The 51,178-nt window shown below is 36.0% G+C and carries 46 protein-coding genes, 4 tRNA genes and 1 riboswitch (1 of these 51 running past the window's edge); of the genes, 30 read left to right on the plus strand and 20 right to left on the minus strand.

What is annotated here, in order from left to right:
• A protein-coding gene (gene glnE, locus B9T31_RS14060) for a bifunctional [glutamate--ammonia ligase]-adenylyl-L-tyrosine phosphorylase/[glutamate--ammonia-ligase] adenylyltransferase (RefSeq protein WP_086182575.1) crosses the window boundary here: on the plus strand, positions 1-265 show its end. 2,495 nt of this gene lie to the left of the window's left edge; only the last 265 of its 2,760 coding nucleotides appear in the window; its start codon lies beyond the left edge, outside the window; its stop codon occupies positions 263-265.
• A gap of 18 nt (positions 266-283) precedes the next feature.
• Positions 284-1,210, plus strand: coding sequence for a branched-chain amino acid transaminase (locus B9T31_RS14065; RefSeq protein WP_086182576.1), 927 nt, complete (start codon positions 284-286; stop codon positions 1,208-1,210).
• Between the two features lie 76 nt (positions 1,211-1,286).
• Here B9T31_RS14065 and B9T31_RS14070 read toward each other — a convergent pair whose 3' ends face one another.
• Positions 1,287-2,195: a PIG-L family deacetylase gene (locus tag B9T31_RS14070; RefSeq protein ID WP_171264767.1), complete on the minus strand. Its 909-nt coding sequence runs from the start codon at positions 2,193-2,195 to the stop codon at positions 1,287-1,289.
• Between the two features lie 201 nt (positions 2,196-2,396).
• On the opposite strand from B9T31_RS14070, the gene B9T31_RS14075 reads away from it, so the two are divergent.
• From B9T31_RS14075 to B9T31_RS14095, 5 genes are all read left to right on the plus strand, one after another.
• Positions 2,397-3,161 carry a glycosyltransferase gene (locus B9T31_RS14075; RefSeq protein ID WP_086182578.1) on the plus strand — a complete coding sequence of 255 codons (765 nt, stop codon included), beginning with the start codon at positions 2,397-2,399 and terminating at the stop codon, positions 3,159-3,161.
• A gap of 18 nt (positions 3,162-3,179) precedes the next feature.
• Entirely contained in the window at positions 3,180-4,175 is a 996-nt protein-coding gene (locus B9T31_RS14080; RefSeq protein ID WP_086182579.1) for a Stealth CR1 domain-containing protein, read from the plus strand.
• On the plus strand, positions 4,172-4,942 hold the full coding sequence (locus tag B9T31_RS14085; RefSeq protein ID WP_086182580.1) for a glycosyltransferase family 25 protein: 771 nt from the start codon (positions 4,172-4,174) through the stop codon (positions 4,940-4,942). The genes B9T31_RS14080 and B9T31_RS14085 overlap by 4 nt, the downstream gene beginning before the upstream one ends.
• Before the next feature lie 33 nt (positions 4,943-4,975).
• Entirely contained in the window at positions 4,976-5,890 is a 915-nt protein-coding gene (locus tag B9T31_RS14090; protein ID WP_086182581.1) for a glycosyltransferase family 32 protein, read from the plus strand.
• A 378-nt stretch (positions 5,891-6,268) separates the two neighbouring features.
• Complete coding sequence (locus tag B9T31_RS14095; RefSeq protein WP_086182582.1) at positions 6,269-7,057, plus strand: glycosyltransferase family 25 protein; 789 nt, start codon at positions 6,269-6,271, stop codon at positions 7,055-7,057.
• A gap of 181 nt (positions 7,058-7,238) precedes the next feature.
• Here B9T31_RS14095 and B9T31_RS14100 read toward each other — a convergent pair whose 3' ends face one another.
• From B9T31_RS14100 to aspS, 3 genes are all read right to left on the minus strand, one after another.
• Positions 7,239-8,084, minus strand: a complete 846-nt coding sequence (locus B9T31_RS14100) for a lysophospholipid acyltransferase family protein (RefSeq protein ID WP_086182583.1) — start codon at positions 8,082-8,084, stop codon at positions 7,239-7,241.
• A gap of 22 nt (positions 8,085-8,106) precedes the next feature.
• Complete coding sequence (locus B9T31_RS14105; protein ID WP_086182584.1) at positions 8,107-8,325, minus strand: hypothetical protein; 219 nt, start codon at positions 8,323-8,325, stop codon at positions 8,107-8,109.
• Between the two features lie 117 nt (positions 8,326-8,442).
• A complete protein-coding gene (aspS, locus tag B9T31_RS14110) occupies positions 8,443-10,227 on the minus strand; it encodes an aspartate--tRNA ligase (RefSeq protein ID WP_086182585.1) in 1,785 nt (594 codons plus the stop codon).
• Between the two features lie 507 nt (positions 10,228-10,734).
• Here aspS and znuD point away from each other — a divergent pair.
• Positions 10,735-12,819: a zinc piracy TonB-dependent receptor ZnuD gene (znuD, locus tag B9T31_RS14115; protein ID WP_086182586.1), complete on the plus strand. Its 2,085-nt coding sequence runs from the start codon at positions 10,735-10,737 to the stop codon at positions 12,817-12,819.
• Positions 12,820-12,916: 97 nt separating this feature from the next.
• Positions 12,917-14,380, plus strand: coding sequence for a phospholipase D family protein (locus B9T31_RS14120; RefSeq protein ID WP_086182587.1), 1,464 nt, complete (start codon positions 12,917-12,919; stop codon positions 14,378-14,380).
• Positions 14,381-14,425: 45 nt separating this feature from the next.
• On the opposite strand, the gene B9T31_RS14125 is transcribed toward B9T31_RS14120, so the two are convergent.
• Positions 14,426-14,878, minus strand: a complete 453-nt coding sequence (locus B9T31_RS14125; RefSeq protein WP_086182588.1) for a hypothetical protein — start codon at positions 14,876-14,878, stop codon at positions 14,426-14,428.
• A 185-nt stretch (positions 14,879-15,063) separates the two neighbouring features.
• Here B9T31_RS14125 and B9T31_RS14130 point away from each other — a divergent pair, with 185 nt between their 5' ends.
• A complete protein-coding gene (locus tag B9T31_RS14130; protein WP_228146051.1) occupies positions 15,064-15,444 on the plus strand; it encodes an RcnB family protein in 381 nt (126 codons plus the stop codon).
• A 5-nt stretch (positions 15,445-15,449) separates the two neighbouring features.
• Here B9T31_RS14130 and B9T31_RS14135 read toward each other — a convergent pair whose 3' ends face one another.
• The gene (locus B9T31_RS14135) at positions 15,450-15,947 is read right to left on the minus strand and encodes a phosphate-starvation-inducible protein PsiE (protein ID WP_086182590.1); all 498 of its coding nucleotides are present in this window, start codon (positions 15,945-15,947) and stop codon (positions 15,450-15,452) included.
• A gap of 161 nt (positions 15,948-16,108) precedes the next feature.
• Here B9T31_RS14135 and B9T31_RS14140 point away from each other — a divergent pair, with 161 nt between their 5' ends.
• Positions 16,109-16,318, plus strand: a complete 210-nt coding sequence (locus tag B9T31_RS14140) for a hypothetical protein (protein WP_086182591.1) — start codon at positions 16,109-16,111, stop codon at positions 16,316-16,318.
• A gap of 42 nt (positions 16,319-16,360) precedes the next feature.
• On the opposite strand, the gene B9T31_RS14145 is transcribed toward B9T31_RS14140, so the two are convergent.
• From B9T31_RS14145 to B9T31_RS14155, 3 genes are all read right to left on the minus strand, one after another.
• Positions 16,361-18,142, minus strand: coding sequence for an acyl-CoA dehydrogenase C-terminal domain-containing protein (locus B9T31_RS14145; protein WP_086182592.1), 1,782 nt, complete (start codon positions 18,140-18,142; stop codon positions 16,361-16,363).
• 168 nt (positions 18,143-18,310) lie between these two features.
• Entirely contained in the window at positions 18,311-20,113 is a 1,803-nt protein-coding gene (locus B9T31_RS14150) for an acyl-CoA dehydrogenase C-terminal domain-containing protein (protein WP_086182593.1), read from the minus strand.
• Between the two features lie 309 nt (positions 20,114-20,422).
• Positions 20,423-21,046, minus strand: a complete 624-nt coding sequence (locus B9T31_RS14155; protein WP_086182594.1) for a hypothetical protein — start codon at positions 21,044-21,046, stop codon at positions 20,423-20,425.
• A gap of 132 nt (positions 21,047-21,178) precedes the next feature.
• On the opposite strand from B9T31_RS14155, the gene baeS reads away from it, so the two are divergent.
• The 4 genes from baeS to B9T31_RS14175 all read left to right on the plus strand — a co-directional run bounded on the left by baeS (position 21,179) and on the right by B9T31_RS14175 (position 24,904).
• Positions 21,179-22,822, plus strand: a complete 1,644-nt coding sequence (gene baeS, locus B9T31_RS14160; RefSeq protein WP_086182595.1) for a sensor histidine kinase efflux regulator BaeS — start codon at positions 21,179-21,181, stop codon at positions 22,820-22,822.
• A 12-nt stretch (positions 22,823-22,834) separates the two neighbouring features.
• Positions 22,835-23,521 (plus strand): response regulator, encoded by a 687-nt coding sequence (locus tag B9T31_RS14165; protein ID WP_086182596.1) that lies wholly within the window; start codon positions 22,835-22,837, stop codon positions 23,519-23,521.
• A gap of 109 nt (positions 23,522-23,630) precedes the next feature.
• Positions 23,631-24,149, plus strand: a complete 519-nt coding sequence (locus tag B9T31_RS14170) for a GNAT family N-acetyltransferase (RefSeq protein WP_228146052.1) — start codon at positions 23,631-23,633, stop codon at positions 24,147-24,149.
• Positions 24,150-24,352: 203 nt separating this feature from the next.
• Positions 24,353-24,904 carry a hypothetical protein gene (locus B9T31_RS14175; protein ID WP_086182597.1) on the plus strand — a complete coding sequence of 184 codons (552 nt, stop codon included), beginning with the start codon at positions 24,353-24,355 and terminating at the stop codon, positions 24,902-24,904.
• 101 nt (positions 24,905-25,005) lie between these two features.
• Here the strand turns inward: B9T31_RS14175 and B9T31_RS14180 are convergent, their stop codons facing one another.
• From B9T31_RS14180 to B9T31_RS14205, 6 genes are all read right to left on the minus strand, one after another.
• Positions 25,006-26,451, minus strand: coding sequence for a protein adenylyltransferase SelO (locus B9T31_RS14180; protein WP_086182598.1), 1,446 nt, complete (start codon positions 26,449-26,451; stop codon positions 25,006-25,008).
• Positions 26,452-26,522: 71 nt separating this feature from the next.
• Positions 26,523-26,852 carry a DHCW motif cupin fold protein gene (locus B9T31_RS14185; RefSeq protein WP_086182599.1) on the minus strand — a complete coding sequence of 110 codons (330 nt, stop codon included), beginning with the start codon at positions 26,850-26,852 and terminating at the stop codon, positions 26,523-26,525.
• A 64-nt stretch (positions 26,853-26,916) separates the two neighbouring features.
• Complete coding sequence (locus B9T31_RS14190; protein WP_086182600.1) at positions 26,917-28,083, minus strand: acyl-CoA desaturase; 1,167 nt, start codon at positions 28,081-28,083, stop codon at positions 26,917-26,919.
• Positions 28,084-28,320: 237 nt separating this feature from the next.
• Positions 28,321-29,049 carry a glycerophosphodiester phosphodiesterase gene (locus B9T31_RS14195; protein ID WP_086182601.1) on the minus strand — a complete coding sequence of 243 codons (729 nt, stop codon included), beginning with the start codon at positions 29,047-29,049 and terminating at the stop codon, positions 28,321-28,323.
• 46 nt (positions 29,050-29,095) lie between these two features.
• Complete coding sequence (locus tag B9T31_RS14200; protein ID WP_086182602.1) at positions 29,096-29,674, minus strand: cob(I)yrinic acid a,c-diamide adenosyltransferase; 579 nt, start codon at positions 29,672-29,674, stop codon at positions 29,096-29,098.
• An 88-nt stretch (positions 29,675-29,762) separates the two neighbouring features.
• Positions 29,763-31,601 (minus strand): TonB-dependent receptor plug domain-containing protein, encoded by a 1,839-nt coding sequence (locus B9T31_RS14205; RefSeq protein ID WP_086182603.1) that lies wholly within the window; start codon positions 31,599-31,601, stop codon positions 29,763-29,765.
• 35 nt (positions 31,602-31,636) lie between these two features.
• Positions 31,637-31,843: riboswitch (cobalamin riboswitch) on the minus strand.
• Between the two features lie 145 nt (positions 31,844-31,988).
• On the opposite strand from B9T31_RS14205, the gene B9T31_RS14210 reads away from it, so the two are divergent.
• The 3 genes from B9T31_RS14210 to B9T31_RS14220 all read left to right on the plus strand — a co-directional run bounded on the left by B9T31_RS14210 (position 31,989) and on the right by B9T31_RS14220 (position 34,546).
• Positions 31,989-32,639 (plus strand): phosphoribosylanthranilate isomerase, encoded by a 651-nt coding sequence (locus B9T31_RS14210; protein ID WP_086182604.1) that lies wholly within the window; start codon positions 31,989-31,991, stop codon positions 32,637-32,639.
• A complete protein-coding gene (gene trpB / locus B9T31_RS14215) occupies positions 32,614-33,843 on the plus strand; it encodes a tryptophan synthase subunit beta (RefSeq protein WP_086182605.1) in 1,230 nt (409 codons plus the stop codon). The genes B9T31_RS14210 and trpB overlap by 26 nt, the downstream gene beginning before the upstream one ends.
• Before the next feature lie 169 nt (positions 33,844-34,012).
• Positions 34,013-34,546 carry a DUF1543 domain-containing protein gene (locus B9T31_RS14220; RefSeq protein ID WP_086182606.1) on the plus strand — a complete coding sequence of 178 codons (534 nt, stop codon included), beginning with the start codon at positions 34,013-34,015 and terminating at the stop codon, positions 34,544-34,546.
• Between the two features lie 123 nt (positions 34,547-34,669).
• Here B9T31_RS14220 and B9T31_RS14225 read toward each other — a convergent pair whose 3' ends face one another.
• A complete protein-coding gene (locus tag B9T31_RS14225) occupies positions 34,670-36,511 on the minus strand; it encodes a DUF3413 domain-containing protein (RefSeq protein ID WP_086182607.1) in 1,842 nt (613 codons plus the stop codon).
• Positions 36,512-37,145: 634 nt separating this feature from the next.
• Here B9T31_RS14225 and trpA point away from each other — a divergent pair.
• Genes trpA through B9T31_RS14245 form a run of 4 tightly spaced genes read left to right on the plus strand, consistent with a single transcriptional unit; the run spans position 37,146 to position 41,155 of the window.
• Positions 37,146-37,949, plus strand: coding sequence for a tryptophan synthase subunit alpha (gene trpA, locus B9T31_RS14230; RefSeq protein ID WP_086182608.1), 804 nt, complete (start codon positions 37,146-37,148; stop codon positions 37,947-37,949).
• Positions 37,946-38,842, plus strand: a complete 897-nt coding sequence (accD, locus tag B9T31_RS14235; RefSeq protein WP_086182609.1) for an acetyl-CoA carboxylase, carboxyltransferase subunit beta — start codon at positions 37,946-37,948, stop codon at positions 38,840-38,842. The genes trpA and accD overlap by 4 nt, the downstream gene beginning before the upstream one ends.
• Positions 38,839-40,125, plus strand: a complete 1,287-nt coding sequence (folC, locus tag B9T31_RS14240; RefSeq protein ID WP_086182610.1) for a bifunctional tetrahydrofolate synthase/dihydrofolate synthase — start codon at positions 38,839-38,841, stop codon at positions 40,123-40,125. Before accD ends, folC begins: the two co-directional genes overlap by 4 nt.
• Entirely contained in the window at positions 40,112-41,155 is a 1,044-nt protein-coding gene (locus B9T31_RS14245) for an SPOR domain-containing protein (RefSeq protein WP_171264768.1), read from the plus strand. The genes folC and B9T31_RS14245 overlap by 14 nt, the downstream gene beginning before the upstream one ends.
• Before the next feature lie 26 nt (positions 41,156-41,181).
• Here B9T31_RS14245 and B9T31_RS14250 read toward each other — a convergent pair whose 3' ends face one another.
• Positions 41,182-41,727 carry a dual specificity protein phosphatase family protein gene (locus B9T31_RS14250; RefSeq protein WP_228146054.1) on the minus strand — a complete coding sequence of 182 codons (546 nt, stop codon included), beginning with the start codon at positions 41,725-41,727 and terminating at the stop codon, positions 41,182-41,184.
• Between the two features lie 483 nt (positions 41,728-42,210).
• Between B9T31_RS14250 and secA the strand changes: the two genes are divergently transcribed.
• The 8 genes from secA to B9T31_RS14290 all read left to right on the plus strand — a co-directional run bounded on the left by secA (position 42,211) and on the right by B9T31_RS14290 (position 48,478).
• Positions 42,211-44,922 carry a preprotein translocase subunit SecA gene (secA, locus tag B9T31_RS14255; protein WP_086182612.1) on the plus strand — a complete coding sequence of 904 codons (2,712 nt, stop codon included), beginning with the start codon at positions 42,211-42,213 and terminating at the stop codon, positions 44,920-44,922.
• Positions 44,923-45,051: 129 nt separating this feature from the next.
• A complete protein-coding gene (locus B9T31_RS14260; RefSeq protein ID WP_086182613.1) occupies positions 45,052-45,348 on the plus strand; it encodes a hypothetical protein in 297 nt (98 codons plus the stop codon).
• Between the two features lie 163 nt (positions 45,349-45,511).
• Complete coding sequence (gene argJ, locus B9T31_RS14265) at positions 45,512-46,732, plus strand: bifunctional glutamate N-acetyltransferase/amino-acid acetyltransferase ArgJ (protein ID WP_086182614.1); 1,221 nt, start codon at positions 45,512-45,514, stop codon at positions 46,730-46,732.
• Between the two features lie 128 nt (positions 46,733-46,860).
• Positions 46,861-47,928: a quinolinate synthase NadA gene (gene nadA, locus B9T31_RS14270; protein WP_086182620.1), complete on the plus strand. Its 1,068-nt coding sequence runs from the start codon at positions 46,861-46,863 to the stop codon at positions 47,926-47,928.
• 150 nt (positions 47,929-48,078) lie between these two features.
• Positions 48,079-48,155: transfer RNA gene (locus B9T31_RS14275), tRNA-Pro, on the plus strand.
• Positions 48,156-48,197: 42 nt separating this feature from the next.
• A tRNA-Arg gene (locus B9T31_RS14280) sits at positions 48,198-48,274 on the plus strand.
• Between the two features lie 34 nt (positions 48,275-48,308).
• Positions 48,309-48,384 (plus strand) — tRNA-His (locus B9T31_RS14285).
• A 17-nt stretch (positions 48,385-48,401) separates the two neighbouring features.
• A tRNA-Pro gene (locus tag B9T31_RS14290) sits at positions 48,402-48,478 on the plus strand.
• Positions 48,479-48,565: 87 nt separating this feature from the next.
• Here B9T31_RS14290 and B9T31_RS14295 read toward each other — a convergent pair.
• Genes B9T31_RS14295 through B9T31_RS14305 form a run of 3 tightly spaced genes read right to left on the minus strand, consistent with a single transcriptional unit; the run spans position 48,566 to position 50,869 of the window.
• Positions 48,566-49,042, minus strand: a complete 477-nt coding sequence (locus B9T31_RS14295) for an OmpA family protein (protein ID WP_086182615.1) — start codon at positions 49,040-49,042, stop codon at positions 48,566-48,568.
• A gap of 17 nt (positions 49,043-49,059) precedes the next feature.
• Positions 49,060-50,259, minus strand: a complete 1,200-nt coding sequence (locus tag B9T31_RS14300) for a sensor domain-containing diguanylate cyclase (RefSeq protein ID WP_086182616.1) — start codon at positions 50,257-50,259, stop codon at positions 49,060-49,062.
• 4 nt (positions 50,260-50,263) lie between these two features.
• Complete coding sequence (locus B9T31_RS14305; RefSeq protein WP_086182617.1) at positions 50,264-50,869, minus strand: YfiR family protein; 606 nt, start codon at positions 50,867-50,869, stop codon at positions 50,264-50,266.
• Positions 50,870-51,178 lie beyond the last annotated feature (309 nt).

Raw genomic sequence — 51,178 nt, forward strand, 5'->3', positions numbered from 1 at the left:
TTCAGATCTCGCCCATTACTCCGACAACGTAAGAATCCTTGAGGATGCCGCAAAAGCGAATTGCTTATCCAGCAGCGATGCGACAGCATTGATTCAAGCTTATCTTACAGAACGCGCCGAGAGCCACCGTTTAGCCCTTGCAAATCAATCCATGCAAGTGAGTGCTTCGGACTGGCATGATACCCGAGTGGTCGTTTGTAAGTTGTGGCAAAGATTAATAGATCCAAATGCAGAATTTGCTTTGGATAAAAATGACTGTGTATAAAAATTTGGAGTGTGCGCCATGAATTTGGCTGATCGTGATGGTTTTATTTGGCAAGATGGGCAATTAGTTGATTGGCGTGAGGCAAAAACTCACGTATTAACACATACTTTACACTATAGTATGGGTGTGTTTGAGGGCGTCCGTGCTTACGAAACTCCGAATGGAACTGCGATTTTTCGTTTAAAAGAACATACAAAACGTTTATTAAATTCTGCAAAAATTTATCAAATGAAAGTTCCATTTGATCAAGCCGTATTAGAACAAGCACAAATTGATGTTGTTCGTGAAAATAAATTAGCATCTTGTTATTTACGTCCAATTATTTTTATTGGTTCAGAAAAGCTTGGTATTGCTGCAACAGATAATACGATTCATGCTGTGGTTGCAGCATGGAGTTGGGGTGCTTACCTTGGCGAAGAAGCAATGGCAAAGGGTATTCGCGTTAAAACTTCATCATTTACACACCATCACCCGAACGTGACCATGTGTAAAGCAAAAGCATCAGGTAACTATACCTTATCTATCCTTGCACATCAGGAAGTTGCACATTCAGGTTATGATGAAGCAATGTTATTGGATCCACAAGGTTATGTATGCCAAGGTTCAGGTGAAAACGTATTCTTAGTACGTGACGGTGTGATTCATACTCCAGATGTTGCTGGTGGCGCGCTGGATGGAATTACACGTCAAACCGTTATTACGATTGCAAAAGACTTAGGATATGAAGTTATTGAGCGCCGTATTACCCGTGATGAGTTTTATATTGCAGATGAAGCATTCTTTACGGGTACTGCTGCTGAAGTTACGCCAATTCGTGAGTATGATGATCGTCAAATTGGTGAAGGTTGTCGTGGTCCAATTACGACACAAATTCAAAAAGCATATTTTGATGCCGTACAAGGCAAAGATCCTAAATATGCACATTGGTTAACTTATGTAAAATAAGTGATTTGAGAATAAAAAAGCATTGCCAAGAGCAATGCTTTTTTATTGTAAGTTTTAGAATGATTCTTCAATATTTTTAATCAAGTGTTTTGATCTCATAGCTTTTGTACTCTTTACCTACCCATTGCATATGGTGGGGGTCATCATTGCGTTTATAACCATTACGTTCTAATTCATCCGCAATAATTCGCCAAGTTTCAAAACTAACATGTTTGTCTTCGCCTTCTAAATTGATGACTTTTTCTTGAATGAAATAGGTTAAATAACCATGTAATGATTTATCTTGAACAGAAATTTGAGTATAAATTTCTTTAAATATTTCAGATGTTGCTTTATGGTCTTTGTGATCGCCAGGGTTGCGATCATAACTTTCATCCATAATATAAAAAGCTGCACTTTGAGCACCTATATTTTCATATTCAATCAGCTCTAATAAAGAAGTTTGGATGTCTTGCTTACGATAGGCTTGATGATGTGCTAAGTCATAAATTTCTTGGCTATTCTGATGGATTAAGTCATTTAGAGAAGTTGTTTTGTCAGCATCTGTTAAACGAAAATTATAAAGGATAATTGAAGCTCCTAAAGTAATTTTGGTCATTTTTCGATGGTTTACCGTGATTTCACTTTCATGAGCGAGATTGCGATTCTTATTCCAATAAGAAATTGCTAAAGTATGTGCCTGTTCACGTGCTTTCCACCAAGTAATTTCACGAAATATTTTTTTTCTATTTTTCCGATTTGCATCTCCTGCAGAAAGGACTATAAATATTTTTTTATTTTCAGGCTGTTCTAAAATTTGATGACGTGCTTCACGTCCCATAAAAAGCTCAATATCATCTGGATGTGCGACAATAAAAAAAGAATTATGAGGGCTTTTTAATGATTGAGGTTCAGGGGATTGCTGATTATTTGTTTTTGATGGTGAAGATATTCGATAGCCTAAAGTGAAAATATAACGAAATAAGCAAAGTAAAAAATTTTTCATTGAAAGATCCAAATAAGGCATAAGCCATGAAAATCGCATGTTGAAATTATGCCTGATCTTAAAGAAAAATAAACATGAGATTTGATAAGGAGTCAATGAAGTAATTATTTCCCTGTAAGTCATGTGGGTTTATTGGGTAGAGCATGACGAAGACTAGGTTATTGTGTATTATAGAATAATAAAACAAAGGGTCGAAGCGTTATGAGCCATGAAAGTATTCAGCCAGATTCAGTTGATACTGAATCGCAAAATATTGTCCTATGTATGAAATGGGGGACGAAATACGGTGCTGAGTATGTGAATCGACTCTATAATATGGTGAAACGTCATACAACCGTAGCATTTAAAATGGTGTGTTTGACCGATCGTACTGAAGGAATTAATCCTGAAGTGCAATGTTTTCCAATTCCGCCCTTAGCATTACCTGAAGGAAGTCCAGAGCGTGGTTGGAATAAACTTTCTACTTTTGAGCCAGATTTATACGGCCTAAAAGGAAATGCATTATTTTTAGATCTAGATGTTGTTATTGTAGATAATATCGATGGATTCTTTACCCATCCCGGTGAATTTTTAGTTATTCATGATTGGAAGCGACCTTGGCGTATTACTGGAAATAGTTCAGTTTATCGGTTTAAGCTAGGTGCTTTTCCAGGACTTATGCCATATTTTCGTGAACATTTTGATGAGATACGTGAAAAGTTTCGTAATGAACAAGCGTATTTGTCTTGGTATGTCGATCAAGAGAAAAAATTACAATATTGGCCTGATAGTTGGTGTAAAAGTTATAAATATCATTGTTTACAAAAAATTCCTTTGGCATTTATAAAACCACCAGTAAAGCCTAAAGATGTCAAAATTATTATTTTCCATGGCGAAATTAATCCACCTGATGCAATTCATGGTGGTGGTGGTAAGTGGTATCGTTATGTATTACCTTCAGATTGGATTAAAGATGCTTGGCAATAAGGCTAGAGAAAATCAACAATGAATTATTCTAAGCAAGCAATAGATATTGTCATCACTTGGGTTGATGGTGGTGATGTAGAGTTACAAAAAAAACGTCAAGCTTACTTAACAGAAGTCATTGCCTCTGATGCATCTAGTACGACACGTTTTGCAAGTAATAATGAAATATATTTTGCAATTGCATCGGTACTTAAATATATGCCCGATGCTGGTACAATTTATATTGTGACAGATCAGCAACAGCCAGAATTTTTAGCACGATTTGCTGAAGAAAAAATTTGTACTGAAGATAAAATTCAAGTTATTGATCATCAAATTTTATTTAAAAATTATGAGCACTATTTACCTACATTTAATTCCTTAACGATTGAAGCCATGTTATGGAATATTCCTAAGTTATCTTCTGAATTTATATATTTAAATGACGATGTATTTTTTAATGCACCTGTAAACCCAACAGGTTGCTTTGAAAATGATCAGGTTGTTGTATATGGACATTGGAAGAAAACGGCATTGATTAAAGCCAAATACAAATTTCGTAAGTGGCTAAATCGTCTTAATAATAAAAAATTACAGCCACGATTTAGCATTGCACAAATGTTAAGTGCTGAAATGCTTGGACTTAATCAATATTATGCGTTGGATCATCGTCCACATTTTGTAAAAACTGATTTGTTACAAACATATTTTCAGAAAAATGCGAATATTTTAGATGCGCAATTAGCGCATAAGTTTAGACATATCGACCAGTTTTTACCGACAGCACTGGCAAATCATTTAGCCATTCAGCAAAACAAAGCCATATTAAAATCAGATATTCCAATTGCCTATGTTAAACCAAATGATGATGTAGACGCCTTTATTCAGAAATTACAAGACAGTTCGATTCAATATGGCTGTATTCAAAGTTTAGATATGATGAGTGAAGCTCAACAAAATAATATTCATCAAGCGATGACAAATAAATTTAAGAATTATCTACCGCAAGTCATTCAAAATGGAGCAATAAAATGAAAGTTGAAGCATATCTGATTAATCTTGATGGAAGTCATGAGCGATTAGAAACTGCAAGCAAGCAATTGGCTGTGCAAGGCTTTTCATTTGAGCGTTTTCCTGCATTTGATGGCCGTGGTAAAGCTTTATCAGAATTTAAAGAATATAATGACGAAAAGTCTGTTGAGGTAATGGGGCGTAGTTTAATTAGTTCTGAACTTGGTTGTTATAAAAGTCATTTAGGGTGTCTTGAAAAATTTTTAGCGACTCAGGCAGATTATTTAATTGTGCTAGAAGATGATATACAAATTATTGATGATCAATTTAAAGTTACCATTGATGCCATGTTAAATTGGTTGTATGAGCATCCTGAAATTGACTGGTATGCAATGAATTTAGGGGCTAAAAAAAATAAACTTTCCAAAACTGTATTTAGTTTTGCGGGGAGAGATTTAGTTAAAGCTTATTATTATCCAATTCGATTCATTGGGACGATTTGGACAAAAAAAGGCGCACAAGAATTTTTAAATCATGCTGCACATGAAATGTATATGCCTATCGATAATCTAGCACAAACATGGCTTTCAAAAAATGGGAAAGGTTTATCTGTTTGGCTTCCATTGGTTAAGCCAAATGGTTCAGATAGTGATATTGATGGTGCCGATGCAACACATAGTATTCGTCGGAATGATAAATCAGGTCGACAATTGAGTTATGGATTAAAAAAGCAAACGCGTATGTGGCGTGATCGAATGTATGCATTTACAAACTTAGTTCGCGGTAAATAGACTTTTATATCTTTTATATTGAGATGATACATAATGAAAATTTTTAAAAAAATATATTATTCACTTCAATATCATTATATGTTTGCAACTCAAAAAAGAGATAAAAATATTGAAGCGGATAATCGAGCAGGGTTAATTAGTTTTCGACCACGCGAGATTTCACATATCGAATTACCTAAAAATATATGGCTTTATTGGGATGGTGAAATCCCTGAACTTGTTTCACGTTGTATTCAAGTCATTAAAGATAAAAATCCTGCTTTTAAAGTCACGGTTTTAAATGCTGAAAATTTAGAACAATTCTGTGATACCCAATATTGTAATATTCAAGGAATTGCTTTACAGCATAAAACAGATTTAGTTCGATTGAATTTACTTTATAAATTTGGGGGAATTTGGTTAGATGCCAGTACAATACTTAACCGAGATTTAAATTGGATTGAGGCATTAATGCATGAATATCAGGCTGAGCTATTCTCCTATTATAGAAAAAATAATACAACTGTTTTGGAATATCCAGTCATTGAAAATTGGCTATTAGCATCTGTAAAAGGAAATATTTTTATAAAACAATGGTTAGATGAATTATTAAAAGCAAATCAAATGGGTGCAAAAAATTATATTCAAGACCTTAAAAACAATGAAAAAAATGCACAAGAATTATTTCAACACATTGGAAATATTGAGTATTTATTTGCTTATGTCGCTTGTCAAAAAGTCATGAGAGAAGATCAACCTAATTTGGTTGTATTAGACTGTGATGAAAATGCATTAATGTATCAGGTTAAAGATCGTTGGGTGAAAGAGAAGATACTCATTGATTTAGCGGTAAATTTTAGACCTGTGTCAGAACCTTATCTTATTAAGCTTGCAAGAAAAGAACGTAATTATTTGTATAAATACTACAATCAACGGAAGTATTTACAAGGTTCTTTTTTAGATTTTTAAAGTGCGAATAAACATTTATTCTATTGCTTCTTTTTTATAAATATTATTCATTAATAATAGATTATATCAATTTTGAAAGTAACTTTTTAATATTGAATGCTAATAGATAAATGTTGAGATTTTCTATATATAAATGAATATCATAGATAAGATTAATATGTTTTTGTAGTACATGTTTATTTTTTTGTATAATTTTTATTAATTTATTGGGGGAGTAATTATTAAGTCCATATAGCATAAAACTACATTAATCTTAAAGGTTCGATTAATAATATTGAATTGAAGTCATTTGTTTTGATTGAGAGGTAATAGTTTATAACAAAACTCTATGTTATTATTATAAAAATGCTTGGTAAGTAGTAGTGGTATAAACGTTACATGAATAACTATGTTATTAGCTTGAGTTCTGAAGTTACTAGACGTGAGCATATAAAAAGTGAATTTAATCAAAAAAATGTTTCTTTTACATTTTTTGATGCTATTACTCCTCCAGATAATACTGAATGTGCGAATAAGCTAGGCATTAACATAAGTAATTCTGCTTTAACTGCAGGTGAAATTTCCTGCTTCTTAAGTCATATTATGTTATGGAAACATGCTTTAGATAATAATTTGGATTATATTGCAATTTTTGAAGATGATATCTATTTAGGTCAAAATTCAGATTTATTTTTAAATCATCCAGATTGGATACCTAAGGACTGTGATATTATTAAGTTAGAAGCATTTTATCCAACAATTGAAGTTGAAAAAAGAAAAGCAAGAGAAACATTAGACAATAGAATAATATACCCTTTAGTTTCTAAACATATTGGTGGAGCAGGATATATTTTATCACAGCGAATTCTTAAAAAACTTTTTGAAGATATCAGAACAAGAGATAATTTTGAACCACTTGACCATTATCTTTTTGAAGAATTAATTGTAAATAAAGAAATTGAAGTTGTACAAATATTGCCAGCTATTTGTATTCAAGATTCTATATTAAATGGCTCACATGATAAATTTTCGAGCTCTTTAGAAGATGAAAGAAGAATAAGATTTAATACAACGACTCAAAAAATTACATTTATTCAGAAAATGAAAAGAGAAATATTTCGTATATTGAATCAAATTAAAAAAGTTATTAGGAATATATATTATAAGAAAAATGTGACATTTAGATAATATAAGATTATTTGAAATAATGTATGAGGTTTATGCTGATGAAAATAAAGTTTCTTGATTTTAAGATCTTTTAATTCGGATTATAATGAAATTGGTTTAATTAAAGATATTGTTTGAATCTAATTTCATAAAATTAAATGGATTAAAAGAGTAGGTTATAGCATTATTTATTTAAAAAAATTTATGCTTTCATTTTTCTAAAACGTTTATATCCCCATAAATATTGTTCGGGGGAAAAATTAATCATTATTTCTAAATCATGATTTAAAGCAGTCACAGATGTTATTAAGTCTTTTGATAATATTTCATTTGATACTTGATAAAAATGAAGATCAAAACCATCTAAATCTTGATTACGAAGACAATACATTCCAATGACAGAGCATTGTGTTTTTGCTGCTAGTTTTGATAATAAGGTTGGGGAAAGTACATTTTTTCCATAGAATGGGGCATAAATTCCACCAGATTCCTTAGGAACATGATCGGGTAAAATCGCAGAAAATCCACCAGATTTCAGATGTCTAAATAAAGCTCTCACCCCAGTATCATCTGTTGGAACAAGCGTCGCATTTAAACGATTTCTTGATTCGAGCATGAATTTATCTAAGCCTTTATTTTTGCTTGGCTTATACATAATGACAGGATTTGTATATTGATTGACCCAAGCATTCATAATTTCCCAATTCCCAAAATGTGGAACAATGGCAAGTGTTCCATTTGGATTTTTTAGTGCATTAAAGAAAAGCTTAGACTGATGTACATGTTTAATTTGCTGAAGTGAAAAATCGATAGATGAACCCCAAACCTTAATAGATTCAGCATAGGTCATACATTGATGTTGTAAATTTAATTTGAGCAGGTGCTCATGTTCTTCATTGCTCAGTATTGGATAAGCGATTTTTAAATTTTCAGATGTGGTTTTTTTAGCAGATGAATTACTGGTATATAAGAATCTTCCAACAGCTTTTGCGGAAGATTGAATGAAAATTAAAGGAAGCTTTGAGAATAATTTTAGAAAATAATACATAAAATTTAATCGAATAATAAAATTATTCTCTATGTGGGTTCCCTTTTAAAACCATATAGATCAGCCCGACAAAAATCATAAAGGCGCCTGCAAGACTACTCACACAGAAGATCACTATACGATCATATGTAGTCAAATTAAATAGCTGGTTATCTAAAATATAACGCATGAACCCCCATTGAACGATAGCAAATACAATTAAAAGGATTGCACGACGACGTACTTCAGGACGCATGGCCATAAGAACACTCACAGCAAAGTAAAAAATATAGTTGTTATTATGCCATTGCTCAGTGGGATGTACAATCGAATAAAAAGCCCTGCAAAATGCAAGGCTTTTAAACGATAAATTTACGGATTACTCTTGAGATTCAGCTTTTGGCTTTTCACGAAGGCGAATACCTAAATCACGAAGTTGTGTGGGTTCAACTGGCGCAGGTGCTTGAGTTAATGGGCATTCAGCTGTTTTAGTTTTCGGGAATGCAATGACATCACGAATTGAAGATGAACCTGTCATTAACATCACCAGACGATCTAATCCAAATGCTAAACCACCATGAGGAGGGGCACCATATTTTAAAGCATTTAATAAGAAGCTAAATTTTTCCTCAGCTTCTTCTTCACCAATACCAAGTGCTTCAAAAATAGCTTTTTGCATTTCTAAGGTATAGATACGAAGTGAACCACCGCCAATTTCAGTTCCATTTAGAACCATATCATAAGCAACAGATAAAGCTTGCCCAGGATTACTCTTCACTTCCTCAACACTCGACTTTGGAAGGGTAAATGGATGGTGAACTGACGTCCATTTTCCATCGTCAGTTTCTTCAAACATTGGGAAATCGACAACCCAAAGTGGCGCCCACTCACAAGTTGATAAATTCATATCATGACCAATCTTGATACGTAATGCACCCATTGCATCATTTACAACTTTAGTTTTATCCGCACCAAAGAAAACGATATCGCCATTTTCAGCGCCAACACGCTTCAATAGGTCAAGTACAATCGGTTCAATGAACTTAACAATTGGGGATTGAAGTCCTTCAATTCCTTTTTCGAGTTCGTTGACTTTAATATATGCTAGACCTTTTGCACCATAGATACCCACAAATTTTGTGTATTCATCAATTGCACTACGCGGTAATGAGCCAGCACCCGGTACACGTAACGCAACAATACGTCCTTTAGGATCTTTAGCTGGGCCTGCAAAAACCTTAAATTCAACGTCTTGCATTAAATCTGCAACGTCAATAAGTTTCAGTGGAATACGTAAGTCAGGCTTATCAGAGGCATAATCACGTATTGCATCTGCATAGGTCATGCGTTGGAATTTGTCGAATTTTACATTAAGAAGTTCATCGAACATCTTAACCGTCATACCTTCCATCAAATCCATAATTTCATCATCATTTAAGAATGATGTTTCAATGTCGATTTGTGTGAATTCTGGTTGGCGATCGGCACGTAAGTCTTCGTCACGGAAACATTTTGCAATTTGGTAATAACGATCAACACCACCCACCATCAGTAATTGTTTAAACAATTGAGGTGATTGTGGAAGTGCATAGAAACTACCATTTGAAACACGACTTGGTACTAAATAATCACGCGCACCTTCAGGCGTTGCACGTGTTAAAATTGGTGTTTCAACATCTAAGAAACCATGATCATCTAAATAGTTACGAATTAAAGTTGTGACTTTAGAACGGAAACGTAAACGATCGATCATTTCAGGGCGACGAATGTCTAAGAAACGGTACTTTAAACGTACTTCTTCTGAAATATTGGTATTTTCGTCATTTAATGGAAATGGTGGCGTTTCTGAAGTTGCAAGGACTTCAATTTCTTTCGCTAAAACTTCAATTTGACCGCTGATCATATTGGCATTTTCAGTGCCTGCATAGCGACGGCGTACACGCCCTGTAATTTTTAATACAAATTCAGAACGAGATTTGTCTGCTGTTGCAAATGCTTCTGGAGTATCTGGATCGATAACTACTTGCACGAGACCATCGCGATCGCGCATATCTAAAAAAATAACACCACCATGGTCACGGCGACGATGCACCCAACCACATAAGGTAACAGTTTGATCAATTTGAGTTTCGGTTAAAGAACCACAGTAATGAGTTCGCATCATGGCGTAAAAAATCCAACTATATGGGGTATGGAAGCGAATGCGTAAACAGCGCACCGCTTAATAGTAAATATAGGATTATGCCTCTTTGAGAGTTTTGTCACAAGAACTAGATGAAAAAACTAAAATGAAATAAGAATAAAAGATAAAAAATATGAAATAACTTGATTGTTATACGGTTTAATCGAATGAAATGAACAAAAAAGAAATGATGATAAGCAATTTATTTTTAAGTTTAAGTATGTACATTTTAGCTTTTAATGAGCGTCCAAGTGAAATAAACAAGAACGTAAGTGTATTGATTAGGTTGAAACAGCCAAAGATTTATGATTTTAAAAACGCCATCATCAAACAGTCATAACCCTATGCGAAAGTATCAAAGTTGTATGCATAGATCATTCAAATCTGTTGAGTTTTGTAGAGAATTTGGAGATTTAGAAAAGTATTGCATTTAAAATGTAATGTTATATTATATCATTTATTGAAAATGGACCCTTTTGAGCGACTCAGATGTACTTCAACAAAAACTTAATCACGATGGCTATTTTTTCGATGGCATCGCAGGCAATACTCGCAAATGAATCTTCTCAAGTACAACAATTAGAAACGATTCAATTGCAAGCTCATCCGTTGGTACAGACGGCAGCAGATTTTTCTGTATCAGATCATGTTGTTGATCAAAGAACCTTATCGGAAGGTGCAACTACAATTGGGGATGCATTAGCAGGTGAGTTAGGGGTATATTCTAACCAGTTTGGTGCAGGATCTAGTCGCCCTGTGATTCGAGGGCAAGATGGGCCACGTGTCAAAGTATTGCAACATGCTTCTGAAACAGCCGATGTTTCTGCATTGTCTCCAGATCATGCAGTGACTGTAGATCCGATATTGGCGAAACAGGTAGAAATTATTCGTGGTCCATCGACATTACTGTATGCGGCAGGAACAGTCGGTGGTTTAGTCAATGTGACGGATAATAAAATTCCAACTGCAATACCCGAGAAAGGGTATGAGGGTAAGGTTGGCGTACGGTATAACACGGGAAGCGATGAAAAATTAGCAACTGGCGGGGCAACAGTGGCTTTAGGTCAGCAATTTGCCTTGCGAGTAGAAGGTTCAAAGCATGATGCAAATAACTATATTGTGCCATCTTATGCAAAAGAACATGATGGACATGTAGATTACGAAAGACGTGTTCCAGATACCTTTTCTAAAGGTGAAACATTTAGCATAGGTGGTTCATGGATTCATGACCGTGGTTTTGTTGGTATGGCCTATACCAATCGACATGATAAATATGGTTTACCAGGTCATAGCCATGAATATGAATCATGCCATCCACATGGGAATAGCCTTCATTGTGGAGGTCATGATGATCACGATCACGATCACGATCACGATCACGACCACGACCACGACCACGATCACGACCATGATCATGAGGCTGGTCCATGGGTAGATTTAAAATCTAAACGCTATGAAGTACGTACGGAATTACAAGACCCATTGGCGGGTTTTAGTAAGCTACGTGCCCATGCAAGTTATACCGATTATAAACATGATGAAATTGATGATGGTGTTGCTGCAACAACGTTCAAAAGTAAAGGTTATGACACGCGTTTAGAGTTGGTCCATCATGTACTTGCTGGATGGGAAGGTGTTGTTGGAACTCAGTATAATCAACAAAAATTAGATATTACTGGAACGGAATCCTTATTTAATCCAACCAATAGCAAAAAATGGAGTTTATTTGCTTTAGAGCATAAACAAATTGGTGATTTTCATGTTGAATTGAGTGCACGAGCGGATCAGCAAAAAATTAAGATTGATTCAAAACAAAAAGATAACAATGCACATGCTTTTTCAGGTTCAGGCGCTGTAAATTGGGAATTTGCACCGCATTATAAATTATCGTTGGTTGGTTCACATCAACAACGTTTACCACTTGCACAAGAGTTGTATGCAAATGGCGTGCATTTAGCGACCAATACTTATGAGCGTGGAAATCAAAATTTAGATGTAGAAAAGTCAAATAATTTAGAGCTTGGGTTTCATTATGAGCATGATAAATTAGATTACCATGTCCATCTGTACCATAACTGGTATGAAAACTATATTTATGCAGCAACGACAGCACAATTTGAAAATTTCCGTTTAGTTGATTATACCCAAGATAAAGCGAAATTTTATGGTGCTGAAGCACAAGCAGCGTATCAACTTACAGAGGATTATAAAGTCAGTATTTTTGGTGATATGGTTCGCGGTAAAATTGATGGAAGTAACGCGCCTCGAGTTCCTGCAGGTCGTTTAGGAACTAAAGTTGATGCAGATTTTGGTGATCAATGGTCAGGTTCAGCCGAGTATTATCATGCATTTAAGCAAGACAGAATTAGTACATTTGAACAAGATACGCCAAGTTACAATATGGTCAATCTAGGTTTAGCATATAAAGCGCAATATAATAAAACAACGGATTATCGTATTTATTTCAAAGCAAACAATCTGTTAGATCAAAAGGTCTATCAGCATGCTTCATTTTTAGCGACGATTCCTCAGGTTGGACGTAACTTTACGATGGGTGTTGAATTTAATTTCTAAACATGAAAAAAGTAATTTTTTAGCTAATTTATATAAAATAGCTTGAAAATTCAGAGAATAGAACCTAGCCTGAATAGATTGGGTTAGGTTTTTTCTTATGCGTATTTTTAAAAAAATTTATGAAAAATTAGGTTGGTCTCCCCGCCGTTATTTACTTATTTTTGTTGGAGTGGTTGCTGTTACATATGTTTCATCAGCGATCTACCACATTTATAAGCCTTTGCCAGAAGGTTTAAATTATACGGGAAAACTACGTCATGCTGATGTGCAGTTTTTATCGGATCAAACCTATATTGATGGGCAAGGTAAGCAGCAGCTAGATCAACATATATTTAAACAAATTTTAAAATTGATCGATGAAGCGCAAAGCACAATTGTACTTGATCTATTTTTATTTAATGCAGAAACAGGAAATTCAAAGCAATCTCATCAGCCTTTAACGCAAGAATTGGTGAAAGCGTTAATTGCAAAGAAAGTTCAAAATCCTCATCTTGAGATTCGATTCATTACCGATCCAATTAATTCTGTTTATGGCGGTATTGCACCTGAACAATATCGTAAATTACGTCTTGCTGGTATAGATGTGATTGAAACAGATTTAGTTCCATTACGTGCATCTAATCCAATTTGGTCAGGATTTTGGTATATCTGCTGTCAAAGTTTAGGAAATAATAGTGAAAAAGGTTGGTTACCTAATCCCGTTGGAGACGGAAAAGTCACGGTAAGAAGCTATTTAAATTTACTTAATTTTAAAGCGAATCATCGTAAAACAGTTGTAGTGGATACGGTAGATGGATGGAAGACATTAGTCTCTTCAATGAATCCTCATGATGGAAGCTCAAGACATTCTAATGCTGCGCTTTTTGTGAATGGAAATACAGCCGTTGATGTGCTTCGATCAGAGCAAGTAGTTGCTCAAATGTCGAAAGGTGATGTTTCTAATATTATTATTGCGGAATATGAAGCTGAAAAAACTTTGCCTCAAGTTCAGGTTTTAACTGAAAAAGCTATTTTCGATGCAGTACTGCATTTAATTGAGTCAGCAAAAGCAAAAGAGCATATTGATTTGGCAATGTTTTATTTATCTGAACGTCAAATTGTGAAAGGTTTAATTGCAGCAAAAGAGCGTGGTGTCGATGTTCGTGTTCTCTTAGATCCAAATAAAGAAGCGTTTGGTATAGAAAAAAATGGGATTCCTAATCGTGCTGTGGCGGCAGAGTTGCATCAGGCAGGTGTAAATGTACGTTGGTGTAATACTCAAGGTGAGCAATGTCATAGTAAAATGATTATTAAATATAATGCCAATCAAGCAGAATTAATTTTAGGTTCAGCAAATTTTACCACTCGAAATTTAAAAAATTATAATTTAGAAACTGATTTACGTGTGGTTGGTCAAGCGCAAGCTCCTGTATTTAAAGATGCTCAAGCATACTTTAATACAGCATGGTCTAATCTTAATGGTCGTAAAATGAGTGTTGACTATCAGCAATATGCAGATGAATCTAAACTTAAATATTGGACTTATCGTTTTATGGAATGGACGGGTTTATCAACCTTTTAATGGTTGATTGAGAAAAAAGCGCAATAAGCGCTTTTTCTTTTATGCCTAAGATTCAGGGTTTGGAGGAATAATTTGATCTAAATCTTGGTCAGTCATTGTGTTAAGTTCAGCAATTTCGGTTTTAATTTTCCATTTAGATTCATCTTCTATTGGCTGAGGTAGTCGAGCTTCAAGCCAGTCACAGACCACATCTGGTGTGAAATCAGCATGGTTACACTGAATGACCCATGATAAAAATGTTTTTGCATCACCATTCATATAGGGCGGAGGAGAAACAGGTAAAAATTGTGTAGGTAAACGTTCATTTTTAGAAATATAATTGAGCACATGACCGAACTCTTGTACTGTTTGCCAAGCAAGAGGGTGTTCAATATTAATTTGAAATTTAAACCACCAAGCATGTTGTCCATCTGTACCATAAGCGTCTATATAGTTCTTTTGAATACTGGGCACTTTAGAAAGAAAATTATATAAACGCTCAAAGCTAAGATCTGACACGGCATGGCATCCAATGATAAAGAAATCTAGTTTAACATATAGATTTAAAAGCCAAGAGCACTTATCTTTATTAGCTCAATAGAATGATAGAATAAAAGCAGTATTATTTTTAAACTGACCAATAGAATAAAAAGAGTCAATTCATGAAAAAATATATGATCTTTTTCCATTATCTTGTTTTCATCATGTTAACGATACATGATGTTTATGCAAAAGATTTAGCTTGGAGTAAGGGTATAGATTCTGGGCAGACTGTAGCCCTATACCCAATGGTGAGCCAAACAGGTCAAGTGATTCAACCTCTATTGCATCGAGCTTCTAAGCAACCTCCGACTCATGTATTACATTCACCGAGTCTTCATATTTATGTTCAAGCACCGAGATATATGACATCGACCCAAAATACGTATACTTGGGTCAATGGCGATCCTGCTACTGCTAAAATTGAAACATCATCTTATGACATAATTACACAATGGAAGGAGCTCGGATTACCAGCTCCACCAAAAGGCATGTTTTGGATCTTTGAAAACGGACGATATATGTTAGTTGCTAAACGCCAATGAACAATTTATGCCAGCTCATCATCTTCAGGGCGTGGTGTTTTACCATGTTCCAGTGGTTTATCTTGAGATTTTTCTCGGATTACAGAAGGGAAGTGCCAAGAGGCAAACCGAACCACTAAAATTGCACATGCTAAAATTAAAATAGATCCTGTAATAATGACTAAGCCCATTTCCGCTTTATGATTGTGTTGAATATCTGAAATAAGTAATCGAGTTAGTGCGGTAATTGCTATATAAATGAGAAATCGGACAGGCATGTGGTTGGTTTTAAAATAAATACCAACCATTGCGCCCAATTCTAAATAAATAAAAAGTAGTAAAATATCATCAATGGTGGCGGTTTGTTTGATGTAAATAATGTCAAAAATGGTATGTCCAGCAGACCAAATAATCATACAACCAATCACAAAGAGTGCCAAATAATGGAAACCTTCAACAGCAAGATTTCCCAAAGAATCCAGGGGCTTTTCCAATTTATTGAATCTTGAAGTATGATTTTTCATTGCTGTATTCTCGAATATTGCATGTTGTTATTAAATATGATGCAAATTTCATGCACGTTAAAATCATGCGATATAAAGAGAAGAAAAAGATATTTAGCGATTAGATATTTTTTATGCTAATTTGAAAGTGACGGATTAAACTTAAAATAGGAAAAATAAAAATGTTAGATAAAGTTCAGCAGCAAATTAATGCATTGCAAACTGGTAAGAAATTGATTTTAGGTGCTGGAATAGAAATTCATACCATGCAAAGTATTGTTGACCTATGTCAGCAGTTAGAATCAAACGGTGTAATTCGAATTATAAATAAGCATCAAGAAAGTAAAACGGGGCAGAAATTAATAGATTCATTGCTAATTGAAAAATCTTAAAAAAAATGCCTGATTATTCAGGCATTTTTTTTAGAAATTTGGTTAGTTTTGGCTGGTAAAGTATTCTTCAGAGAAACTCATAATTACATCGGAGCCTGCTTTAATTCTTGCAATACGCAGTGTATATTCAGGTAAGATTCGTTGTACAAAATAAATCGTTAGAGCAAGTTTATTTTGGTAAAACTCACCATCTTTATCTTTTGCAGCATTGGCAATACGCGCAAACATATAGGCAAAACTTAATAAACCCACTGCATGTAAGTAATCAACCGCGGCCGAATTAGAAAATTCAGGATTTTCTTTTGCGGCTTCTAGAATATATTGAGTAACCGATTCGATTTCTGTGGCTGCATCTAGTGTTGCATCTTTAATAAAGTTTAGGTTAGCATCTAAATTATTAGCAAAATCACGGATTTCAGTAATATATTCGGCAATGAATTCACCATTACATTTAATGGTTTTTCGACCAATTAAATCTTGAGATTGAACGCCATTGGTTCCTTCATAAATTTGAGCAATACGTAAATCACGAATGCATTGCTCCATTCCCCATTCACGAATATAACCATGTCCACCAAAGCACATTTGTGCATCTAGAGTCGCTTGGAAGGCGGTATCTGTTAAAAATGCTTTTGCAATTGGCGTAAGTAGTGCAACACGATTATTTGCAGACTCAATGGCTTCAGAATCTGTAGAGAATTTTGTAATGTCTAATTGTTGACCGACATAGACAGCAAAAGCACGTGATGCTTCATTATTCGCACGAACATTGAGGAGCATACGTCGTACATCACCATGAACTAAAATGCTGTCTGCAACTTGATTTGGCGATTTTACGCCAGAAGCACTACGTCCTTGAATTCGATCAGTTGCATACTGCGCTGCATTTTGATATGCAAATTCCGCTGCGCCAATACCTTGAATTCCCATTGATAAACGTTCGTAGTTCATCATGACAAACATTGCCGCTAAGCCTTCATTCTCTTTACCAACCAGGTAGCCTGTTGCGCCATCGAAATTCATTACACATGTTGCAGATGCTTTAATTCCCATCTTATGCTCAATAGAGCCAGGACCAACAAGATTTCGTTCGCCTAATGAACCATCAGCATTTACTAAATACTTTGGAACAATAAATAATGAAATACCGCGAGAACCCGCAGGGGCATTTGGGGTTTTAGCAAGTACTAAATGAATAATATTTTCAGTTAGATCATGATCGCCCCCCGTAATGAAGATTTTGGTTCCTGTAATTTTATAATTTCCATCGGCAGTTGGCTCTGCCTTAGTTTTAATAATACCTAAATCAGTTCCTGCATGTGGCTCTGTTAAACACATGGTTCCAGACCATTCACCCGTATAAATTTTAGGTAAGTAAGTCTCTTTTTGTTCCTGAGATGCATAGCTATTTAAAGCCATACCCGCACCCACAGAGAGGAGTGGATAAAGCATAAAAGACGGGTTAGTTGCAAAGAGCATTTCATCTGACAAAACTGTCAGCATTTTAGGCATTTCTTGCCCGCCCCATTCAGCATCTGCACTGAGTCCAATCCAGCCGCTTTCACCATATTGTTTAAATGCTTCTTTAAAACCAGATGGAGTTGTAACATGTCCTTGATGATACTTTGCTTCTTCTTCATCGCCAGTTCGATTTAAAGGAAGAGTTACATTTTGAGAAAATTTCGCCATTTCTTCTAAAATAGCTTCGGCTGTTGATGCATCTAAATGTGCTAAATTTTCATTGTTTTGCCAGAATTTCTCTGCTTGAAATACATCATTGAGAATGAATTTCATATCTGCTAAAGGCGCATTGTAGATTGGCATGTGCAGTCACCTGTTTATTTTTGGTTTCATTGGTATTTAATCAGTCTAATGGAAAAATAATGAAAATGTTAGACGACTAAATGTTGAATTTTATAAGTCTTGTATAAAAAAAAGGACAGTCAATTGATAGACAGTCCTTTTTTCTTCATGTGACTAAAATGGACTTATTTAGAATACAAAATGTTCTGCATCTAAAGTCATTAATGGTTCTACACCTGTTGCAATGAGATCGACATGTGAACGAACACGAGGCAGAATCTTTTTGAAGTAGAAACGAGCTGTGGTAATTTTGGCATTATAGAAATCGACTTCTGTTGTGCCTGCAGCGAGTTGTTGTTGTGCAACAAGTGCCATACGCGCCCATAAATAAGCTAAGGTGATGTATCCAGAGAAATAAAGATAATCAACAGCAGCAGCACCCACTTCTTCTGGATTTTTCATGGCACGAACACCAATTTGCATGGTTAAATCGCCCCATTCTTTATTTAAAGCTGCAAGTGGTTCGATAAACTCTTTTAAGTCGGCATTGTCTTTATTTGCTTCAGTAAATTTATAAATAATTTTAGTGAAGTCTTTTAACATAGCACCTTGTGTGCCGAGAACTTTACGACCGAGTAAATCGAGTGCTTGAATTTCAGTGGTACCTTCGTATAAACATGAAATACGTGTATCACGAACAATTTGTTCCATCCCATGTTCTGAGATGAAACCATGTCCACCAAAAACTTGCACACCATGTTTTGCAGACTCAGAACCTGTTTCAGTTAAGAATGCTTTAGCAATTGGAGTTAACAGTGAAAGCATATTGTCAGCAGATTTACGTTCATCTTCAGTTGCCGCATTTTCAACAATATCCGCATAAAGTGTCAGCAAGTAAACTAATGCACGACCACCTTCTGCAAATGCTTTTTGTGTTAACAACATATTGCGAACAGCAGGGTGTACAATAATTGGATCGGCTTCTTTTTCAGGTGCTTTTGGTCCAGAAAGTGAACGCATTGCTAAACGGTCTTTTGCATATGCTAAGGCACCTTGAAAAGCAGCTTCAGATGCTGATAAACCCTGAACAGCAGTGCCTATACGCGCCGTATTCATAAATGTAAACATACAGTTTAGACCACGATTTTCAGGACCAATTAAGTAGCCTGTTGCGCGGTCAAAGTTGATTACGCATGTTGCATTTCCATGAATGCCCATCTTGTGTTCAATCGAACCGCAACGTACTGCATTACGTTCACCAATAGAACCATCCGCATTAATTTTAAATTTAGGAACAATGAATAAGGAAATTCCTTTTGTTCCTTTTGGTGCGCCAGGTAGACGTGCAAGAACAATATGAATAATATTGTCAGCCATATCATGCTCACCAGCAGAAATAAAAATTTTCTCGCCAGAAATTGCATAACTTCCATCCGCATTAGGTTCAGCTTTGGTACGAATGATGCCCAAGTCAGAGCCTGCTTGAGATTCTGTTAAGCACATTGTTCCTGTCCATTCCCCCGAAATAAGTTTAGGAAGATAGGCATCTTTTTGCGCTGTAGAGCCGTGATATTCTAATGTACGTACAGCACCGTGAGACAAACCAGGGTACATTCCCCATGCCCAGTTTGCTGTTCCAACCATTTCAGAAATAACTGTACCTAAAGAATTTGGTAATGCTTGACCACCATATTCCTCAGCAGCTGAAAGCGATGGGAAGCCAAGTTCGATGTATTTTTGATAGGCTTCTTTAAAACCTGTTGGTGTTGTCACAACACCATCATTCCAAGTACAACCTTCGCGGTCACCTACTTGATTAAGAGGAGAAAGTTCCTTTTCACAGAAGTCTGCCGCAGCTTCTAGATATTGATCAATCAATTCACGACTTACGGTTTCTTGAAATGCAGGTAACTTCCCATAATGTTCTTCAACATTTAAAAGTTCATGCAAAACAAATTGCATATCACGTAAGGGCGCTTTGTATTGTGGCATATCGGTTTCCTCAATACTGGTTTAACCAGCGTTATAATCATGAATAAATTTTTTCTACGTGCCTTCTCTAGCACGGTTTACATGTTCTTAATCGTGCAACATCTTATGTTAAGGTACAAGTATTTTTAGGGTGTATCTTAGTGACTGTAAAGTCAAAAAAAAATAACTTGAAATATGTAACTATATAAAGTGTATATAATTTTAGCTTTTATTGTGTGATATAAATTGTCAAAAAACGTAAAGATAAGTTGAGTAATAAAAAAGCGCGAAAAGCGCTTTTTTATATGATGAAAGTAATTAAATTAATTTTTAAGACTTTTGTATTGGCATCATGGGTTGATTGGGAATAAAACGGACATTACATTGTCCATTAATTACTTGTTCTCCGAGTTTAATTTGAATCGCAGTTCCCACATTTCTTCCTTGGCAAGCTTGAGAAACGGCTTTTTGCTGTGCCTGTCTTTGCGCTAAATGTTGATCAAATTGTTGGGTTAATTCAGCACGTCGAGCATCTGTGAGCGGTTCATTATGATGCATTCTCATCCCTGAGTTTTTCATCTTGTTGTATATTGATGAATGCTCATCTTGCATAGGTCGATTTTTACCGCGCATTTGTTTATATTCTTTATCATTTGGTTGAAAAACTAATGTGCATGTTCCATCAATTTGTTGATCTTTCATTTTAATTTGTGCAGTTGAGCCTGCAAGTTTACCTTCACAAATATTTTTTCTTTGTCGCATTTCATTTCGTTGTTCAGCATGCATTGTCTTCATCTCTCGACGATGATCTGAAGATGTATCACGATTATGCGATGAGTTATGCATTTTTTTTGAGTCATTTAAATCTTTGGTATTTGGAGTGGACTGACAGGCTGTTAATGCCCCAATTGCCAATAAGCCTGTTATAGCCATAGAAACTTTGGTCATATTCATTATATCAATCCTTAAAAATTCAGTTATTCTTCAATGGTTAAAGAATAAGTAATAATGATGAAGAAACAATGAAGAGTTTTTTTAGGCTACGTTCGTTACAATGACAAATATAGAGAAAAATAGAGAGTTCATTTGAAAGTTTTTCGAATACCCATTGCTTTACGCTTATTTTTGACAGTGCTTCTGACAACTGTACTTCTTACTACTGTCAGTTTAGGGGTATTACATTGGGCAATGCAAAAAAACTTTGCGAAGTACGTTGCAGATGTTGAAATGCAAAAACTTGATCATCTGATGGCAAATTTAGCTGAAGTTTATGCGGTGCATCATGATTGGGGAAATGCAATTCAAGCACAGATTTTACAAATTGAAGGAAATGCTGGCCCTGATGATTATGATCGTCTTTCTCGTTGGTGGTTAAGACGTCAGTATGATATTGCCTTGCAACAGCGATATTTTGAAGAACATACTTTAATGAACTCAGATAACTTAACAAAAACACAAGAAAAGCAGGGACTAACTGAAGAAGAATTAGAATTGATACGAATGAATTTACCTTCAGAATTTCAACCTTTCGAAGGTTTGGTTTTCCCATTGAATTCTAGTCAAAATTTATTTAGAAATGATAAAAGTACGAATGATACTTTAGCGAATGGGAAGAAAAAGAAGCAATATATTGCAATTCCTGACCGTTTGGGTTTAAGTTCGAGATTATCTTTATATGATTTAAATCATCAATTTATTGTAGGTGAACCTGCACTTGATCAGATGTCATATCGGCCGATTGTTGTAGATGGAAAAATTGCAGGATATTTAGGTTTAAAACCTGTTCTAGATCAAGATGATGCATCGAGTATTAATTTCTTTAGTAATCAAAAGCGCTATCTCTTTTTGGTTTATGCTGTGACTTTTTTGGTCAGTTTGATTGCGGCATCACTCTTGGCGACATATTTTAAGATTCCAATTCAGCGTCTATTAAATGGTACTCGAGAATTAACAAAAGGAAATTATTTACATCAGGTTAAAATTAATCGTAATGATGAACTTGGTGATTTGTCGAATGAGCTGAACCAATTGGCAATTATTCTAGATCATCATGAAACATCTCGTCGTCAATGGGTTGCAGATACTTCACATGAATTAAAAACCCCTTTGGCTGTTTTACAAGCACAGATTGAGGCGATGCAAGATGGTATTCGTAAACCAAGCACTGAACATTTTGCCTCAATGTTGCGCCAAGTCACTAGCTTAAAAAAGTTAACTCAAGACTTAGCTGATCTGGCACAAGCTGAAGCTATGCAGTTGAAATGTTATTTTTCTGAAGTTAATCCTTGGACGGTGATTCAACAGGAAATTGAAAACTTTAGACCTAAATTTGAACAAGCAAATTTAACGATCAGTGCGGAAGGGGAAAATAGCCTATTAAAAATTGATATTGATCGATTTAAACAAATTATCGTGAATTTAATTGGAAATAGTATTCGGTATACCGAAGCAGGTGGTCAAGTTCATATTCATACAGAGCAATCTGCAACCCATTGGACAGTCTATGTAGATGACAGTCCATTAGGATTAACGGATGAACAATTAGCCAATCTTGGTCAGCGGTTTTATCGTGTGGATGACTCGAGAACCCGTTCGACTGGAGGGACAGGTTTAGGTCTCGCATTGTCTGCCAAAATTACTGAAGCATTAGGCGGGCAACTGAGCTTTGATCATTCACCGCTTGGTGGCTTACGTTGTAAGTTAACTTTTCCAAAAGATATTAAACAATAAAGGAAGATAGATATGAAACATGTGATGTTAGTGGAAGATGAAGTTGAATTAGCACAGCTTGTTCGAGATTATCTAGAAGCTGCTGGTTTTGAAGTAAGTATGTTTCACGATGGTCAAGAGGCATATCATAGTTTTATGCAACGTAAACCTAGTCTTATGATTTTAGATTTGATGGTTCCTCGTATGGATGGTTTGACCATTTGTCGTAAAGTACGTGAACAATCTGATCTTCCAATCATTATGGTGACGGCAAGAACCGAAGAAATTGATCGTGTTCTTGGACTGAATATGGGAGCAGATGATTATGTCTGTAAACCATTTAGTCCAAAAGAATTGGTTGCGCGTGTTCAAGCAGTATTACGTCGCTTAGAGAGAAAAGCAGAGCCAGAAACGAATGATTTATTCAGAATGGATAAAGCGCAACAACGAATTTGGTATCAACATAAAGCGCTCAATTTAACACCAACTGAATTTCGCTTATTAGAATTATTTTTAGAGCATGTTGGGCAGGTTTATTCACGTGCGCAATTGTTAGATCATATCAATCCAGATAGTTTTGATGTTGCTGATCGCGTCATTGATAGCCATATTAAAAATTTACGTCGTAAAATTTCAGATGCAGCAGAAACTGGAAATCGCCATGAGTGGATTCAAGCTGTTTATGGCGTTGGCTATCGCTTTGAATATCCAGATGATTAAGTATTAATTTTAATTCATTAATGTTTATTTTTTAAAGATCAATTTTATTGGTCTTTTATTTATTTTGTAACCGAAATCAATCAGGCTAATTCATTTTGGATCATTAAAAATGCAATCAATTATAATTAGAAAAGCCACATTACAAGATATTCCAGAGATTGTGATTTTGGTCAATCTTTCTTATAGATCTCAGGAGTTTAGAGGGTGGACAACAGAAGCTGATATCATTGCTGGAGAGCGAATTCAGCATGATCAAGTCAAAAAAATAATTATGGATAATTGTTCAAATTTATTTTTAGCTTATACAGAGCATCACTTAATCGGCTGTGTACATTTACAAATTGAGGATACATATGGATATATTGGTTTATTAACGACCCATCCAAAAATTCAAAACCAAGGGCTTGGCAAAAAATTATTGCACTATGCTGAGTGTTATGCGCTAGAACATGATCAAATCAGAGTTTTTAAGCTCTCTGTATTGTCAACAAGAGTAGAACTTATCGCCTTTTATGAGCGAAGAAATTATATTTTTACAGGACATATAGAAGATTATCCGCTGAACGCACAGGTGGGCATTCCTTTAAATGTAAAAATTCAAGTATTTCATTTAAAAAAAATAGTCTAGATCTAATCAGATACGAAACCTCTCATTTTTATCAACCCAAAGTCACATAATATTTATTGTATATTCTTAGAATACTTATTCTGTTTTCGAATGATTTGATGTGTTTTATAAGTTGGGGAAATTCATACTTATATTGAAGTCTATATTGAGCAACAACAATACTGATATGAAAAATTAAAGAGAATATTAGGGTGCTATTCAAGATGAATAAATTAACGATTTCATGTTGTTTTATTATGCTGATGCTTTCTGCATGTACTGAAAAAGTTGCAGATATCACTAAAAATACAGATCAAAGCCAAGTAGGCGTTATGACATCACCTGCGGGCAACTGGGAAGCAAAAGAGCAAGAATTATCATCACAAAATAAACTAGATGTTCAGTCTGATTTATCCGAGTTGAATCTTATTATCAATGGAATGAATACACATGCGATTGCCTTGAGAGAGGAAATTGTTAATGCAGCAAATGACTCTGTGAAAATCAAAGAAATTTTAGTGCGAAATGACAATGTTCAGCAAGAAGGTCTTCAACATTTAAAGGGGTTATCTTTGAAAAGTGCTGAGGTTCAGCGTATACGTCTTTTATTGATTGAAAATTTACTCATCATTCAACAGATGTATAAACTATCTGAGCAGCCTGACTTTGATTTGTCTAGACCGAATAATGAATTAAAAAAATTATCTTTACGCTCACAAGATTTACAACAAAGTATTGGTAACCAACTTGATCATTTAAATAGTGAATTTAAGTAATTAAGGTATTTTTCATTTCTTAAAATTAAAACATTCATAAACAAGAGATGCTGTTGTGGATAAGGTTGAAGTTATGCACAACAGCATAGTCAAAAAAAGCATTATGATGAGCAACTCACCATGATTTCTGGTTGATCATCAGGCAAAGGCCCTAAATCTGCAATTGTTTCCAAGTCAGGCTGTTTCGTAAAAGGTGTTGTGAGTAAATTAAATAACCGTTCTACTTCGGAAAAGTCATTTTTTTCAGCCAATTCAATGGCCTTTTGCGCCATGTGATTTCTTAGAATATAGTGTGGATTTACGCTTTGCATGATTTTGTCTGACGCTTCTACATCATGATGCTCTCGAAGTTGTAGATATTGAGTTAAAAAACTTTCAAATTGACGTCGATCTAAGCAGTCATCTTTCAGTGCTTCATATTGCTTGTTTTGTAATCGAATAAAGCTTTGTGTATAGTCAAGTTGTTCAGTTTTTAATACATGTAAAAAAGCCATTGCGCATTCAAAACTTTCTTTATGAAAAGTGGGTAACCCCATTTTTTGTTTTAAGCCATGTTGATAATGTTCTAAAAAGGTCGGTTCGAAATGTTCTAAACACTGTGCAAGCTTTTCTTTCCAGACTTCTTTGTCAATATTTATAGGACAAAGCGGCACAAGATTATTTAGCCACATCCATAAATTCCAATGCCCAATACTCGGCTGTTGTTGGTAGGTATAGCGACCATGATGATCAGAATGATTGTTAATCCAATTTGGGCGGAACCGTTCTAAAAATCCATAAGGACCAAAATCGAGCGTTGAACCTGTAATGTTTAAATTATCTGTATTCATTACGCCGTGAGCAAAACCAACCAATTGCCAATGTGAAATCATGACAGCAGTACGTTGAATCACTTGAGTAGCAAAAGCGAGGATAGGTTGTTCTGCATCTAAACATTCAGGATAGTACCATTCAATACATTTTTTTGTGAACTCAGGCAAAAGATCAGGTTGATATTGATTTATCCATTCAAAATGTCCTAAACGAATATGGCAATCTGATGTACGGAGCATCATTGCACCAGGTTCTAATTTTTCTCGCTGCACGCCCTGTGTTGATGTGGTAAAACCAACCGCATCACTCGAAGGAATTCCTAACGAATTTAATGCATGACCAGCCAAATATTCTCGAATCACGGATCGAAGAACAGCACGTCCATCGCCCATTCGTGAATAAGGCGTTAAGCCTGCACCCTTTAAATGTAAATCGATTGTTTGATGATTTTTATCTAAAATTTGAGCAATCAGCAAACCACGCCCATCACCCAATTGACCTGCCCATTGTCCAAATTGATGTCCTGCATAGACCATTGCAAGAGGCTCAAATTCTGCAAAAGTTTTTTGCCCGCTACATATTTCGACCCAATCGTGTTGATCTTGCTCTGACCAATGAAGATGATTGGCTAAATTTACATTAAAATGACCTGCTTTTGCGCCAAGTAAAACTTTAGGCTGCTGCTGATGATAAAGCTTGGCGTTTAGAGAAGAGTAGCGAGGATTAAATTGCATGATAATGAATATCTTAAAACTTCAAGTTTCAATATATCAAAGTTAATTGAAAATAGTAGCGCTGTTCAGTGTTAATCCACAATAAATAATTTTGCACCTTTAGCCGTAAATGAACGATGCGCTTCAGCATGATCTGCAACTTGATAACTCATACCAGCATGGAGTGTAAATATTCGACCATCTTTTAACTCTGTAGAAAGCTCGCTATCAATACAAAATAGAATATGTCCTTTAAGACACCAATGATCTGCAAGATAATTAACTGAATAAGTTACCATTCTTACTCGAATTTGATCAAATTGTTGTACTTGCCATAGGGCATAACCTTTTTCACCTTCATAGCGCTGTGAGGGGATTTCTTCCCAATTGGTGATATTAAAAGGAATATTTTGTAATTTCATCATTGATCTCTTCTTGATGGATAACGATAAGGCATAAAAAACCCCATTTAGGGGCTTTTAAAAATTATTCAGAGATTGTATTTTTTTTGACATTTCTGAGAAGTAAATTCAAAGTTTCTCTATGGTAAGACAAACGTTGTTCAACCAATTGGAATTCGACTTTAAGTTTGTCATCCATTTGATGAATTTTTTCAGCAACAGATGCTTTCTTTGCTTGAATTTCTTGCTCTTTTAATTTAGCCCAATCGTTTAACGTTTGTGTAAAGGCTTCATATTCTTGAGAAACGCGTGATTTAACATTACACATATCTTCAGTCACATTCAGACCATAAATTGCTAAGTCTTGTTCGGCATATTTAAATTTCATTGCCAATTCAGCTTTTTTAATGTTAAAGCTTGGAATACGACGTAAATTTTTCGCTAAACCTAACTTTGAGCAAGTCCAAATCAACCATTTTGTTGGATCATACTGCCACCATTTGACGCCATTACGGTAGTCGTATTGGAAAATATGGTGATAATTGTGATATCCCTCACCCCATGTTGCAATGGCTAACCAAAAGTTATCACGTGCTGTATTTTCATCTGTATATGGGCGTTTCCCCCACATATGGCATAATGAATTAATAAAGAAGGTAACATGATGGCTTAATATAAGGCGCATAAGCCCGCCTAATAATAAAACACCGCCCATGTCTCCAACCGCCCAGCCAATAGGTAAAAGAATTGCAGAATGAACGACAACGACCATTGGAACATAATATTTGTGTTGGAACATGACGAGCTTATCGTTAAGCAAGTCTGGTGCATTTTTAAAGTTTGGTTCGGCTGCTGGGTAGTCGCGCAGCATCCATCCTATATGGGCGTACCAAAATCCTTTATTAATTGAATAGGGATCTTTTTCGATATCATCGACATGACGATGGTGCGTACGATGACCTGAACTCCAGTACAAAATACTATTTTGTACTGCAAAGGTACCCATAATCATGAACAGAATTTTTAAAGGGAGTGTTGCTTCATACGCTCGGTGAGCCCATAAGCGGTGATAACCAGCTGTAATACCCAGACTACTAACACCGAGTAAAACAAACATACTGATCCAAGCCGCTAAACTAAAATCATGATGATATGCATAAAGTGGTATTGCAATCACAGCAACGATAGGCAAAAACACTAATGCAAAAATTGCAACCCAGTTAAATGGGGCTTTGGGTAGGGGAGTGGTCATCTCCAGCAATACTCCTAGAACCTTGGGAGGTATCATTAAAAAAGTCTAAAAAGAAACTCGTTCATTTTTTAGCATATTACCATGTTTAAATATACTTTCATTAACATTATTGTACAGTTGTATTGTTGCAAAAAATATGAAAATAATATGAAGAGATGATTGATTTTATCAAAGTTTTTGTTCAAAAAACTCAATTTATACGATGTACCTGCTTATTAATGGTTTTTAAAAACAAAATTAAGTATGATCTAGCTTAAAGTGATGAAGCATTCGTTGTGGAAAATCGGTAATTAGCCCTTGAATTCCTAAATCTTTAAGATACTGCGCACGTTTTATATCATTTACGGTCCAGATACTAATATCTAAATTTGCCTGTTGGGTCGCTTGAATAATTTTGTCATTAGCAAGTTGATCCATCCAACCAATTTGAGCGCATCCAAGCTCAAGCGCTTGGTCAATTGCTTTGTATTGAATATTCTCTTCAATGAGTAATCCATGCTTAAATGGTGTATTTCGTTGGTTTAATGTATGATGAATTTTAGTATCAAAACTCGTAATGACAGCAGATTGCTCAAAACCTGCAAGATGTAAATGTAGCGTTTCTACAATATTTTCAGCTTCACGCATGTCTTTAACTGCTTTAACTTCAACTTCAATATGATCAAAATCTTGAATAATGTTTAATGTTTCAGAAAGTAAAGGAGTTGCTTCATGCGTAGGCCAATTTGCCCAGTGAAAAGACTGATTGTATTGATCTAATTCACATGAAGTACATTCATAAAGTGACTTATTTTGTCCTGTTGTACGTGAAAATTGATCATCGTGCATAATGATTAAGGCATTATCTTTGAGTTGTCGAACATCAAATTCAACAGCACGAAGACCTAAGTCATGAAGGTATTGAAAGCCACCCAAAGTATTTTCAGGTGCTTCACCACGTGCTCCACGATGACCGATAATTTTCATAAAGTACTCAATTTTAATGTTTGTTATTTAGTTTTTTATCATGTATTTAAATTATTTCATTGATATTTTTTTGCCATAAGACTTCTGTTCCTTGTTCTGCACGTTGTAATGCACGTGAAGCAACAAATAACCAGTCTGATAAACGATTTAATAATTGTAAGGATGTTGCTTGAATATTCTGATCACGCGCATGTACCGCCATTAAACTTCGTTCTGCACGACGACAGATCGCACGTGCTTGATGAGCAAAGCTACAAGCTAAAGTTCCAGAAGGAAGAATAAAATCTTTTAACATCGGCAAATTTTCATTCCATTGATCTATTTCTTGTTCTAAATATTCAATGGCTACAGCTTGTACAAGATTGAAGTTTGGAATACAGACTTCACCGCCTAAATCAAATAACCAATGTTGAACTAAACTCAGTGATTTATCCCACGGAGCTTTATGTTCAATTGTACTTACTGTGATTTGGGCACGTAATACACCAATAGCAGCATTAAGTTCATCAACATCGCCAAGTGCATGAATACGTAAATCATCTTTGGAAATACGTGAACCATCGCCTAAACCCGTTGTTCCAGCATCTCCAGTACGTGTATAAATTTTACTTAAACGATGCCCCATAATTTTCTTTTACCTACTAAATGTATTGTGTTGTCCTAAAAAAGGATAATGTTTTTAGACATTATCCTCTAATTTTAAAGTGTTGGCATTAATATTTTAACGTTACGCCGACGGACGCTAAACGGCCACCATTGATGTAATAACTACCACTACCATAAGCTGTACGATATTGACTATCGCCAACATTTTGAATGTTTGCAAAGAGTTTAATCATGTCATTAATATTATAATAACCATTCATATCAACACTAAAGTGACCAGGAATAATGGCATTATCGTAAGCACTATTATCTGAAGATGATACAGCGATAAGTGTTGTTGAAAGTCCATATTGTGCATTATCCCAGCCAACAGTAAGTGATGCTTTTTGGCGTGGACGACGACTTAAATCAGTATTTAACGTTGTATTTTGAGCTTTTACATAATTGTAAGAGAGATTGCTATAAAATTCATTAAGTTGCCATTTAATATATGCTTCAGCACCTTTAAAAAGAGCTTTATCAATGTTTTCAAATTGATAAGATGTTTGGGCTGTTGAATCGATTAAATCTTTAACTTTAGTTCGATATAAAGAAATACCCGTACTTAAGCCATAATTTAACTTTTGATCTAAACCAATTTCATAAGACATGCTTTTTTCAGGATTTAAGTTAGGATTTCCACCCCACGCACTATATAACTCATTGAGATTCGGTGCTCTAAAAGCACTACCAATATTGGTATAAATACTGGTTAATGGTAGTAATTGATAACGAACAGCTGCTTGGGCAACGGTATTGGTGCCATATTTTTGATTGTCTTCAATACGAACACCAACTTGGCTATGAATACCATTTTGATCATATTGGTGTTGAACAAAGTAACCCGTTGAATGAACAGAATCTTGGTAGCCTGAACCATAAGAAAGAATATCACCTTCAGTTTTTTGATGTGCGACACCTAAAATGATATTTTGTGCTGGGGTGAACTGCCATTTTGTATGAATTTCAGCTTCTTTAGTCTTGCTATGAATGAAATCTGGAGTTTGATTTTGATCAAGATCATCTTTGAACTGAGATAGGCGAGCATTCAGTTCTAATTGTTCATTTAAATTGACTTGTGCTTTTAAATTAATGATTTCATTTTTAAAATCTTGACTCACAATTTTATTAGATAAGTCATATTCGCCCATACCTTGATTTTGACTGTAATCCAGTGAAAGAGCATAGTTTTCTTTTTTAACACCAACTTTGGTGCTAAAGCCTTTTTGGTGGAAACCTGCATCTTCAGCATTTAGATTATTTTTAACTGGTGTACCATCGGTTGCTAAGTTTTGACCACGAACTTGCGCATAAAAGCCATCTTCAAAAAGGTCTGCTCCAACAATAGCTTTATAGGTATTATTTTCACCATATTGCCCTGTAACAAATGCACCTGTTTTTTCAGGAGTTTGCGTAATTAATTGAACAACACCCCCAATTGCGTCTGTACCATATAAAACAGAGGCTGGACCTTTTAAAATTTCAATTTGCTTAATGTCAGATGTATCTAAAAAAGGCAGTGATGCAGCACCTGTAGATGCTGCATTTAAGCGAACACCATCTTGTAGTACGAGTGTTTGAGTTGAGTTTGTGCCACGTAAGAAAATAGAAGATTGTTGTCCATAGCCACCAAGTTGCACAATATTCGCAGCTGCTTCACGTTTTAATAATTCAGGTAATGAGGTTATTGGCGATTGCTGAAGCACTTTCTGATCAATAACAGAAATTCGAGCAGGAATTTCATCAATTTTTTCTTCAGATAAAGTTGCTGTTACAACCAAAGGCTCTAAAACTGCATTAACTGCTGGTTGAGTTGATGTTTTTTCAGTTGCGGAAGTTGTGGTTGAAAAACTCATTGCCAAAGCAATAGCGCCCACAAGTGTTGTTGGTTTAAAATAGTAAGACATGATTAAGCTCCATACATTCACTCCCCGTGAATGATTGAGTGGCTGGAACAACAAGCAGGTATCCGGACTTAAATAAAGTTATGTCAACATAACAAACTTATCGACCTTCCCACAAAATTGCAGTGGTCTAAATTAAAAATTTATAAAGATAAGTATTTCATTTTACCGTTGCGGGGGCAGTGTTGGATTTACACCAACTTCCCTTGAGCTATATGGCGTGAACTTGTTGCATTTGTGTGCAGTATAAAGTTTGTCATGTTATGAAACAATTGCCAGTGAAAGAATTTTATGCTGGAACTTTACTCAAGCAAGATGAATTGCATTACAATGGTTTGCCCATATATTTAAAGATGGGCATGGAACAAGACACCGAATAGAGCCAATTTGATGCAAACCCGTGTAAAAATATGTGGAATTACAAGAATTCAGGATGTTTATTCCGTTGTAGCGGCTGGTGCAGATGCAATCGGATTTGTTTTCTATGCGCCAAGTCCACGCAGTGTGAATAAGACACAAGCACAATTGTTACTTCAGCATCTACCGCCTTATGTACAAACCGTTGGATTATTTGTAAATGCTACTGCTGAAGAAATTCAAGATATTCTTCAAGATGCGCCCATTGATATTCTGCAATTTCATGGCGATGAAACTGCAGCGCAATGTCAGCATATTGCAAAGCAAGTCGGACGTCGTTGGTATAAAGCGATTCAAGTCAAACCAGACCTAGATATCGTTGCAACGATACAACAATATCAACATGCGGGAGCAAGTGCCGTATTGTTAGATGCTTGGCATCCTGAATTGAAGGGTGGCACAGGGCACCGTTTTGATTGGACTCAATTTCCACAACTTGATATTCCTTTAATTTTAGCAGGTGGTTTAACCCCTGAAAATATTGAAGACGCTATACAAACGACACGAGCATATGCAGTGGATGTGAGCGGAGGCGTAGAATCCGCAAAAGGTATTAAAGATCAGCAACTCATACAACGCTTTATGCAAGGAGTCCATCGTGGATCAGCAAAACAATGTGATTGACTATACCCAATACCCAGATGAAAAGGGGCATTTCGGTATTCATGGCGGACGTTTTGTGTCAGAAACTCTTATGGCAGCATTGGAAGATTTAGAAAAACTTTATTTTCGAATGAAAGATGATGAACAGTTTTTGGCAGAATTCGATCGTGACCTGAGCTTTTATGTCGGTCGTCCAAGTCCTTTATATTATGCTGAGCGATGGTCGAAAGAGTTGGGTGGTGCGCAAATTTATTTAAAACGTGAGGATTTAAACCATACGGGTTCTCACAAGGTAAATAACACCATTGGTCAAGCATTACTTGCAAAACTTTCAGGTAAAAAACGGATTATTGCAGAAACGGGTGCAGGTCAACATGGTGTTGCAACCGCAACAATTGCAGCACGTTTAGGTCTTGAATGCGTTGTATTTATGGGGGCTGAAGATGTTAAACGTCAAGCCATGAATGTTTATCGTATGCGGTTATTGGGTGCAACAGTTGTGCCTGTAGAAAGCGGTTCAAAAACCCTGAAAGATGCAATGAATGAAGCCATGCGTGACTGGGTCACAAATGTTGATTCAACATATTATGTTATTGGTACGGTTGCAGGTCCACATCCATATCCACAATTGGTACGTGACTTCCAGTCAATTATTGGTCGTGAAGCACGCCGTCAAATTCAAGAACAAGCTGGGCGTCTGCCAGATGCGCTCGTGGCGTGTGTGGGAGGTGGTTCAAATGCAATGGGCTTGTTCTATCCATTTTTAAATGATCCCGATGTGAACATGTATGGTGTTGAAGCTGCAGGTTATGGTATTGAAACAGGACAGCATTCTGCACCTCTCAATGCTGGGCATGTCGGTGTATTGCATGGCAACCGAACGTATTTAATGTCGGATGAACAAGGTCAAATTATTGAAACACATTCAATTTCAGCAGGACTGGACTATCCAGGTGTTGGGCCAGAGCATAGCTTCTTAAAAGATATGAATCGTGTGAATTATGTTCCAATTAATGACACAGAAGCACTTCAAGGTTTCCGTGATTTAACCAAAATTGAAGGCATTATTCCTGCACTTGAAAGTTCACATGCTATGGCTTATGTCACCAAACTGGCACCTACAATGTCAAAAGATCAAATTATTATTGCTACGGTTTCAGGCCGTGGAGATAAAGATTTAATGACGGTTGCACGAATTGATGGTGTTGAAATGGTTGAAATGTAATATTTTTATTTTTTAATAAAATAAAAAGTCATTACTATTTTAAAAGCTATAATGATCAATATCATTATAGCTTTTTTACTTTAATAAGATCTGAAAAATAGGCTGTCATTGATCTAGACGCGCCTAGATCATCCTAGAGTTGAAACTGAGTTATATGTAAGGAGAGGGAATGTCAAATTTGTTTATTGTGATGCTAGGTGGGCGGCATAAGCAGGCAAATATAGAAATACATGATATTGTCTTTGTGATCGGGCATACTCTCGAAGAAACATATCCCCAACTTAGGCAGGCTTGGTTTGGAGAACAAAAGGGTTTACATATTGATGCTTGGATGAAAGTGAATGGTATTGAAAGCGATGGTATTTATTATCAAATTAAATTAACTCAAAATGCATTAAATGCACATCATCGAAAATTATTTTTCCTTAATTTAGGTGGCTACTCAGAATTAGAATTTGGTGAATTGCATCGTTATATTTTGGTCGTTGCTCCAGATATGATGACAGCAAAGCAACGTGGAAAAGCCTATATACATAGCGAATGGATCAAGCCACATACAGATCAGGTGCTTGAAGTGGATGATTGTATTGCTGTGAATCATGTCAATGGTTACCAAATTGAATTAATTGAAAATCAGTCTTTAACTCAAAATAATTTATGGGAAAATTGTTATATTCCGATTGATCATGATGAGCGTTTCTAAAGTAAAAAATTGGTTCATTAAGTAATAAAGTTTAATGCATGAATAAAAACTGTATTTTGTTGTCTTAAAATTAAATTGTAGTACAAAGATAATGACATCTTTGTACTACAAATAGAGAACTGATTACCTATTAAAACGACTGATTTGCTCTAAGGCCGCTTGTAGATTTTTAGCATTAGGCTGTTGTCCTTTAATTGGGCGATTGTGTTTGTCCAAGATGGAATATTGACCAACAACACCGACTTCTAAAATAGACTCTGGGCTAATAATGGCATAACTACTATAGTTTGAAGCCAGAATCCAATCACGTGCAATCGGTGGACCAAATAAATCTTCACCTACAGAATAATCGTGTACATCATTATTCACACCGAGATAGTTTTTCATAAGGGTTGGAATGACATCTTGGTGGCTTGTATACGCATTACTGTCCCATTGCATGATTTGAGATTCTTTGACTTTAGGTCCAATAATGACAAACGGAACTTTTACTTGTGGATCGGTATAGTTACTGTTATGTCCCCAATAGTTGTCCTTATTATCATTGACCTCTTGACCATGGTCTCCTGTAATAATAATCACCGTATTTTCCAAATCACCAGATTGTTTCAACTTGTCTAAAATGATTTTAATTTGGCTGTCTACAAAGTGCACACTGGTTTTATAGCGATTCATCATTAATGAACGATCAGTGTCATTATTTAATTTAAGGTAATTCACCTCATTCAACATTGGTTCATAACGATGAGGATAATCTTTTGGAAAATCATAACCATGTGGCGCATCATAGAATAAGAATGAAAAGTATGGTTTAGATTGATCACGATGATCAAACCATTCGATCCAGTCTTTCGTTAAGTTTTTATCTGCATCGGATGGACTTGGACCCTGTGAACCTACACGAAGGTTTTTAACATTCGCAAATACAGTTTGATGAAATTCAGGGTTGGTCAACTTTGCAGAAGCAAACAGCCCTAAATCATAATTTAATTCTTGTAAGCGATCTATAAATACAGGACTTCTATGATTCGCAAGCATGGCATGCCAATATGTGCCTGGAATACCATAAAATAAACCAAAGATACCAGTGCGTGTCGCATTTCCTGCAGAAATATGATTATTAAATATTTTTCCTGATTGTGCAAAACCCCAGACATTTGGCGTATTGTCGGCATTAAATGTATCTGCACGCCATGAATCTACAGCAATTAGTACAATATTTAATGGCTTTTCAATGGGTTCTACTTGAAGCGCTTGACGAGGATAATTCAGATCACTTTTATTACTCAGCGACATGGCTTTTTGCTTTTCTAATGCTTTCTCATCAATCCAGCCATATTTTTCCATGGTACCATTGGCAGTCGTTGGATAAAATAGAGGAAGGTATTTTTTAGTGACCGTCACAGGTTGATAGACATTTGCAACAGCCCAAATGTGAATACCATGTGAAATAATGAAGCAAATAAAAAAGAGTGCTGTAAATTTTTTGCCGAATTTCCATGCGGTCAATGTTTCAGTCTTTTTCTCTAAATAGACCAACAGAAAATATTGAGCCGCCCAAACAATAACAATTCCCGCGATGGTCATGAACCATGTCATAAAGCCAAAGCTGACCACCTGACCAGACATGACCAATTCGAGCATGATAATACTAATATGAAATCGATATTGTGCGAAAACAATGGTATCGATAAATAACACAATCAATGCTAAGGAAAAGGCAGCGGATTGAGTCAATCGACGGGCAATATTGGGTAAAAGTAAAAAGGGAATCAGTACAATCCCTAAACAGATCATTAATAATGCCATATGAGAAATGACACTACTGATTAAAAAGCTAAAGCCGAGTATGTCTGTTGGAAATTCGGATAAATAAACAAAATATCGACATGCAATGAGCATGGCAATAAAGGCATTTATAATCGTAAAATATAAATGAACACGTAGTTTAGATTTGAAAAACATAAAGAGTAATCTGGGTCAAAAAGAATAAGGCACATCTACAGCATATAACTAAATGAAAAGTCACAACTATAAAATGTAATTTGAGCAAAAATATAGCATAATTTTCAACGCAAATTCTATTGATCGAAGAAAGATCCAATGAAATGCCCTTGCTAGATGATGCGTTTAAATGTCATTAAAGGTGCTTTTTTTGATTGAGAAAATGGTATTTAAAACAAAAGGGAAAGAAAATTGTAATGTGTTACGAATGTTAAAATATTGAGATCGAATTTAAAACGATGTATCAGCATATGGGTGGAAATAGAGATTAAAGCAGGTTTTGCAATATCAAAAAAACAAAGTTTATGTTGTATCTATTTAATTATATTCATAATTTAAATTTAAAGCTATTTTTTATCCTAGTTAAGTATTTTTATAATCGCTGAAAAAAGGCATCTTTGATCATTGAGAAAAGCACTCAAATATCAGTAAATGTACCTTTCGGGTTGTTTTGAAAAAAATGATTTGCAAATGAAATGCGACTTCAAAGTATTGTGCTCTATTCAATGAGTAAAAAATAGCGTTACAATGCGGTGTCTTGTATTTTTACAATCGCAATTCTTCAGTTTTAATAATTCAAGGAATGTACAACCCTATGTCACGTTTAGCCAATCGATTTGCACAACTGAAATCTCAACAACGTAAGGCTTTAGTTTCTTATATTATGGCAGGTGACCCTCATCCACATGTAACAGTCCCACTCTTACATCAAATGGTTGAGGCAGGTGTCGATGTGGTTGAGTTAGGTCTACCTTTCTCAGATCCAATGGCAGATGGTCCAGTCATTGCACTTGCTGCAGAACGGGCACTTGCTGCGGGAACGAACACGTTTGATGCCTTAAATATGGTCAAAGAGTTCCGTAAAAATGATTCTGAAACACCTGTTGTTTTAATGGGGTATTTAAACCCAGTTGAAGTAATTGGCTATGAAAAGTTTGTTGCTTACGCAAATGAATGCGGTGTTGATGGTGTCCTGTTGGTAGATTTACCACCAGAAGAAGCAAAAGATTTAGATACTGTATTGCAAAAATATAATATGGATCAAATTTTTTTACTAGCTCCGACATCAACAGATGAACGTATTCAACATGTTGTAAAACAAGCAAGTGGATTTATTTATTACGTTTCCTTGAAAGGCGTCACGGGTGCTGCATCGTTAGATGTAGCTGAAGCGGCCTCACGAATCGAAAAAATTAAGCAATATACAGATATTCCTGTAGGTGTTGGTTTTGGGATTAGTGATGCAGCATCTGCAAAAGCAATGGGTAATGTTGCCGATGCAGTTATCGTGGGCAGTGCCTTTGTTAAGCAATTTGCAAGTCTAACTCCAGAACAAGCAACGACAGCAACAATTAATAAAGTTAAGGAGCTTCGAGCTGCGCTCGATGAGTTAGTATGAGTCAAGAAGTGAAAACAGGGAAAATCCTCAGCCCATCTACGCCATGGACAGCACGTGGTGTTCCAGGTATTCATATTCCTGATGAACAGCAGGCATTAAAAGCAATTTTTACAGAACCAACCATTGAATGCCCAGAATGTCATGCTTTGGTGACACGTACTGCAATGTCATTCAATGCTTATGTTTGTCCTCAATGTGATGAACATTTACGCATGAAAGCTCGTGATCGTTTAACTTGGTTTTTAGATCAAGTTGAAGCAGAACTAGGACAAGAGTTTAAAGCGAAAGATCCATTAAACTTTGTAGATAGCAAAGCTTATCCAGAGCGTATGTCAGAAGCGCAAAAGAAAACAGGCGAAACTGAAGCATTAGTCGTAATGCAAGGTTTATTAAAAGATTTACCCGTTGTGACTTGTGCCTTTGAGTTTGATTTCATGGGCGGTTCAATGGGAACGGTTGTGGGTGATCGTTTTGTTCAAGCAGCAGAACGTGCGATTCAAACACGCCAGCCTTTAATCTGTTTTGCAGCATCTGGTGGTGCACGTATGCAAGAAGGGATGTTGTCTCTAATGCAAATGGCGCGTACTTCAGCAGCAATTCAGCGTATGAAGGAAGAAGGTCTTCCGTATATTGTGGTATTAACACATCCTGTATATGGTGGTGTAACCGCTTCTTTAGCAATGCTTGGAGATGTTCATATTGCAGAGCCTAAAGCAATGATTGGTTTTGCTGGAAAACGCGTGATTGAGCAAACTGTGCGTGAGACATTGGAAGAACCATTCCAACGCGCTGAATATTTGCTTGATCATGGCGTGATCGATCAAATTGTTCATCGTCATGCATTACGTGATACTGTATATCGTATTGTGACAAAGTTGATGAATATATCTTGAACACAGCACCACTTGCATCCGATTCTTTAAATACATGGCTCGATTATTGGAGCCATGTTCATGTTACAGGCATAGACTTAGGTCTAGAACGCGTTATTCCAATTGCAGAAAAGCTGGAAGTAACAAGACCTCATGCTAAAGTACTGACGGTTGCAGGTACAAATGGTAAAGGTTCAACAACGACAACACTGGCTGCTATTCTTAATGCTCAAGGTTATCGTGTGGGTTTATATCAATCACCTCATATTTATCGTTTTAATGAACGCGTAAAATTAAATGGGATTGAGGTTGATGATCAAACATTAATTGATGCTTTTGTATTGGTTGATCAAGCACGACGTGAATGTGGTTTATCATTGTCATTTTTCGAAGCGACGACTTTAGCTGCCTTTGTTATTTTTAAAATTCAACAGTGCGATGTCTGGGTTTTAGAAGTTGGCTTAGGTGGTCGTTTAGATGTGGTCAATGTTGTTGATCCAGATGTGGCAGTGATTACCAATATTGGTTTAGATCATACCGATTGGTTGGGTGATACCATTGAAAAAATTGCATTTGAAAAAGCAGGAATTATACGTTCAGGTATTCCCGTTATTTTTGGTGGACATCAAGCATTACCCCAAGCGATTCAAAATAAAGTGAATGAATGCCAAGCTTTTTTATATGCAGTGAACCGAGATTACTTTTATCAAGATCATACGGATGGCAAAAACTGGACGTTAGCAACACCAGGTCTTACCGTTGAGCTACCATTGGGTACATTGGCATTAGAAAATATTTCAACTGCTGTTGTTGCATTATTGGTGAGTGGACTTCAGATCACACATGATGCAATCGTACGAGGGATTGATTCAGCTCGATTGCAAGGACGATTTGAAATTAGAAAAATCAAAGATAAAACGGTTATTTTTGATGCGGGACACAATCCTCACGGTGTTGCATTTTTATTAAAACAATTGAATAATTATTTAAATTATAATAATCAACATAAAGAAATTGTTGCTGTATTTTCAATGCTTACAGATAAAGATATTAAATCTGTGGTTGCGCTCTTGAAAGAAACAGTGAAGTTATGGAAAATTGCACCACTAACTGTGCCTCGTGCTGCAGACATGAGACAATTAGATGATGCTTTGAAAGGTGAAGATATACAGCACTATCATAGTGTGCAGTTGGCTTTTGAATCGGCTTTAAATGAAATAAACAATAATCAGCTGATTTTGGTATGTGGATCGTTCCATACACTAGAAGCCGTATGGGAGTATTTGGAAAATGTCAATGAATAACAAACAGCGCTGGTTGGGTGGTGTTGTTTTATTGGGTGGTGGTATTTTATTGGCTGCCTTGCTTTTGAAGGGTAAAGAAGAAATACAGCTAACTGATGTACAAGGAACATCTACAGGTCAAATACAGCAGAATAGCAGTTCATCTCAAAATGAGATGGTTCAATTGCAACCTGTGACTGTGGATATCGAAACAGAAAAACGATTATTGGCTGAGCAAAAACGTGCAAGAGAGAAATCCGTTGCAGAACAAGAGGCACGAGCAGCACAGTTTTTGGAAATGCAACAGCAAGCAGAAGCCGATGCAGCACGTAAAGCCGCTGAAGAATACGCAGCAATTAATGCACGTCGTACTGCTGCACAGCAGAGTTCGGATAATATTCCTCCAGAATTAATTGAAGATGAAAAAGTAAAACAAAAACGATTAGCAGATGAAAAGTTACTCGCACAGAAAAAACAAGAGCAACAAAAGACTGAACAAGTTAAGACTGAAAATGCCAAAAAGGAAGCTGAGCGTAAAAAGCAAGAACAGCTAAAAGCCGAACAACTTAAAATAGAAAATACGAAAAAAGAAGCTGAACGCAAAGCTGTAGAAGAAGCCAATAAAAAAGCAGAGGAAAAGAAAAAGGCTGATGAGCGAAAAAAGGCTGAGGACGCACGTAAGCTCAATGAGAAAAAAGAGCTAGAACGTAAAGAGGCAGAGAAAAAAGAAACAGCACGTAAAGCTGAAGCACAAAAAAAGGCTGAAGCGGATACAGCGAGAGATTTGCTTGAAAATGGTGATAAGCAATGGATGGTACAAGTTGCACTTGCAGTAAATGAAGCCAATGCAGATGCTTTATCTGCAAAATTAAAAGCAAAGGGCTATAAAGTGACACAAAGTCCAACTTCTAAAGGCATTCGCTTGATGGTTGGACCATCAAAAGATAGATCTTCAGCAGATATCATTCGTAAAAAGATTGCAGCTGATGAAAGTTTGGGAATGAAGTCAGCATGGGTCATTGATTGGGTACCTTTAGACAAAAGAAATTAGAAAATCAAAGATATTTTCTTTCAATATTAAGTTGATGGATTTGACAGTTCTTGTTGAATCCATTTTATATTTTTGGGACTAAAAAGTTTTTCAAGATTTGACCAAATTGGATGGAAACCGTAACCACCAGTTTTCATTTCATGTAAGGCATTTTCAGTTGACCAGTTTTCAAAAATAATGCGGTACATAGCAATAGTTGCACCCGTTCGATCAGATCCGTGATAACAGTGAATGAGAACATTTTTATTCTGTTGATGGGCGTCTTGAATAACTTTCATGACATCAAGTAAATTTTCTTTAGACATTGCATATGTTCGAATGGGAACATGTTTTAATTGAAAAGGCAGATCTTTAAATAATATTTTATCTTTGTTGGATACTCTAAGATTTAGAATAATATCAATATTGTGCTGTTTTAAAAGTGGAATGAACTCTTTTGATGGTTGTTTGCTACGGTAGACAGAAGAGCTCACACGATAAAAATTATTTGTTTTATGAATAAGAGTTCCCCATTCTATTGGGCGTTCAACATGGACATCGGCACAAGCGATGTTAAATATAGATAAACTCATCAACAACAGCGCAATACGTAAGTCATTCAACATAGTTTTATTGATCATATTTATTATTTCATTTTATTTTAAGAGATTTTGGTAGGTGTGAACATCGTTCAAATTTTAAAAATGAAATGATAGGATTGGAAGTGTCTTAAGATTATGATTTTAAAAAATATAAAATAAGTTCAACGTGTAAATATCTCAATGTTATCTTAAAACAATGCTTATTTAACGCTCTAAATTTAGAAGTGTGATGCGTATTTTAAATAGAAACCAAAGTGTAAAGCGGAAAATTAGACCATTAAACTAAAAGTTTTTCCTATAATATTAGGTTGAAATTTGATACATTACGACATCTTATGTTTCGTGTTAGAACAAAAAAGAAAGAGTTTTTTACGGTGTTGATCATAAAACACTTGTACTTCATATTTCTGGCACCATAATAATGATTGACAAAAAACTTATTCAATTGACAAGCAAGATTTAGAGAGTCTATCCATGTTGGCAAGTTTAATCGGAGGAATCTTCGGTACTAAAAATGAGCGTGAACTCAAACGCATGCGTAAAATCGTAGAAAAGATTAATGCGCTCGAGCCGACGATATCAGCTTTAAATGATGCAGACTTATCTGCAAAAACTGAAGAATTTAAACAACGCCACCAAAATGGCGAAAGCTTAGACAAATTAATGCCAGAAGCATTTGCTGTATGCCGTGAAGCAGCAAAGCGTATCATGGGAATGCGCCATTACGATGTGCAGCTGATTGGTGGTATTACACTTCACGAAGGTAAAATTGCAGAGATGCGTACCGGTGAAGGTAAAACCTTGATGGGTACTCTTGCATGTTATTTGAATGCGATTAGTGGACAGGGTGTCCATGTCATTACGGTGAACGATTATTTAGCGCAACGTGATGCTGAGTTAAACCGTCCATTATTCGAATTTCTAGGATTAAGCATTGGAATTATTTATTCAATGCAAGATCCAATGGAAAAATCTGAAGCATATAAGGCCGATATTACGTACGGAACGAACAATGAGTTTGGTTTCGATTATTTACGTGACAATATGGTATTTTCACTTGCTGAGAAAAAACAGCGTGGACTAACCTATGCCATTATTGATGAAGTGGACTCTATTTTAATTGATGAAGCACGTACACCATTAATTATTTCTGGTCAAAGTGAAGATTCATCACAGCTTTATAGTGCAATTAATACCATTCCAGCCAAATTACATCCGCAAAAAGAAGAAAAAGTAGTAGATGGCGGACATTTCTGGATTGATGAAAAACAGCGTTCTGTTGAAATGACTGAGATTGGTTATGAAACAGTTGAAGCTGAATTAATTGAAATGGGTTTATTGGCTGAAGGCGAAAGTTTATATTCGGCAGCAAATTTGAATTTAGTTCATCATGTCTCTGCTGCAATTCGTGCGCATTTTCTTTTCCAACGCAATGTTCACTACATTATTCATGACGGTGAAGTGATTATTGTAGATGAAAATACAGGGCGTACCATGCCAGGTCGTCGTTGGTCAGAAGGTTTGCATCAAGCGGTTGAAGCAAAAGAAAACTTAGAAATTCAACCTGAAAACCAAACATTAGCAACAACCACATTCCAAAACTATTTCCGCTTATATCGCAAGCTATCTGGTATGACAGGAACAGCAGATACTGAAGCTGCTGAAATGAAAGAAATTTATGGTTTAGATGTTGTGCTAATTCCAACGCATAGACCAATGGTTCGTGATGATCAAAATGATTTAATTTATTTAAATCGTAATGGTAAATATTCTGCAATTATTCAGGAAATTCAACGTATTCAAGAATCTGGTGTAGCTCCAATTTTGATTGGTACTGCAACAATTGAAGCATCAGAAATTCTATCGGATAAACTACGAGATGCTGGCATTTCACACGAAGTTTTAAATGCCAAACAACATGAGCGTGAAGCAGACATTATCGCTCAAGCAGGTGCAATACGTGCAGTGACTATTGCAACCAATATGGCGGGCCGTGGTACTGATATTTTACTGGGCGGTAACTGGAAAGTTTTATTAGCAAAAATTGAAAATCCAACGACTGAAGATGAACAACGCTTAAAAAGCGAATGGGAAGCAAATCATGAGGCTGTATTAGCATCTGGTGGTTTACATATTATTGGTTCAGAGCGTCATGAATCTCGTCGTATTGACAATCAGTTACGTGGTCGTGCTGGTCGTCAGGGTGACCCAGGTGTATCTCGATTCTTCTTATCGCTTGATGATGATTTAATGCGTATTTTTGCAGGAGATCGAATCGTTGGTATGATGCGTGCCATGGGGTTAAAAGAAGATGAAGCGATAGAACATAAAATGGTTTCTCGTTCTATTGAAAATGCGCAGCGTAAAGTAGAAGCACGTAACTTTGATATTCGTAAAAACTTATTAAAATATGATGATGTCAATAATGAGCAGCGTAAAATTATTTACTCACAACGTGATGAAATTTTAGCAGCAAGTTCTTTACATGCTTATGTCGAAGAAATGAATCGTGAGGTTATTGCTGGTGTTATTGCCAATTATATTCCACTAGAGTCGATTCATGATCAATGGGATATTCCAGGCCTAGAGCAAGCATTACAAGAAGATCTAAATATTACGCTTCCGATAGGACAATGGCTTGAAGAAGATCGTCGTTTAGATGAAGAGGCGTTGGCACGTCGTATTTCTGATGATGTAATTGCGCGTTATAACGAAAGACGTCTGCAAATGGGTGATGAGTCAGCAGTTATGCTAGAACGTCATTTTACTTTAGGCTCATTAGATCGCCATTGGAAAGATCATCTTGCAGCAATGGATTATTTACGTCAGGGGATACATTTACGTGGCTATGCACAAAAGAATCCTGAGCAAGAATATAAAAAAGAAGCCTTTAACTTATTTGTGAATATGTTAGGTGTGATCAAATCCGATGTTGTGATGGACTTGTCTCGCGTTCATGTTCCAACCCCAGAAGAACTTGCTGAGTTAGAAGCACAGCAACAAGCCCAAGCGCAAGCAATGCAACTAAATTTATCACATAATGATTATGATAATTTATTTGGTGAGAATGAGGTGGATGGTGGGTTGATTGAGCCTGTAGGGGAGATTGTACCGCCAGCAAGTCGCAACTCAGCTTGTCCGTGTGGCTCAGGGCTTAAATATAAACAATGTCATGGTAAAATCTAGATTATTGATTTAAAAGGCGGGTATATTCATATCCTGTCTTTTGAGACGATAAGATTGTTGTGACGGTCAAAGTTATTCGTGGGGTTAATAATTGATTAACTTCAAATGAAAATGAATTATGGATAAACTATGAAAAAATTACGAAATTCTTTGCTGTTAGTGACATTACTTGCTCCTGTTTTAGCATATGCAGACCAAGCACCTACGCAAGTTCCTGTAACGAATGGGCAGGTAGTGATTGAAAGTCCTCGAACTGGTATCCAGTACACAGTCCCTAACCCAAATCAACGTCCAGTGATTATACAAACCAAAGCACTTGAAGTGATTAATACAAATAATGTTGATCGCATTGTTGCTACAAATCCTGCTTTGTCACCAGAAAGTCAGCAGGCAGCAAAAAAAGCGTTATTAGATTTAGCTAAGTAATCAAGTGGTTTTATATTTAAAAAATTATTGAAAAGTCAGACATGAAGTTGATTTTTTATTGATTGCAAAAATTAAAATCGAGTGAAAGTATGCTTTCACTCGATTTTTTTGTATTTTTGATCTAAGCTTAATTTTTCTCATAATCTGATTCGGAAGCTTAAAAATGGCAGTTGGTGACGTATCTATGCCGCAGATGCATGCGGTGAAAGGTGTAAAAATTGGTTCAGCAGAAGCTTATGTACGTTATCAGAACCGACGTGACCTCGTTATTTTTGAGTTTGCAGAAGGGTCAAATGTTGCAGGTGTGTTTACACAAAATGCATTTTGTGCAGCGCCTGTACATATATCAAAAGCACATCTAAAAATCACAAACCCTCGATATCTTGTCATTAACACTGGAAATGCCAATGCAGGGACTGGCAAAACTGGGCTTGTCAATGCAGAAAAGACATGTGTCCAACTGGCAGAACTTGCTGGTGTTACAGCGACTGAGGTTTTGCCTTTTTCAACAGGTGTAATTGGTGAGCAACTACCAGTTGAGCGTTTAATCAATGGGTTAAAACCGGCATTAGATTCCTTAAGTGAAAATGCTTGGTTAGATGCTGCAACCGGAATCATGACCACTGATACTACGCCAAAAGGTGCTTCTGAGCAGTTTGTTTTGGATGGTATAACGTATACCATGACAGGCATATCAAAAGGCGCAGGTATGATTCGCCCAAATATGGCAACGATGTTGGGCTATGTTGCAACAGATGTACCCATTCGCCGAGAGCTTGTACAGCAATTATTATTTGAAACTGTAAATCTTTCGTTTAATCGAATTACCGTAGATGGTGATACATCAACAAATGATTCATGTATTTTTGCTGCAACTGGTCAGGCTGGTGGAATTGAAATTTCCTCTGATACAGATCCACGTTATTCGATAGTTTTTGATGTGCTTACACGGGTTATGAAGCGATTAGCACAATTAATTATTCGAGATGGTGAGGGGGCAACAAAGTTTATCACTATTGCTGTTGAAGGGGGTGAGAATACTCAAGAGTGCTGTGATATTGCTTATAGCATTGCGCATTCACCTTTAGTAAAAACAGCAATTTTTGCATCTGACCCAAACTGGGGGCGTATTCTTGCAGCTATTGGCTATGCAGGCGTTATAAATTTAGATGTTGAAAAAATCCAAGTTTGGTTGGATGATGTACAAATCTGTAAGGATGGTGGTGCAGCGGAAGATTATACGGAAGAAGCTGGCGCACGAGTCATGTCACAAACTGAAATGACGATTCGAGTTGATTTAGGGCGTGGAGATGCGAAAGACACGGTATACACTTGTGACTTATCTTATGATTATGTCAAGATTAATGCAGATTATCGTTCATAAATGATGATTTGAAGACCTCCATAGTGAGGTCTTTTTATACATACAGCTTTAGCTGCTGATGATATTATTTGATCAGCAAAGAGGAATAGACTTGCTGAGCAAGTGAAAAGGATAGAGAAGACTGAATGATGAATAATGCGAGCAATTTAATTGCCAATGAAGCAAAATCAATTGTGCAAGCGCATTTGGATCGTCTGGGCGAGCCCAAAGCTAACCTTATGGATGATCAGTTAAAAAAGCAAAAGTTTGAACAAATTGGTGCTGAACTAAAAAAACAAAACGCAGTGTTGGTTGCGCATTATTACTGTGATCCAGATGTACAGGAACTTGCTGAATTAACGGGTGGTTGTGTGTCGGACTCTTTGGAGATGGCGCGTTTTGGTCGAGACCACGAAGCACAAACCTTAGTGGTTGCTGGTGTGAAATTTATGGGAGAGACCGCTAAAATATTATCTCCTGAAAAAACAATACTGATGCCAACATTAGAGGCAACATGCTCTTTAGATTTGGGCTGTCCTGTGAATACATTCACAGCTTTTTGTGATCAACATCCAGATCATACCGTTGTTGTGTATGCAAATACTTCAGCAGCTGTTAAAGCACGTGCAGATTGGGTGGTTACGTCAAGTTGTGCAGTAGAAATTATTGAACATTTAGATGGTTTGGGTGAAAAAATTATTTGGGCACCGGATCAACATCTAGGGCGTTATATTCAGAAAAAAACAGGCGCAAATATGTTGTTATGGGATGGCTCATGCATTGTACATGAAGAGTTTCGTGCGCGCGGTATTGAGCAAATGAAAGCACTTTATCCAGATGCAGCAGTGCTTGTGCATCCAGAGTCGCCTGAATCTGTTATTGATATTGCTGATGCCGTTGGAAGTACATCTCAGTTAATTAAAGCTGCACAAACCTTGCCACATGAACACCTTATTGTTGCAACAGATAGAGGGATTTTCTATAAAATGCAGCAAGCGGTACCCCATAAAATATTAATTGAAGCACCAACTGCGGGAGAGGGTGCAACTTGTCGTTCATGTGCACATTGCCCTTGGATGGCAATGAATGAGTTGGATGGTATTTTATCGGTTTTACAAAAAAATGATCAGGAAATCTTTGTAGATTCTACTTTAGCAGAGAGGGCAAAGATGCCATTAGATCGTATGTTGGCATTTAGTGCGAGCCTAAAGCGTTAATAGTTGTATGAAAAATGGGTAAAATGCTTGATAAATATACGGTTGATATATTTTTTTGATTTTTTTTAAATATAGGTGTTGACGTTGAAGAGCGTCGCGCCTAGAATGCACACCGTACCGCACGATATGCGATACGAAAGCTGAGATGAACGGAGCATAGCACAGCCTGGTAGTGCACCTGGTTTGGGACCAGGGGGTCGTAGGTTCGAATCCTACTGCTCCGACCAATTCCTCAAGGCGAATCGCATGGTAGTATTATCATCGGTCATGCGCCTGTAGCTCAGTTGGATAGAGCATCCGCCTTCTAAGCGGATGGTCACAGGTTCGAATCCTGTCAGGCGCGCCAATTGGTAGCTTGGTATATAGAGCCAAATACTATGGTGGATGTAGCTCAGTTGGTAGAGCCCTGGATTGTGATTCCAGTTGTCGCGGGTTCGAATCCCGTCATTCACCCCAACTTTATAGTTGAAATTCGGAGCATAGCACAGCCTGGTAGTGCACCTGGTTTGGGACCAGGGGGTCGTAGGTTCGAATCCTACTGCTCCGACCATATTTAAAAAAACCGCTTTATGCGGTTTTTTTGTGTCTAAAAAATAAAATATTATATTAAGGCTCCTTTTAAAAGGAGCTTAATCGATTAGGGGATGATGGTGATGTTTACACGTCGATTGGTTGCTTTATTTGCATCATTCGTATTCGGAACGATTGGTTGAGTTGAACCACGACCAATCGTTACGATATTTTCACGCTTATATCCTTGCTCTATAAATAAGTCTTTAATGGCTTCTGCACGTTTTTCAGACAGTTTGAAGTTATAGTCATTTGCGCCAACATTGTCTGTATGGCCGATAATTTTTAATTTTGAGAGGTCGTATTTTAAAAGCTGTTTGGATAAGTGTGCTATTTTCTCTTTTGTTTTGGGTGCAACTTGATACTGATCAGATCCGAAAAGTAGATCATCGGGTAAACCAAGACTCCAGCCTTCTTGTGTTAGGTTGAATCCTTCGTTTTGTAAGAATCGTTTTTGTTTGTTGGATAAACCATGTGAGGCACATGCGCTTAATATTAAACTCATTACAATGAGTGAGAAGATTTTAGAGAGGTTTTTATTCATAGTGTGAAGTCCTATTATTAAGATGCAATAAACCAGTGCTCGGGTAATATTTTTGCTTTATACATAGAGCTATCTGCTTCAATAATTAATGTTTCTGGTGAATTAAAGTAACAACCAAGTGCGATACCGATACTAAAACTAAAATAAATTTCCTGATTTGCATGTATAATTGGTTTTTTACAGGAATCCAGCAAGTTTTCACAAATTGTAATTACATTTTCTTTATGTGTTATATCATTGACTAAAACTGCAAATTCATCGCCACCAAAACGCGCAATAAAATCATTTTGTCTTAAATTGGATTTTAGGCGAAAGGCCATTTCTTTCAATACGGCATCACCTGCAAGGTGCCCATATTTATCATTAATTTCTTTAAAGTTGTTATTATCAATAAATAATAAAGCAATATTTTGATTTAAATTATGTTTAAAAATATAGATCAGTTTTTCATAGAAATAATTTCTATTGGGGAGTTGTGTAAGTTCATCATGATTAGCACGGTAAGATAATTGTTGATTTTCATTTTGTAGTTGTTGGTTTGATGCTTGAATTTTTGTTAGTAATTCATTAAAAACAGAGTTAATTTCATTGAGTTCAGAAATGTTTGAATCGGAAAATCTCAACGCATAGTTTTTATTTGAGCTAATTGTTTTGGCGGTTTGTACAATTGGATTAATGGAATGCATTAAATATTTATAAATTGAATTTACAGACCAATGTAAAATAATAAATATGAATAAGAAACCAATACAGAGAGAAAAGATAATCTTCTTAAAGAACTCAACATGGCTAGATGAGTTACCGTAAACAATGAGCTTGCCGAAATATTGATTATTGTGTTCTATTTTAACTTCGATAGGTTTACTGAAGTATAAATTATCTAAAATAAATTCAAGTTGTAGTGGTGATGATTGGTACTGTATGGATTCAGTGATGGGGTTGCCTGTTTGATCCGCGACAGTAATAGATCGAATAGGGTATTCATTTATAAAATTATTTAATATTTTGTCAATAGCAGCTTTATCATTGAAAACTACCGCAGGTTGAATTCTTTCACTTAATGCTTTTGTTAAAACGGTAAGACTTCGTTTGGCATATGTACTTAAAGTGAAACTCGCGACTAAAACAAATATGATACTACATAAAAGAAATGTTAAACCCAAGATAGCGAGTTGAGATTTTTTAAATACATTGTGTAAGGAGGTGGTAGTTTTCATCTTCTCACTCTGCCTCCTTTGCCAGTAATAAAACTCGTGGATCTATTGATACTTTAGATTGATTAACGCTTTCTAAATTTATTTTAAAAGAGATTTGATTTTTTTTTCGGTATAAGCAAATAGCACTTCCTTCTTCACATTGAGCATTATTTGTGCTGATGGATAGTACAGGGGTATTGCTATAAAGATTAAGAATGGTTTGTTCTTCTCGAGGAGAGAATGTTGAAAAAATAATGACATTACAGTTATTCTTTTTTAAATCATTATTACTTATATTCTTGAGTCGATATTTATTTTGAGGGGGTGCTTTTTTTATGAGTTGGTCTGCGAGCGAAGAATTGTTGATTGTGCAGATTAAGGGAGAAGAGTTTTCTAAATTCACATAACTTAAAATGGAGAAAATGGTGGTTGTAACATTTTGAGGTTGAGTTGCATGTACTATATTAAAATTAAATATAGCTAAAAGTAAAAGAACTAAGGTAGTAAAATAAATCTTCATTATTATTAATGGCTGAAAGTATTTGATTATATTGTGTTCAAATATAACATAAAAAATGAAATACATATCAAATTGGCTTAAAAAACAGACTTTGAGTAAGTATTTTTGCACACAAAGTATTCACTTGATAGTAAATTTAAGAACAAATTTGATTTAGGGGTTGCATTGGAATGGGGATGGTGTAGAATGCACATCCATCGGCGGTGATGTTGATTAAAACTTGTTGAGAAACAAGGATTTAGCCTTAAGTGGTAAGATCTGAGAGTTTTGAGAAGGTTTTAAAAGATTAACAAAACTAGTTGACTTTCTGGAAAAAGAGAGTAATATAGCCGACCTAGCTTACTGATGACGAGTCAGTAAGAAGATCATTAAGAGAATATGAAGAACAACTTGTGTGGATTTTTACTGATTGATCGATCG

This window comes from Acinetobacter sp. ANC 4558 (assembly GCF_002135375.1).
GTDB lineage: Bacteria > Pseudomonadota > Gammaproteobacteria > Pseudomonadales > Moraxellaceae > Acinetobacter.

Excerpts from the sequence above, each read along its gene's own strand:
- B9T31_RS14065 (WP_086182576.1), top strand. The coding sequence starts at position 284 with ATGAATTTGGCTGATCGTGATGGTTTTATTTGGCAAGATGGGCAATTA.
- B9T31_RS14070 (WP_171264767.1), bottom strand. The coding sequence starts at position 2,195 with ATGAAAAATTTTTTACTTTGCTTATTTCGTTATATTTTCACTTTAGGC.
- B9T31_RS14075 (WP_086182578.1), top strand. The coding sequence starts at position 2,397 with ATGAGCCATGAAAGTATTCAGCCAGATTCAGTTGATACTGAATCGCAA.
- B9T31_RS14080 (WP_086182579.1), top strand. The coding sequence starts at position 3,180 with ATGAATTATTCTAAGCAAGCAATAGATATTGTCATCACTTGGGTTGAT.
- B9T31_RS14085 (WP_086182580.1), top strand. The coding sequence starts at position 4,172 with ATGAAAGTTGAAGCATATCTGATTAATCTTGATGGAAGTCATGAGCGA.
- B9T31_RS14090 (WP_086182581.1), top strand. The coding sequence starts at position 4,976 with ATGAAAATTTTTAAAAAAATATATTATTCACTTCAATATCATTATATG.
- B9T31_RS14095 (WP_086182582.1), top strand. The coding sequence starts at position 6,269 with ATGAATAACTATGTTATTAGCTTGAGTTCTGAAGTTACTAGACGTGAG.
- B9T31_RS14100 (WP_086182583.1), bottom strand. The coding sequence starts at position 8,084 with ATGTATTATTTTCTAAAATTATTCTCAAAGCTTCCTTTAATTTTCATT.
- B9T31_RS14105 (WP_086182584.1), bottom strand. The coding sequence starts at position 8,325 with ATGGCCATGCGTCCTGAAGTACGTCGTCGTGCAATCCTTTTAATTGTA.
- aspS (WP_086182585.1), bottom strand. The coding sequence starts at position 10,227 with ATGATGCGAACTCATTACTGTGGTTCTTTAACCGAAACTCAAATTGAT.
- znuD (WP_086182586.1), top strand. The coding sequence starts at position 10,735 with ATGTACTTCAACAAAAACTTAATCACGATGGCTATTTTTTCGATGGCA.
- B9T31_RS14120 (WP_086182587.1), top strand. The coding sequence starts at position 12,917 with ATGCGTATTTTTAAAAAAATTTATGAAAAATTAGGTTGGTCTCCCCGC.
- B9T31_RS14130 (WP_228146051.1), top strand. The coding sequence starts at position 15,064 with ATGTTAACGATACATGATGTTTATGCAAAAGATTTAGCTTGGAGTAAG.
- B9T31_RS14135 (WP_086182590.1), bottom strand. The coding sequence starts at position 15,947 with ATGAAAAATCATACTTCAAGATTCAATAAATTGGAAAAGCCCCTGGAT.
- B9T31_RS14140 (WP_086182591.1), top strand. The coding sequence starts at position 16,109 with ATGTTAGATAAAGTTCAGCAGCAAATTAATGCATTGCAAACTGGTAAG.
- B9T31_RS14145 (WP_086182592.1), bottom strand. The coding sequence starts at position 18,142 with ATGCCAATCTACAATGCGCCTTTAGCAGATATGAAATTCATTCTCAAT.
- B9T31_RS14150 (WP_086182593.1), bottom strand. The coding sequence starts at position 20,113 with ATGCCACAATACAAAGCGCCCTTACGTGATATGCAATTTGTTTTGCAT.
- B9T31_RS14155 (WP_086182594.1), bottom strand. The coding sequence starts at position 21,046 with ATGAATATGACCAAAGTTTCTATGGCTATAACAGGCTTATTGGCAATT.
- B9T31_RS14165 (WP_086182596.1), top strand. The coding sequence starts at position 22,835 with ATGAAACATGTGATGTTAGTGGAAGATGAAGTTGAATTAGCACAGCTT.
- B9T31_RS14170 (WP_228146052.1), top strand. The coding sequence starts at position 23,631 with ATGCAATCAATTATAATTAGAAAAGCCACATTACAAGATATTCCAGAG.
- B9T31_RS14175 (WP_086182597.1), top strand. The coding sequence starts at position 24,353 with ATGAATAAATTAACGATTTCATGTTGTTTTATTATGCTGATGCTTTCT.
- B9T31_RS14180 (WP_086182598.1), bottom strand. The coding sequence starts at position 26,451 with ATGCAATTTAATCCTCGCTACTCTTCTCTAAACGCCAAGCTTTATCAT.
- B9T31_RS14185 (WP_086182599.1), bottom strand. The coding sequence starts at position 26,852 with ATGAAATTACAAAATATTCCTTTTAATATCACCAATTGGGAAGAAATC.
- B9T31_RS14190 (WP_086182600.1), bottom strand. The coding sequence starts at position 28,083 with ATGACCACTCCCCTACCCAAAGCCCCATTTAACTGGGTTGCAATTTTT.
- B9T31_RS14195 (WP_086182601.1), bottom strand. The coding sequence starts at position 29,049 with ATGAAAATTATCGGTCATCGTGGAGCACGTGGTGAAGCACCTGAAAAT.
- B9T31_RS14200 (WP_086182602.1), bottom strand. The coding sequence starts at position 29,674 with ATGGGGCATCGTTTAAGTAAAATTTATACACGTACTGGAGATGCTGGA.
- B9T31_RS14205 (WP_086182603.1), bottom strand. The coding sequence starts at position 31,601 with ATGTCTTACTATTTTAAACCAACAACACTTGTGGGCGCTATTGCTTTG.
- B9T31_RS14210 (WP_086182604.1), top strand. The coding sequence starts at position 31,989 with ATGCAAACCCGTGTAAAAATATGTGGAATTACAAGAATTCAGGATGTT.
- B9T31_RS14220 (WP_086182606.1), top strand. The coding sequence starts at position 34,013 with ATGTCAAATTTGTTTATTGTGATGCTAGGTGGGCGGCATAAGCAGGCA.
- B9T31_RS14225 (WP_086182607.1), bottom strand. The coding sequence starts at position 36,511 with ATGTTTTTCAAATCTAAACTACGTGTTCATTTATATTTTACGATTATA.
- trpA (WP_086182608.1), top strand. The coding sequence starts at position 37,146 with ATGTCACGTTTAGCCAATCGATTTGCACAACTGAAATCTCAACAACGT.
- accD (WP_086182609.1), top strand. The coding sequence starts at position 37,946 with ATGAGTCAAGAAGTGAAAACAGGGAAAATCCTCAGCCCATCTACGCCA.
- B9T31_RS14245 (WP_171264768.1), top strand. The coding sequence starts at position 40,112 with ATGTCAATGAATAACAAACAGCGCTGGTTGGGTGGTGTTGTTTTATTG.
- B9T31_RS14250 (WP_228146054.1), bottom strand. The coding sequence starts at position 41,727 with ATGAGTTTATCTATATTTAACATCGCTTGTGCCGATGTCCATGTTGAA.
- secA (WP_086182612.1), top strand. The coding sequence starts at position 42,211 with ATGTTGGCAAGTTTAATCGGAGGAATCTTCGGTACTAAAAATGAGCGT.
- B9T31_RS14260 (WP_086182613.1), top strand. The coding sequence starts at position 45,052 with ATGAAAAAATTACGAAATTCTTTGCTGTTAGTGACATTACTTGCTCCT.
- argJ (WP_086182614.1), top strand. The coding sequence starts at position 45,512 with ATGGCAGTTGGTGACGTATCTATGCCGCAGATGCATGCGGTGAAAGGT.
- nadA (WP_086182620.1), top strand. The coding sequence starts at position 46,861 with ATGAATAATGCGAGCAATTTAATTGCCAATGAAGCAAAATCAATTGTG.
- B9T31_RS14295 (WP_086182615.1), bottom strand. The coding sequence starts at position 49,042 with ATGAATAAAAACCTCTCTAAAATCTTCTCACTCATTGTAATGAGTTTA.
- B9T31_RS14300 (WP_086182616.1), bottom strand. The coding sequence starts at position 50,259 with ATGAAAACTACCACCTCCTTACACAATGTATTTAAAAAATCTCAACTC.